A 49654-nucleotide genomic window follows, 5' to 3' on the forward strand; every position below is an offset into this window, starting at 1 on the left:
CAACTCCCCCAACTCCCCCTGTTCCCTGTTCCCTGTTCCCTGTTCCCTGTTCCCTAAATTATATGAGTCTCGAAGTTGGTATTATCATGGGTAGTGATTCCGATTTGCCTACAATGAAGGATGCGATCGCTATTTGTGAAGAATTTGGTATTGTAGTTGAAGTTGCCATTGTCTCTGCCCATCGTACCCCAGAACGGATGGTTGAGTATGCTAAAACTGCACATCAACGCGGTATCAAGGTAATTATCGCTGGTGCTGGTGGTGCGGCACATCTCCCTGGTATGGTAGCATCTTTAACTCCTTTACCTGTGATTGGTGTTCCCGTCGCTACTCGGAATTTACAAGGTGTTGATTCTTTATATTCTATAGTGCAAATGCCAGCAGGAATACCCGTCGCTACCGTCGCTATTGGGAATTCTAAAAACGCTGGACTTTTAGCTGTACAAATTCTTGCTACTCACCAACCAGAATTACTCGAAAAAGTGCAAGTTTATCGGCAAAGTCTTTGTAATATGGTCATGGAAAAGCAAGCTAAACTAGACCAGCTTGGATATGAAAAATATTTACAACCATAGATATTTACACCAGGCGGTTAGAAACCGCGTCTACACAGGCAAAACCCACCTGCGTGGGTTAAGATTTATTAGTCCATGAAGACGGACTTGGTTTATGTAGCCGCGTATCCCTAACGGGAGGCGAAGCCATATTGTATTCGCCAGGGCTTAGTGCAAAATATAAATATTCACATACCTCCATATTAAGTCGTGAACCATCCTATCAACACCTCAGCCCAAACCCAAAATCGCAAAGCAGATCATATCCGCATCTGTTTAGAAGATAATGTCCAATCTCCAGTAACTACCACTGGTTTAGAAAAATATCGCTTTACTCATGCTTGTTTACCGGAAATTGATGGTAAAGATATTGATGTGAGTACGACATTTTTGGGAAAACATCTCCATGCACCTTTGTTAATTTCTTCCATGACGGGAGGTACAGAACAAGCGGGAATTATTAACCGTCGTTTGGCTGAAGTTGCCCAAGAATACAAATTAGCAATGGGTGTAGGATCTGTAAGAGTAGCAGTGGAAAAACCTCAAGTTGCGGATACTTTTGCCATTCGTAAATATGCGCCGGATATTCTCCTCTTTGCCAATTTAGGCGCGGTACAGCTTAATTATGAATATGGTATTGATGAATGTTTACGAATTGTTGATCTGGTCGAAGCTGATGCTTTGATTTTACATATTAACCCTTTGCAGGAATTCATTCAACCCAGGGGTGATACTAATTTTTATGGATTGCTTGACAAAATATCTGACTTGTGTAACGATTTGCCAGTTCCCGTAATTGCCAAAGAAGTAGGTAATGGAATTTCCGCAACTATGGCAGAAAAACTGATAGCTGTGGGAGTGCAAGCTATTGATGTGGCTGGTGCTGGTGGTACGTCTTGGGCGATGGTTGAAAGTGAACGGGCAGAAACCTCCTTACAGCGGCGTTTGGGGCAAACATTTGGGGACTGGGGGATACCCACAGCCGATTGTATTGCCAGTATTCGGGAGCATGATCCCGATATTCCCTTAATTGCTTCTGGGGGCTTACGCAATGGTTTAGATGTGGCTAAAGCGATCGCTCTAGGGGCTGATATTGCTGGTTTAGCAATGCCCTTTCTCAAAGCAGCGGCAGTATCGGAAGCGGCTGTAGTAGAATTAACAGAGGTTTTAATTGCCGAAATCACCACCGTATTATTTTGCACTGCCAATAGCAACCTGTATAAATTAAAGCAATCTCAGAGTTTACAACGAACAACTGACCACTGACAACTGACCACTGACAACGAACAACTGACAACTGACTTATAAATAACTAATGACTAATTTTCTTAAACAAACCCTAGCAAGTTTAATTGGTAGTTTACTAGGACTGACAATTTTTTCTGGAGTCAGCACACTGGGATTCTTATTAATATTAATTGCGGTTGCTAGTTCTCAAAGTTCAGCCCCAACAGTCAAAGATAAGTCAGTTTTAGTTTTGGACTTGTCTATGAAAATCACCGATAGTGAACCTAATTCCAGCCAACTTTTGCAAAAAACTTTTAGCGGGGTTGAAGAAAATAACATCACACTTCGCAAAGTTGTAGAAACCTTAGATAAAGCCGGACGTGATCAAAAAATTGTAGGTATTTATATAGATGGAACTAATGCTAATAGTGCAGTTGGTTATGCTTCCTTGAAAGAAATCCGTCAAGCATTAGAAAAATTCCGCAAAACCGGCAAAAAAATTATTGCCTATAGTACAGATTGGAGTGAAAAAGAATATTATCTAAGTTCCGTAGCCAATCAAGTTATAGTTAATCCTATGGGAGCAATGGAAATGAACGGTTTAAGTTCACAACCAATGTTCTTAGCGGGAGCATTTGAAAAATACGGCGTTGGTGTGCAGATTGTGCGGGTAGGTAAATTTAAGGGTGCAGTAGAACCGTTAATCCTCAATAAACTCAGCCCAGAGAACCGGGAACAAACTCAGAAATTGTTAGATGATGTGTGGGGAGAGTGGCGGAAGTCTGTAGGTGCAAGCAGAAACATTCTACCGCAGAAATTGCAAGCGATCGCTAATAGTCAATCAATTTTAGAAGCCACAGAAGCTAAATCTAATAGTCTAGTGGATACGATTGCTTATGAAGATCAAGTATTCACCGACTTAAAAAAATTAACTGGTAACAGTGAAAAAGATCAAACATTCACAAAAATCAGCTTGGCTGATTATGCCGAAGTTCCCGGAAAATCCTCAAATTCAGATCATAAAATTGCCATTGTTTATGCAGAAGGAGAAATAGTTAACGGTAGCGGTGACGAAGGACAAATTGGCGGTGATAACTTTGCAAAAATATTCTCAAAAATTCGCCAAAATGATCAAATCAAAGCAGTAGTTTTAAGAATTAATAGCCCTGGTGGTAGTGCTACCGCAGCCGAAATCATGCAGCGAGAAATCAAATTAACTCGTCAAATCAAACCCGTCATCGTTTCTATGGGAGATGTAGCTGCTTCTGGTGGTTATTGGATTGCAAGTGATTCCAACCGCATTTTTGCCCAAGCTAATACCATTACAGGTTCTATAGGTGTCTTTGGCGTATTATTTAATGGTCAAAAACTAGGCAATAATAATGGCATAACTTGGGATAGCGTAAAAACGGCTCAGTATGCAGATCAACAAACCATTTCCCGTCCTAAATCACCTCAAGAATTAGCAGTTTATCAACGCAGTGTTGACCGCATTTATAATCTATTCTTGCAGAAAGTTTCCCAAGGACGGAAAATTCCCACTGCAAAAGTAGCAGAAATCGCCCAAGGACGAGTTTGGTCAGGAACAGCAGCCAAACAAATCGGTCTAGTTGATGAAATTGGTGGTTTAAATGTAGCCATTGAATATGCAGCTAAACAAGCGAAATTAGGAACTGATTGGGAAATACAAGAATATCCGCGAAGTACAACCTTTGCAGAAAAGTTATTTGGTAAAAAATTAGATCAAACAAAAGCCAAATTAGGCATAGAAAAAACCCAAACTAAAAACTCAAACCCCTTAATAAATGAACTAGAAAAATTCCAACAGGAAATCAAAACCTTGCAAACAATGAATGATCCTCAAGGGATTTATACTCGTTTACCAATTAACTTTAAAATTGAATAAGTAGGTTGGCGTTAAAAATTGTCGTTGGGGCAAGGGAACAGGGAACAGGGAACAGGAAGAGGGTTTGGGCGATTTTACTTTTCGTTACATATTTCGGTTTTTTTCCGTTCACCTACTTAGGTAATTGGTAATTGGTAGTTAACGAGGATTAAACTATTGATGCTAAAATTACAAAATATAGCGATTATTGGTCGAATAAAATATAGTCGAGGGCGCAGAAGAAAGCGCCTCTACTGTCTTTAAAATTTAAAACTGTACCTCACTGATTTTAACCCAGAAAAATTACACTAATAAACTGACATGAACACTGTTACCCTAAATCTAGATCCAGTTGTTCGCCTTACAGATGATCAGTTTTACCAACTCTGTATGGCTAATAAAGATGTAAACTTAGAACTCAATGCACAGGGAGAATTAATTATCGTGCCACCAGTAGGAGGAGAAAGCGGCCGTAGTGAATCTGATTTAAATTTCAAAGTAAGTCTTTGGAACTACAAAACCCAATTAGGAATAGTATTTAGTTCCTCTACTATTTTTCAACTTCCTAATGGTGCAAAACGTTCTCCTGATGTTGCTTGGGTAAAATTAGATCGGTGGGAAGCACTAACTGTTGAAGAAAGAGAAAAATTTCCCCCACTCGCACCTGATTTTGTCATTGAACTGAGATCAAAAACAGACAGACTTAAAACCCTGCAAGAAAAATGCACCGAATATATAAATAATGGCGTGCGTTTGTGTTGGTTAATTAATCCCTACGATAAACAAGTAGAAATTTACCGACTGGAACAACCTGTAGAAATTGTTCAATTTCCTGTATTACTGTCTGGAGAAGATGTGTTATTAGGGTTTGAATTACAATTTTGAGATCCACAAACAATTTATCTTGAGGTGGGCATTGCCCACCCTCAATAATGCTATTGAAAACGATAATTGCGATCGCCACGTTCACCATTCGCATCTCTTATGGATAAACCCGTAGGAATAGCATTACCTTGAGGATCTACTTTTACCCTCACTAAAATTGGTTGTTGTCTACCATTCCTGGCTTCCTGAATTTGCGAAATATCCTCATTAATCTGTTGTCTTTGTTCTTCAGGAATGAAATAGTCTTCTAACCCATAATTAATCAAACCGTCTTGATAATTACCTTTTAAAGCTACCTGATTATTAGATAAATAAACAGGACGATTACTACTTACCCGGATAGGTTTCCAAGACTGAAGTTCATTTCTATCAAAAGATTGTCGTTCTTGCAAAATTAAATATAAGATACTCCCTGGGGCAATTTGTCTACCCCTGCGAGAATTTCTTCGCAACCAGTCATTCCAACCCGGCAATCTTCTCAAAGTTTCAGGACGGGAAATATTATAATCTAAGTTCAATGAAGAACCCCTGACAACATCATTAGAATCTACAGGTACAGTTTGCAAAATTACTGTCTTACCCGTCATATCTGTATACATTGCCTGAGAAGGTACAGCCAGAATTAAACCTACTTGAACCAATAAAGGAGCAATTAATCGCCAAATCGGTAAAGGTTTATTAGCTTTCTGTTCTGTAGCCTTAAGATAATCCCGAAAAGTCAATTTTTCGGAAAATTCCATTTCTGGAGTGAAGGTTTTTTTTGATTCAGGGAAGTCATTTTTCATGGGATTGATTTAGTTAGTAATTGGTAATTGGTAATAGATAATAGATAATAGGAAAAAATACTTTTCCCATTCCTGCTAATTTTTCGATAGGAATTTATCCGCAGAGATTTATATAGAAAGAACTCAGATTTAATTTTTTGTGAGTAAGTAGAAAGGCGTAAAAAAGTCGAACTCAGGTGTCTGAATTTTGATTGAGAATTATCCTATTAAGTAGGTGAACACAATAAAACCAAACTGTGTAAAGAAACGTAAAATCGCCCAAACCCTCTTCACTCTTGCCTTTTGCCTCTTGCCTTTTGCCTTGCCATAACGACAATTTTCAACGCCAACCTACTTACTTTCTACTTCGATAATCACCTCCACTATTGCCTCTGTTATCTCTCTCCCTTTCTCTATCCCTCTCCCTCTCTCTATTTCTCTCCCTTTCTCTATCTCTCTCTCTACTATCGTTAGTGCCTCCACTACCACTCCGATAATCACTGCTACTATTGCTTCTGTTATCGCCTCTACTATCGTTAGTGCCTCCACTACTACTCCGATAATCACTGCTACTATTGCTTTTGTTATCGCCTCTACTGTCGTTAGTGCCTCCACTACTAGTTTTATTCCCACTATTCCCACTATTCCCGCTATTCCCACTATTCCCACTATTCCCACTACCACCGCTATTCCCGCTACCACCACTATTCCCACTATTCCCACTATTCCCACTATTCCCACTATTCCCACTATTCCCACTATTCCCGCTACCACCGCTATTCCCGCTACCACCAATATTCCCACTATTCCCGCTACCACCGCTATTCCCGCTACCACCGCTATTCCCACTACCACCACTATTTCCGCTACCACCGCTATTCCCACTACCACCGCCATTCCCACTACCACCACTATTCCCGCTACCACCGCCATTACTAGTTTTAGAAGTAGTAAAGCGACGTTCAAACCAAAGTCCGGCAGCAATGAGAGAATAACCGCAAATACCAAATACTAAAGCCCGGAAAAGAACCTCAGTATTATATTCTAAAACCCGGCTGATAATTTGCAGGGTAAATAATAACATACCACACCAAAATGCGGCTCTTTTTCGTAATTTCAACCCTTCTTGAACTAATCCCCAGGCTAATATTGCCAATAAAACATTGAAGATGAAAATGCCTAGTTCGGTAATTCTGCTGATAGCTTGATGCCAAAAAGGAGTAATCAGAATAAACCCTAAAAAAGTAGTAATAATGCCAAGTCTGAAAAATACTTCTCGTCGAAGTGGACTATTGCTTTGACGAATTAGAAACAACCATTGTAAAACTGCCAAACCGCTGAGAATCCCTAAATCAATAATTGGCAAAGATGGTAATACATTCGATGAATTACTAGTTGAATTGAAGGGATTTAAAAATGATAAACTGCCAATAGAGTCAACCGATTCCCATTGCCAACGGAAAGATAAAAGATAAAAAACCACACCAAAGCAAATCAAGCCAAAATTACGTGCCAGGGGTTGAAACAATCTATAATTAACTGTGGGAAAAAGTAAATCGTCATAACTCCAAAGTAAGGCAGGTGGTAAAGCCAACGCAAAGGAAGCTATCCAAGAAGCTGCATCAGAAAATGTTAAGAGTGGTAAAGGTCTGAGGTTATATTGCAAAGATATAATAAATGCCACAACTCCTATGCCAAAAATCCACCGGGATCTGCAAATATAAGCTAAGGGAACAAACAGTAACCATGATAGTAAGGGCATATGGCGCACAGCTAACCGCGCCCAAGTCACTTCCCCAGATTCAGATCCTAAATTACCAATTCCTATCCAGTAACCGATTTGAATGAGGACAATAGCCATAATTCCCAAAGAATTGAGGGAAAGACTATAAGCCATAACTAACACCCCAACCCCCCAAGCTAAAAATAACTCAGAAGCTGAACCGCTAATATTGAATATTTGCGCCATTAACATGAGGGTTGCCCCTAAAATAAAAGCACTGAGAATTAACAATGCTTCTCCGAGTACCCGTTTACCCTCTTGAGATTTTTTACCTTGATTTGTGGTAAGTGTAGGTTCTCGCCAAGTCAAAAACCCAGTAATGGCTGTGGAGAGAAATAAACTCATTAACAAGATAAACTTAACGTCCCGTGACCAACCTTGCCAATTTGCGCCCACAAGGGTCATTAAACCTAAGCCTAATAATAAACCGCCGATGACAATGGCAATGACACCAAAACTATCACGGGTAGATTCTTCTATTTTATTAAATTGATGCCGCTTGGCTATTTGGTCGTACTGGGAAGAACTAATAATTCCTTCGTCTCGCCAACGTTGTGATTCTTGGCGCAGTTTTTGCTGAAAATTGTTAAATATCATGACCTCTCCGGTACATAAGTGTAACACCAAATCTAAAATCGTAATTTGGCATGAGTTTGACAAACATTAACAAAACAAGGTTAGCCTCTAGCTAAAAGCCAGAAGCCATAACAGACGAACTTTGCAAACGCCATGTAAATATCGGTCAATGTCTTTTTAGTATGCAGCCAAATATATTGATTGCATTGTTCTCATGTAACAGTTTCTCTTCTGATTTAATTTGGTAGAAATTAATATGGAAAAACCTTCCAATTTATTGCTTAAAGTTACCCGACAGTTATTTACAAATGTAGAGGAACAAACAAAGTTTATAGATGCTTTAGTTCATCCCCAACCTTTTGCACCTTGCATTCTTTGGTGTCAAGATAAACCAGAGATTTCGCCTTTTTCAGTGCAAACGCCAACACATTGGCAACCGCATTTTGTAGACCGTTTATCTTTGGGTGAAAAACCAGGTAAGCATTCTCTTCATGAACAAGGATCTTTTTATTGTTTAGATTTTTCTTCGGTATTTTCTGCTTCGGTTTTGTTGGCTATTCCTGAATCAATATCTATGGTTTTTGATATGTGTGCTGCCCCTGGTGGTAAGAGTGTGTTTGCTTGGAGGGCTTTAAAACCTGATTTGCTAATTACTAATGAGGTGATTGGTAAGCGGTTGGGAATGCTAATTTCTAATTTAAAACGTTGTCAAATTAAACCTAGTGGGGTAGTAAATAGAGATTCGAGTATTTTTGCAGAATTGTTGCCGGCTTCGAGTAATTTGGTGATGGTTGATGCACCTTGTACTGGTCAATCTTTACTAGCTAAGAATGAGAAAGCACCGGGATGTTTTCACTCGACTTCAATTAATAAAAGTGCCAATCGTCAAAAACGGATTATTGCTAATTCTGCCCAAGTTGTCGCCCCTCAAGGTTATTTGGCATATATGACTTGCACTTATTCTCCTGAAGAAAATGAGCAGGTTTGTGAATGGTTTTTGGAACGGTTTCCGCATTTTCAAGCTGTGAAAGTTGATCATTTATCTACTTTTCAATCTCGTTTAACTAGTATTCCTTGTTATCGGATGTTTCCTCAATATCGGTTGGGTGCAGGTGCTTTTACGGCGTTGTTTAAAAATGCGATGGAAGGTGATGCGAAGAGGGTTGATTTAGAGTCTATGTCTGCTATGTGGAGATATCGAAGTATGTAGTGTTCTTTGATGCTGTCCGAATAAAGCCCACCTGCGTGTGATTTACATTTTTTCTCACGCAGAATCACGAATAAGTATTAAGATTTACAAATTAAAATAAGTCGTCATCAGGTAAATCAAGGCTTTTACGTCATTTTTGCGTAATTATTGCACAATTTAGTATAACTTTTTTAATAGAATAGTATTTTTTACCGTAGTCAAGTTAACATAAATCATTTTATATTTATGTAGTAAAAGTGACAGTTTAGGCAAAATATCCGCCAAAAAAGCAGTAGTTTGTCCTAGATTCTCAGTGATACTAATATTTCACTCTTGAAGTACACCCAAGATGAGCATTACCCACTAGAATCTGGATACAGTCTGCATTGCCTATCCTACGTAATCAAGATTTTCATAAATTATTTAGGAGCGCATTATGTTTGATAGTTCTGAAAAGTCTTTTGATTCCTCTTTATCAGGATTGGGCAATTCCTCAACTTACCTGGATAAAGATCCTTTAAATCCTAATCCAGGGTTTGGTTTACAGCAACTTCCATCGTTAAATGCACCTCTTGATTATGCTGGAAATACCCGATCTAAAGCCCGTAATGTTGGTACTTTAACAAGTCTTCAGAGTTTTAATGATTGGGTAGGAAGTGCTGATACTAATGATTACTATAGTTTGTGCTGTTGGTGCATTAACAGCAACTCAAAGTTTTAGTGATTGGATAGGAACTGCTGATACTAATGATTACTATAGTTTCAATGTAGGCACACAAAGTAACTTTAGTCTAAATTTAACAGGCTTAAGTGCCGATGCAGATGTTGAATTACTCAATAGTTCTGGTACTGTAATTTCCGGTTCTTATACTGATGGAATTGTTTCTGAATCCATTAATACTCAGTTGAGTGCAGGTGCTTATTATGTGCGGGTGTTTCAATATAGTGGCAACACTAACTACAGTTTGTCCTTAAATGCTATTGCTCTTCCTGTTGATAATGCTGGAAATAGCCTAGATACAGCCCGTGCTGTTGGTGCATTAACAGCAACTCAAAGTTTTAGTGATTGGATAGGAACTGCTGATACTAATGATTACTATAGTTTCAATGTAGGCACACAAAGTAACTTTAGTCTAAATTTAACAGGCTTAAGTGCTGATCCAGATGTTGAATTACTCGATAGTTCTGGTACTGTAATTTCCGGTTCTTATACTGATGGAATTGTTTCTGAATCCATTAATACTCAGTTGAGTGCAGGTGCTTATTATGTGCGGGTGTTTCAATATAGTGGCGACACTAACTACAGTTTGTCCTTAAATGCCACTGCTGTTGCACCAACTCCAACTCCCACGCCAACTCCAACTCCAACTCCAACTCCCACAGATTGGTACAGTCAAAATCTACTAGATGCTCAAATTATCACTTTAACTAGTTCCTTAGCTGCTGATGGTAATTTGAGTCGCAATGATATGATTTCCATTTTCCGCGATGCTAAAGATGGTAGTGTAATTGATGCCAATGAGTTAACTGACTTACGGACTCTTGTTAGTAACTCTACCCTCTTCACTATGGCTGATTCCGTGAAAGTCCTGTCTAATAAGATTGCCAATAGTGATGCAGCTAACACTCGTTCCGGTTTTGGTAACTTGTTTGCCGATAGTAGTGATACCCAAATGGAAAATCTGATTGGTAAGTGGTTCTTAGGTACTGATCGCCCCGATACAGGTTATATCTATAGTTATGCTAGTGGTTCTCTGTTCCAAAATGGTGCTAGTGCTGATGATATTTACCAAGGAGCGGTGGGAGATTGCTATTATGTAGCAACTTTGGCTTCTATTGCCCAGGAAAAACCTGAGTACATCCAAAATATGTTTACGGACAATGGTGATAATACCTTCACTGTGCGTTTTTATAACAATGGTGTAGCTGATTATGTCACAGTAGATCGTTACTTACCAACTTATTCATCAGGTAATGCCGCTTATGCTGGTTGGGGTGGAGGTTCTTCTACTTCCACTAGCAATGAACTTTGGGTAGCTTTAGCAGAAAAAGCTTATGCTCAGTTAGCTGAATCTGGTTGGAGTCGTACTTACAGTGGTACTCAAAATAACTCCTATGCAGCTATAGAAGGTGGTTGGATGGATACAGTAATTCGCCAGGTAACAGGATTAAGTGCTACTTCCCAATCTGTCGGCAATATGACTCAAACTCAACTGATTAATTTGGTTAATTCTAATCAGGTGTTAACAGCGGGTTTTGTCTATGGCGCTGGTTATGGTGTTGTTGATGGTCATGCTTACACCATTACTGCCTATAATGCCACTAATGGAACTTTCCACTTACGTAACCCTTGGGGTTCTACCCATGCTAATGTCACTTGGGATCAATTATTATCTTTGAGAGCGATTATTCAATGGTCTAATATATAGACATAGTTCAAAGCAGTATAAATAATTAATGTTTATACTGCTGGTTACTGATTTAATAATGATTTGAATAATTGGAGGTGATGTGGTTGAAACCGTTATTATTGCTTTTTAGTTTATTCGGTTTTGATGGTATGGTAAATTCTTGTAATTATTTACCTACAGATTTTCACTATCAACCATCTTCACACTTACAGTCAAAAGCTGTTAATAAGAAAGTTATGATTAAGGTTTCTTTATTATCTCAAGAGAATAAATTACCACCTTTAGGTATTCCTCCCCAACCTAACCGCGATATTGGTTTTGCGACTGTATTTATCAGCTTAGAAAATCATCAGATGAAAAATCAAACGGTGATCATTAAAAATATTGAAGTTCGTAATGTTTCTGATCATAAATTACAATCTTTTAGTTTTCAGCCAAAACAAATTGAATTAAAACCTTTAGAAAATTCGGTAATTGATATTCATCTAACTAATAAAATCGGCTATGCTGGAAAAGATCAAGTAAAAGCAATAATTACCTATCAAATCGGAGAAGAAGTTAATAAAATTGAATCTCAAGCTGTTGAGGTTGATAGACATTAGCTAGTGTGTTAATTCTAAATCCCTTATCCCATAAGACTTCATGCACAAAATGTGTCGCCATATTTTTATAAGTCGGGGATCTAATTTTTAAAGTGTATTAATATCAATACCTTTGGCTTGCAATTTTGCTAATAAGGTTTGATAATTTTGACGTTCTTGTTCTGTACGTTGATATTCCTGCTCTGCACGTTGATATTCCTGCTCTGCACGTTGATTTAATTCCAGAGATGTGAGAAACTTCCGCCCTTCAGGATAATAAATTTCTAAATTATCTGCTGTTAATTCAAACCGTATTCCTAAACGGGGACTTACCCAATTATTGATTTCTTCAATCTCTTCTAGCCATGCTTGTTCAAGAATAAAACCTGTTAATTCGATTTTGTCTGGATTATAAACATAGTATTCTTCCACGCCATGACGTTGATAAAAAAGGAGTTTCTTTGCCATTTCTTGACTACGATTTCCTGGAGATAGAATTTCAAATACTACTTGAGGTGCAATATTATTTTCTTCCCATTGTTTGTAAGAACCTCTTTTACCTTTTGGTCTCCCGAAAATTACCATAACATCAGGTGCTTGACGAGTTTTTACACTTCCCTCAACTGGATACCAAAGTAAATCACCTGCGATGAAAACATCATTTTCTGATGCAAATAATATTTCTAAATTTTCTTTAATTTTAACTATCCATTCATAATGTTCTGTATTATCAGCCATGGGATTTCCATCACTATCAGGGTAGATAATTTCTGGTTTGGTTTCTGGTGTGAGTTGTTGTACCATTTCTGTAGCTCCATTTTACCCAAGGTAAATAAATTTTTTAACTTGACAGTGGCACTTATGAATCTATTGGTAAATGTGAACTATCCAAAATGTGCCAGGAATTGCTATGCTAAAACTATAATAACTATTAAGGAAACAATGCGATCGCCTACTCTAACCCCGACAATGACTGCTTTTCCCTTGGCTGCTGTGGTTGGTCAAGAAGCCATTAAGATAGCCTTACTGTTGACAGCAGTTGATCCCGTTTTGGGGGGTGTGGTAATTGCAGGTCGTCGTGGTACGGCTAAATCTGTGATGGCGCGTGCTATTCACGCTTTGTTACCACCTATTGAAGTTGTGAAAGGTTCTGTTAGCAACTGTGACCCCAATCACCCCGAAGAATGGGATGATAAGCTTTTAGCGGAACAAAGACAAGAGATAGAAACGGAAATTATCCCTGCACCTTTTTTGCAAATTCCTCTGGGGATTACGGAAGACAGACTTTTAGGTTCTGTGGATGTGGAACAGTCGGTTAAACAAGGTGATACGGTTTTTCAACCGGGGTTACTGGCTACAGCTAATCGAGGTGTGCTGTATGTGGACGAAATCAACCTATTAGATGACCAAATTAGTAACCAACTTTTATCAGTATTATCCGACGGACGGAATCAAATTGAACGGGAAGGAATTAGTTTTCAACATCCCTGCAAACCGTTGTTTATTGCCACCTATAATCCAGAAGAAGGGGCATTAAGAGAACATTTACTTGATAGAATAGCGATCGCCTTATCAGCAAACGGAGTTCTGGGTATAGATCAAAGAGTACAGGCAGTTGAACAAGCGATCGCCTATTCCAAATCTCCCTCAGAATTTCTCCAACAATACAGCGAAGACATAGACTCCCTCAAAACCCAAATCATCCTGGCACGGGAATGGTTAAAAGAAGTTACCATTACCCAAGAGCAAATTGCCTATCTCGTCAATGAAGCCATTCGCGGAGGTGTAGAAGGACATCGTGCAGAACTATTTGCAGTCCGCGTAGCCAAAGCCGCAGCAGCCTTAGAAGGACGTAACACCGTCACTGCTGAAGATCTACGTCGGGCTGTGGAATTGGTGATAGTTCCCAGAACCACTATAATACAAACACCACCCCCAGACCAACCACCACCACCTCCCCCACCACCACAAGAAAGTCAAGACGAGTCGGAACAAGAAGAAGAACAAGAGGAAGAACAGGAAGAGGAAAAAGAAGAAGACCAAGAACAGCAAGAACCCCCAGATATTCCCGAAGAGTTTATCTTTGACCCAGAAGGGGTAATTCTCGACCCAGAAGTGCTTTATTTTACCCAAATGGCACAACGGCAAGGTAAATCAGGAAGTCGTAGTATTATCTTTTCAGACGATAGGGGACGGTACATTAAACCGATGATTCCCAAAGGTAAAGCTCGGAGAATAGCCGTAGATGCCACATTGCGAGCCGCAGCCCCGTATCAAAAAGCACGCCGCGCTAGACAACCTGGTAAAAAGGTGATTGTTGAACAGGGAGATATCCGTTCTAAACGGTTGGTGAGAAAAGCCGGTGCTTTAGTGGTGTTTGTTGTGGATGCTTCTGGTTCAATGGCTTTAAATAGAATGCAATCTGCCAAAGGTGCAGTTATGCAGCTTTTAACAGAAGCCTATCAAAACCGGGATCAAATCTCTTTGATACCCTTCCGAGGAGAGCAAGCGGAAGTATTATTACCTCCTACCCGTTCCATTGCTTTAGCCAAAAATCGCTTAGAAAGATTGCCCTGCGGTGGTGGTTCACCCCTCGCACATGGGTTAACTCAAGCCGTGCGGGTGGGGATAAATGCCCAAATGGGTGGGGATATCGGTCAAGTTGTTATCGTGGCAATTACTGATGGTCGTGGTAATATTCCTCTGGCTCGTTCTTTAGGTGAAACCATAGAACCGGGAGAAAAACCGGATATCAAAGCCGAATTATTAGATATTGCAGCCAGAATTCGGGCTTCAGGGATGCAATTGTTGGTGATTGATACGGAGAGCAAATTTGTATCAACGGGCTTTGCTAAAGAATTGGCGAAAACAGCCGGAGGTAAATATTATCACCTACCCAAAGCCACAGATAAAGCGATCGCCGCGATGACTAGGGGAGCGATCGCAGATATAAAATCTAGATAGTCTGAATCAGGGTTTACAGGATGTGAAAATAAATCCTGTTGACCCTCTTGTTTTGTAAATCCTGGTTCTAATTTAGGCTGATTTTGCCACAGACCAAGAACGAACTTGACCTAAAGTTACAGGAATGCGATCGCTCACGTCAATAGTAAAAAGATAAACCTTTCTTGCCCTCAGTCCATTTTCGGGATCAAAAAACTTTAATTTCACATCCCAACAATCACTATTAATCCGACAGAAAGGACTTTTTTCCACTTCAATACTATCAAGCTGCATCCCTGTAGAAATAGCTTGAGAAAAACTAGAAGCGGCTTGGAAAGCATTAGTTACAGAAAAATTCAGCGCCCGATCTTTTGCCAATTGTCCTAAATTTTGCAAATCATAGTATACTCGATTTAAGAAACTAGTTAAGGCTTTTCGCATGGCTATTTCTTGGGCTGGTGCAGTTTCTCCCGTAATTACGGTCTGCATTGCCATATCTACTAAACTATTGACTTTCCAGCCATACATTCCCCTAGTATTAGTTAGAGTAATTACAGGCACAACTTGACCAGAAAATAATTCCACAGTTCTATCTGTTAATCTTGCAGGAATACTTACCCGTTCCACAAAATCATCACTATCTTCTGGTTGAATTTGTCCCTGTAACATCAAAATCAGGGTTTCATAGATATCTGCGGCAAAACCGCTTACAGGTTCTAAAGCATAAATAGGAGTTAATTCTTGGTTGAGAGTCCAAATTAAAGGTTTAGCTTCCGTAGGATTTACTGACAAGTAATCAACCATTTGCCGGCTATCATAGGGATTAGCAGGGATAATTGCCCCGTCCATATTCACTGCTGGCATTAATTGTTTAAAAGAGTCCCTTCTGGCTTCATTACCAAAATCATAACCAATAGTTCCTAAAGCATAAACCAATTTAGAAGCCGCACTAGGGGTAACACCTTGAGTTATTTCACTTCTTTGAATTTCTCGTTCCCAGTCTCCGGCTGGGAATGCCGTCTCCAAGGCTCTGCCTGACGGTATAGTGAGAGGCAGAGCCTCTAATGTCGCATTCCCAGGTAGAACCTGGGAACGAGAGATTCCTACTCCCCTCTCCTCGTAGGAGAGGGGTTGGGGGTGAGGTTCTTGTACTCCCTGGTAGGAGAGGGGTTGGGGGTGAGGTTCTTGCACTCCCTTATAGGAGAGGGGTTGGAGGTGAGGTTCTAACTTTTCTCCCGTCAATAATTGAAACGCACCGGGAATATTCAACTTACCTAATAAACACCGTTCCGGTTCTTCTACCTCTTCCGGGTTACAGGGAATAGCACTATTTAAAATTGCTTGACGCACTGCTTCAGCGTTGGGTTGTTCTCCTCGTTGCAATTGCAGACTCATTAATAAGGCAGAAATACCTGTGACAATAGGTGCAGCGCAACTTGTCCCTTTTTGTCTAATAGGTTCTTCTGTTCCCGGTTGCGCGCCTAAAATATTTTCACCATTCGCCATTACACCCTTATTTTGATATTCTCCCCCATAATTACTAAATTTAAAAGGTTGACCATCATCTCGCATTGCACCCACTGTAATCACACCAGGAAGAAGAGAGGGAATACACCAACATTCACCTTTATCATTACCACCTGGGGCAACAATTAACATATTGTTATCTTGGCATTGTTTCACAGCACGGGCAAATAAATCTGGTGCTACTCCGGTTTGGGTGGGGTGACAAGCAGCAATATGAATCAGATTTGCTCCCCATTTCAAAGCCGTATTAATAGCATGAGTAAGGTTGACGGGGGAAATAAAATCATCACTAGCAAAGGAAATAGGAATATTTAATGCTGTACATAAAGGGGCAATACCAGGGGCGGGTGTGCCGTGTTGTCCTAAGATAGTGCTAGAAATGTGAGTAGCATGACTGGATAATTCAATGCGTTGTCTAATAGCTGGAGGGAAAGGTGCAAAAAATGCCTCTCGTTCTTTTTTCGCTTCTTCTTTATCGTGGTCGGGGTCGTCTTTTTTGTCTTTTTGTTGTTGGTTAAATTCTAAATATAAATTGAGATAATAATAGTATTCATCGTTAAGTTCGATATCTTCTGACCAGTAGGGTTTAAATTGACTAAATTTTGCCCCTTGAAAACAACTGCGTTCTAAGTCGGCTGCACCATCAAGGATAGCAATTTTAATGCGGGGGTCGCCTTTTGTGCGTGTCCAAATTTGGGAGATTCCGGGGATGTCGGTAAGGTTAGGCATGGTTTTGATTGTGTTGTTGTAATTGATGTTATAATTGTGGGTGAAAAGTCTAATTTTTTATAAAGTTAATGCCAGCTAAAGATGTTTTTCATGATGCTGTTAGGATAGGGTTAGAAAAAGAAGGTTGGGTAATTACAGATGATCCTTTAAGGATAGAAGTTGGTGATGTGGAAATGTATATTGATCTCGGTGCGGAACAAGTTTTAGCTGCTGAAAGAGAAGGAGAAAAAATAGCGGTGGAAATTAAGAGTTTTATTGGTACATCTAATATTTCTCAATTTCATCAAGCCATTGGACAATTTTTTAATTATCATTTGGCATTAGAAGAACAACAACCAGAACGAGTTTTATATTTAGCTATTCCTTCAGGAATTTATTACTCTTTCTTTCAATTGCAGTTTATTAAAACAGTTGTTCAGCGTTCCCAACTTAAAATCATGATTTATGATCCGATTCAGGAGGTAATTGTAGCATGGAAAAACTAGAACAATATCGCAATTATGTCAAACAAGTGATCACAGAATATGCTCAATTAGGTTCAGCTAAAGATGAAATTGAACAACAATTGATTTTTGATAGTTTTGGTGATCATTATCAATTGATGTATGTGGGTTGGAAAAATAGAAAACGGCAGCATGGTTGTGTTTTGCATTTGGATATTAAAGATCAGAAAATTTGGATACAACATGATGGAACTGAAATTGGTATAGCAGATGAGTTAGTTAAATTAGGAGTGCCAAAATCAGATATTGTTTTAGCATTTCATGAACCTTTAGTGCGACAATATACAGATTTTGCTGTTGGTTGATTTTCACATAGATTTTACATCATTTTTGGAAATATTTACATTATGTCATATAGTGATTTTACTCTCAAAAAAGTTAAGCAAACCTTTGGCATAAATACCGTTGAAAATAAAAAGTTTCTGCCAGAAATCCAACCAATTGCTGCTAGTGCAACCCTGACTGATTTTTTAGCAGAAAGTTTGCCATTAGCTATAGCGACGGGAAGTGAAAAAGCTCGTTCTGAATTAATCATTAGTCCGGTTTTACTAGAAGTACGTAAGATTTTAGAAAGAAAAATTAGTCTATTCTCTGGTGCGGATTTTACTGTAGATTCGGCTTTAGGATTGAATGGAGTTTGTGATTTTGTTCTCAGTCTTTCAGCAGAACAGTTAGAAGTTGAAGCACCAGCAGTTATGATTGTGGAAGCTAAAAAATCAGACTTAAATCCGGGTATTGGCCAGTGTATTGCGGAAATGATTGCTGCTCAAAAATTTAATGAAATTAATAATCAATCTATTCCTACAATTTATGGTAGCGTGACTAATGGTACTGTTTGGCGATTTCTACAATTAACCGAACAAACTGTAACAATTGATTTTACAGATTATCCACTTCCTCCTGTTGATGTTATTTTAGGAATTTTAGTTTGGATGGTAACTGCTGCTAACTAGATAATTGTCACCAATAGGGGTTTAGCAATGCTCATAGGTGTCAACTTAGGCTAAAAATGTCTTATCTGTTGGCTGACAAACCCGCCCAGAAATGAATTTACGGGCTAATAGCGAAACTAAACTAAAGTTTACTGAAAATTTTCTGGGTTATTTAGTCATCTTTAGATGACTTTTGCTATGAGACTGGGAATTCATTCCCAGTCGGGCTATGGGTTTTACGTTAAGTTGACACCAAAAATCCTGGATATCCTGATTCTGACTAACTAGATAATCTACTAATAAAATTCTCATGTTCTGGACTTGCTAAACCCTGCTGCAAAACAGCTAATACTGTACCTAAATCTCCTCCTAATAATGCTATTTTATCTAACCATAAACCGGGGAATATTTGGGAACAAATTATATTATCTGCATTGGGTTGAAGTTGAATATACTCCCCTTGTTGTAATCTAAACCAATCAAATTGATAGTCATAAACTCGCCAGATTAAATATTCTTGGACTTGATTACGACGATAAACTTTGAGTTTTTCATGTAAATCATAGGAAGCACTAGAAGCAGCAATTTCTACTATTAATTCTGGCGCACCTTCTACATAATCATCTTTATTTATTCTTGATTGTCCTCCTGTTTCAATTCTTAATAAAGCATCCGGTTGTGGTTCGTTATCTGTATCTATTAGCACTGTGGCATTATCGGCGAAACCTATGCCCGGTGTAGCTGCTTTATAAACTCCCAGCCAAGTCATAATATAAGCATGGGGTTCTCCATGACTTTTGATTCTTAATGGTGATGCCACGTAAACTACTCCTTCAATTAATTCGGCTTTTTTCAGATTCGGCATGGCATGATAACGCCGTTCAAATTCATGACGGGTTAATTTGTCGCCGTTTTCTAGGGGAGGAATAGTTAAGATGGGAGAAATTGCAGTAGTAGATATCATAAAATTTGCTCAAATTTTGCAGAAAATGAAATTGTCACCAATCAGGATGTCCAGGATTTCAGGATTTACAGGATGTTACATGAGTAATTTTGGTTGGGATGATAACTTTTGCTCATAATTGATTGCGATTAATTTGGTGGATGCCAACCTGCTTTAACCCAATTTTTACGCACAGTAACAGCTAAACTATTATTCAATCTCAACGCCCCGATTGTAGCACGACCACAGGCTGTCAGACCGATAATTTCTGTCCCCTCTGGACTCCAAGTAAAATGTTTTTGCCATTGTTGTTGACGAGGATTAAATAGAGAAACTATTTCACCAGATTTAGGATCTAAATTCTCAGTTTGTGTCCATTTGTATTGATTACATAATTCACACGCTAAACAGAGATTATCTTCTGTATCATCTCCTCCTTTAGCTACAGGTTGGATATGATCAATTTGCAATCTACCCATAATATAATCTTGATGACTAAGGCAATACTCACAGCGATTTTCTGCCCGTTCTCTTACTTTTTGGCGTATAGTTTCAGATAGAGAACTCATGGCGATAAAGGAGTTTTTATTCCCCGTTTGACAGCTTCGGCTAAACCTTCAGATTTTCTTAATTGTCCCATTTGATAAAGGGACATTAAAATTAATAATTCATAACGTTCTCCTGCTGTTAAACCGGTATTTTTTCCTTTAGCTTGTAGTTCTCCCAAGCGTTGATTTTGCACTACATCCATTTTTAAATTAGCTAATTCTAGAACTTCCTCATCGGAAATATCAGGAATGCTTGAATTAATGCTCATTTCTGAGAGATTATCTAAGGTAGGTAATACTATTTCTAGGGTGTCAAGTAAAACATCTGATATCTCTCGCGCTGTTGCTTCTCCAAGACGCTGGATAGAAGCAGCTAAACTTTCGGGTAAGTTAATAGTTATGGGAATAGTCATAGAAAATACGATGGTTGATTACAATTCTAGTTTAGATGATGTTTGGGATGAATTTCTTTGTTATTTTTTTGTCTGAATCAGGATATCCAGGATTTCAGGATTTACAGGATGTTACCCAACATTTCGGTGATTTCGTGATTTAATTTTGTTGGGTAGTTTAGATGATGAAATTGTCTGAATCAGGATGTCCAGGATTTAAGGATTTACAGGATGTTACCCAACATTTCGGTGATTTCGTGATTTAATTTTGTTGGGTTGCGCTGTCGCTTAACCCAACCTACATCTAACCTATAGATATCATTATTGTCAGATTATGTCTTTTTTAAGCTATATTTTGTAATATTTGGGGTTGGGGTATAGGCTTACCTATTTGATTATAGCCATACAGCAAATCTTCTAACACTTCCTTGGCATTTTCTAGAGCTTCTTCATAGCTTTCTCCGTGGGTTTTAGCATATTTTCCCCACTCAGGTAAAAAAGCAATATACGCTTGATCTTCTTGAGACCATTGAATTAGAATACTATATTTCATAGTTCATCATAATGAAATTGTCACCAATCAGGATATCCAGGATTTAAGGATTTACAGGATGTTATTTAAATTGTGTCGGTTGGGTTGAGGGATGTTACCCAACATTTTGGTGATTTTGTGATTTAATTTTGTTGGGTTGCCAATTGCTGAGAGATTAGTTGAAGGATTTATAATAGTAAAGTCTAACATTTTCGATTCTTGTTTTTTCTAACTCTTTTTGGACAGTACCTACCCACATATTAGGTAAAATATCCTGATTTTGATAAAAACTGTGAACTCGTTGAGCTGCATCGTTGAGTTTGAAATAATTAGCTAAATCTTGCTTATTTTTAAGATTATAATAGAGAACTGGATTATGATTAGCTTTTGAGAGGCCAAAACCAAATAATCTAGTAACTTCTAGAGGGTCTAAAACGAACTTCGGAAAATGTCGCCAGACCAAATTTTGGGTTTCTGATTTGGCAAAATCTTCTTCTTGAACTTCGGGATAAAGCTCAATTTCACTGCGACCGTTGAAATAGAAATCAAAACCAACAACAGAGAGAAACCGACGTACGGAAATCAAATCCTCAGCGTTGCTGGCTAGGGATAAAGCTTGATCTAACTTTTTGGGATAATCTTTGATTCTAATGTGCATTTTTAAGCTAGATTCAGCAAGATTGCTTCTTAAATCAATCCCCGCAGAAAGAACAGTAACTTTACGAAAATCAAAGTCAGATCCTAAAAATTGCTGCAATAGAGAGTAGTCAATTTGCACACCAACAAGGTTTTCTACTCGATTAAAAAAAGTGAGGGATTGATGGAGATATTTTTGCCATTGTTGTGCCTTATCTTTGAAAAAGAACATAAATCTTGAGGCAATTAACTTGTCTAATTCTATCTTACAAGAAGCTTCAATGCTACAGTCTCCTTCTACATTCATCACAAAGTCTTCAAACAAGGGGAGTGGATAAATAGGCTCAACATCAAAGGCTTGTTGATGATTGCGAATAAACTGTAGTTTTTGTTCTTTAAATCTGTCTTTCTGGGTTACATTAGCTATCATAAATGGCTAGTTTTTATATTGTTGTTAAAAGATATGCCTAGAAAACCTCGAAATTTACAGTCTGGATATTCTTACCACATTACCATCCGTTGCAATAACCGTGAATTTAAGCTATCACGGCGTGAATGTCGGGAAGTGTTTCTTTATGCGATAAAAAAGGCTTTGGATAAATACAATTTCCAGCTTTATGCTTTGTGCATTATGTCAAATCATGTTCATTATTTGATTGCACCTAAACAGTCAGAAGAGTTACCCAAAATTATGCACTTCCTGAATTGGTACACGGCGATGTGTTTCAATCGAATGTTAAGAAGAACAGGACATGGTTCGACTTCGCTCACCACAAGCTTTTGGGAGAAACGATATTACTGTGATGGGTTTCCTGCTTCAGACAAAGAAAGAGCATTAAATACTTTACGCTACATTCACGCTAATCCTAAAGCTGCCAAAATGCGCCAGAGTTTTTTCTATGACTTCAGCAATTATGGCAGTTATGAACGCTTAACCGATGATGGTTTAACTCAATGGCATCCAGCATTTCTGCGGCTAGGAAACAGCTTAGAAGAATGTGCCAGAAAGTATAAAGGCTTCTGCCAAAAGTATAAACCCAAGGAGAAGACCCCAACCCAATGCCACTGGGGTAGCAAGCTGCTGGCTGGGGTTCATCTCTCGGATAAGGGTTCAACCAGTGACCCTAAAAAATCTCCGTCCGTTCCACCTCCCCCGTGCCAGGTATCCGAAACCCCCGAAGTGACAGAGGTTGTCCGTCAATTCATCGCTGCGAACCGTGCGCCAAGGGATGTAGAAATAGACTTTTGACCTTTTTTGAGGTGAGTGGTAGAATGGGGTGACTTACTCTGCGTCGTCGCCCGCAAAAGGATATTTACCTGTGGGATCCTGATCATATCCAATGAATGCATGTTGGGCTTCCACTTGACCGCTTTGATCCTTGGCAGTGGAGATAGTTTCGCGTTCTACGGGAGCAACTTGTTGGGGGCGGATGTTTTTCTTAGTCATGGTGTGTTTTCCTTTTTGTTTGTTCGTTTAACTTCTTCCTTATGAAGAAGACTGGTTTGGTGAAGGCGTTAAATTGGTGTTGAAGGGTAATTTAACGAGTTGTCATTCACCAGAAGCTTTATATAAAACCTCTCCACTAGGAGAGAGGCTTTAAACTCTTTAAATTCTCAAGTTTATTCCTGTTCCCTCTCCTCTTAGGAGAGGGTTAGGGAGAGGTATCTTATCCTTCGTGCCAGTGATAAACCCCCGAACTGACAGAGGTTGTCCGTCAATTCATCGAGGCAAACCGTGCGCCAAGGGATGTAGAAATAGACTTTTGATATTTTTTGAGGTGAGTGGTAGAATGGGGTGACTTACTCCGCGTCGTCGCCCGCAAAAGGGATACCGCCCTGGTTGAACCGTGGGTCCATGGAGGTAGAGGTAACCTGACCGCTTTGATCCTTGGCAGTGGAGATAGTTTCGCGTTCTACGGGAGCAACTTGTTGGGGGCGGATGTTTTTCTTAGTCATGGTGTGTTTTCCTTTTTGTTTGTTCGTTTAACTTCTTCCTTATGAAGAAGACTGGTTTGGTGAAGGCGTTAAATTGATGTTGAAGGGTAATTTAACGAGTTGTGATTCACCAGAAGCTTTATATAAAACCTCTCTCCAAACCTTTCTCCTACAAGGAGAGAGGCTTTAAACTCTTTAAATTCTCAAGTTTTTTTCCTGTTCCCTCTCCTCTTAGGAGAGGGTTAGGGAGAGGTAGAGTTTTAGTATTAACTAATGTGAATTTTTCAGAATAATCAATGCAACTGCCTACCATGAGATGATAAAAAGTGCAGTTACTAATCAGTAGGCTAAGTGAAGCTACCCTGATTCTGATAGTACAGCCAATTATGATTCAACGCAACACCTTATTAATAAAAATTACTTATAGTAAATCAGGTTGTTAACACTCCTGTTTGCTTGATATTTCCGTGAAGCGGAAATCACTATCTCCTCCCGTCAAGTATTTGTAAATACTGATTTTCATCCACAGCAAAGGAGAAAATAACCACTTACCAAAACCGTTTTTTTTTGACATAAGAAAAAATTATATCCGTTAAAATATGTAAATTTAGTTGACATTTCAGCCGAATAATATGAGAATTACTTTTGTGTTCTAGAAGCACAATCGTAATAAAAATGTCATAAAATAGATATTTATGGCGCAAAATAGATGTTTAAGCAGATAATTAACAAATTAAATGCCAAAATCCTCAATTGAAACGGAAATCCAGAAATTATGGAACTTGACACAGGGTGATTCACAAATATGTGTAGCTATACTCGACGGATTGGTTGATCAATCTCATAATTGCTTTAATGCAGCAAATTTAACAAGATTGCCAACACTTATTCAGGGAGAAGCGACAGCTAATGGATCTATGTCTGGACATGGAACTCATGTAGCAAGCATCATATTTGGTCAACATAATTCCTCAGAATTACGGGGAATTGCTCCCCAATGTCGAGGGTTAATCGTCCCTATTTTTGGTGACAATAATAAGAAACTTTCTCAATTAGACCTATCTCGCGCCATAGAACAAGCCGTCAATGCTGGAGCGCATATTATCAATGTCAGTGCTGGACAACTCACTGATAATGGTGAAGCAGAAGGCTGGTTAGATAGGGCTGTGCAACTATGTAAAGATCACAATGTTTTAATTGTGGCTGCTGCTGGTAATGATGGTTGCGAATGTTTGCACGTTCCCGCATCTTTACCCACCGTATTAGCAGTAGGGGCAATGAATGACCAAGGTAAACCCATAGACTTTAGTAACTGGGGGGAAAGCTATCAAAACCAAGGCATTCTTGCACCGGGAGAAAACATCTTAGGGGCAAAACCGGGGGGAGGGACACAAAAACTCAGTGGTACTAGCTTTGCTACTCCCATTGTCTCCGGTGTCGCTGCTTTACTCCTAAGTCTGCAAGTTCAACGTGGTGAAACACCCGACCCCGCTAAGGTGAGAGCGGTTTTATTAGAAACTGCTATACCTTGCACAGATAAGGATACAGACGATATTAGTCGCTGTTTATTAGGTAAATTAAATATTTCTGGTGCATTGGCATATTTTACAGGAGGAACAATGTCCGAAGAATTAGATACAGTAGAAACCGTTGACAGTATTGAAGCTGCTGGTTGCGGTTGTGCAGAGATTACAAATAGTGCTGAACCGGAACCCAACCCGGAAGAATTTATACCCCCTGAATTTTTCCCAGTAGTTCCTGCTGTGACAACTTCCGCACCTTTAAAAAATTCATCCAATTCTCAATTTACTACCATGTCAAATCGTACATCTAATTACATTACTGCTAGTCAAGCACCCAGCGATCTCGCCGAAGTTAACTTAGTGTATGCTTTAGGTACACTGGGTTACGATTTTGGTTCAGAAGCCAGAAGAGACTCCTTTAAACAATTAATGCCGGGAGTACAAATAGACGGAACAGCGATTCCCGCTAACCCTTATGATGCGCGGCAGATGGTAGATTATTTAGGAGATAATCTTTCTGAGGCTAAGTCCTTAATTTGGACATTGAATTTAGAATTAACTCCTATCTATGCAATTGAACCAGGTGGGGCTTTTGCGAGAGATGTTTATGGGATTTTACAAGAATTATTATCGGGACAAATTCAAGCAGAAGACAGCGAGAATTATGTAGAGAGAGTCAGTATTCCCGGTATTTTATCGGGACGCAGTGTAAAACTATTTTCTGGTCAAGTTGTTCCTGTAATTGAAGTTCCCAACATTCGGGGAATGTATGGTTGGAAGGTGAATACCTTAGTTCAAGCTGCTATTCAGACAGTGCAAGCACAAGCTTCAGAAGCACAAGAAGAGTCTATTCGTCGGACTTTGGGTAGTTTCCTCAGCCGTATTTATTATGATTTACGGAATTTAGGGACAACTTCCCAAGATAGGGCGTTGAATTTTGCCTCTACGAATGCTTTTCAAGCGGCTTCTACCTTTGCGGAAGCTGTGGCTACAGGTATGGAGTTGGATAGTATTACTGTAGAGAAAAGTCCTTTCTGTCGTTTAGATAGCGATTGTTGGGATGTAAAATTGAAGTTCTTTGATCCTGAAAATAGTCGTCGGGCGAAGAAGCTATTCCGGTTTACAATTGATGTGAGTGATATTATTCCTGTTACTTTGGGCGAAGTCCGTTCTTGGTCTACTCCTTATTAATAGTGGTAGGTTGGGTTAAGCAACAGCGCAACCCAACAAAGTCTTTTATCTCGTTATCTCGTTCCCAGTCTCTGACTGGGAATGCGGTTACAGAGGCTCTGACTCTGCTTTAGGGACTTCCAATTAAAAAAATACCCAAAAATTTCTTGTGGTGCGGGCATCTTGCCCGCTAATCATCAAGGACGGGCAGGATGCCCATCCCACAAAATTAGGTAATTTATTTTTTGGTGTTCCCTTAATAGAAGGCAGAGCCTTCTAGAATTCATTCCCATACGGAGTATGGGAACGAGAAATCATGTTGAGTTTTTTAATGTTGGGTAACATACGTCAACCCAACCTACAATCTAAAATTGATTATGAGATTACCCAAACTTTCCCCTCCGGTAAAAAGACCAGATATTATTTATCCTCATCGGTCTGTTGATGTCATTCATGGTAGAGTTGAGGACTTAGTTAGCATTCGTATGGATTTATTACATGGTGCTAATTATAATGACCCCGCTGCATTTCAAAATCGTAGTTATCAGCAAATTAAATCTTCTTGTAGTTGCATGATTTAGGAGTTATCAATATTATGAGTAAACAAAAGAAAACCCCCGCAAATTCGAGTCAACCAGAACCTAAACCACCAGCAGAAATTGAACGTAAATTATTATCTACTGGTTTGGAAGATTATGGTTTTTGGTCACAGGAAATGGCTAGACAAAAAGCCCAACAAACTGAACCTGATAAACCTTTCCGTCGTGGTCGCATTTGGTGTTAGTTGGTGCGGTTTTCAGATCCCCGACTTCTTTGAGAAGTCGGGGATCTAATTTTTTAATTTTTTAAAGAAGTATATCTTTACGTAATAAATATCAGATTTTTATATGCGAAGGATGTTCAATGGACATCTCCAGAAATTAAATATGCGTATCCTAGAACCCTTGTAGAGACATTCCATGGGTAGGGATTCTCGGCTCTACATTCTTTTCTGGAGATGTCTAATAGTGATTATAAATCCTGAACCATAGTAAATACTTATAGTATGGTGTGCAGTAATCTTATGTACTAAGTAATTGAACAAAATTAATTACACAAAAATCTGGGCTGAAATCCTTAACTGGCGAAGAATTGGTAAATCATCAATGTATAATTAATTTTATCGCGGTACTTATTGCAGAGTGAATAATTCACATAACCACAAAGAAAATGTACTCTTTAATACAGAATGTTTTTTTAATCAAATATAAAGTCAGCTAATTCTATTCAGCAAACATCAAGAGATCGGGAATTACTGAGTCAGCAATAAGAATAACAACCATGAATAAACGTATTCGTCCTTTATATCGTCTTTTAGCCCTAGCTATAGGTGCAATGGTTTTGGCAATTTTTGCCCCCACAGTTGTCCAAGCTGCAGATCCTGTGACACTGGAATCCTTAAATGCCACAACCCAGCAATTACAAATTTCCATTGATACTACCTGGGTACTACTCACAGGCTTTTTAGTATTTTTCATGCAGACTGGATTTTCCATGTTAGAGGCAGGTTTGCTGCGCCGAAGAGGTGTAGTTAATGCCCTATTAGAAAACTTTATTGATGCGGCTGTCACCATTCTCATCTGGTGGGGTGTGGGCTTTGGCATCGCTTTTGGTACAAGTGCTGGTGGGTTTATTGGTACAGACACTTTTTTCTTAAGTCAATTACCAGTTAACGGTACTTTTACTAATGGTGGTGTACCAGGAATAGCTTCAGGACTCAATGCTTATACTTTGTTCTTCTTTCAGTTTGCTTTTGCGGCTACTGCCAGTACAATTACTACTGGGGCAATGGCTGGGAGAACAGACTTTATCGGTGATTTAATCTACAGCGCTGTCATGGCTGCATTCAGCTATCCCGTGATTGTGCATTGGGTATGGAACTCCAGTGGCTGGTTATCGAAAATTGGTTTTCATGATTTTGCTGGTAGTACAGTGGTTCATACCGTTGGTGGTTGGACAGCTTTAGTTGGTGCTTTTTTACTTGGTCCACGCCCTGGACGAACTCCTTGGGGGCAGATTCCTCCAGCCCATAACTTAGGTTTGGCAGCTTTGGGAACTATGATTCTCTGGTTTGGCTGGTATGGCTTTAACCCCGGTTCAACCCTCGGTACTGGTAATCCTGGCTTAATTGGTTTAATCACCCTGAATACGTCCCTGGGGGCTGGTGCTGGGGCCTTAGCGGCGCTGTTTTATCAATATAGTCGTTCACGTAAATGGGATTTAGTCTATTGTCTGAATGGTTCTTTGGCAGGTTTGGTAGGTATTACCGCTGGTTGTGCTTTTATAGCACCTTGGGCGGCGGTTGTGATTGGCTTAACTGGGGGAATTTTAGTAGTTTCAGGAATTGATATTATTGAATCATGTAAAATTGATGATCCTGCGGGAGCATTTGCTGTTCATGGTATTAATGGCATGATGGGTACACTTGCAGTTGGTTTTTTAGGTCAACCAGAACTGACTTTGAATAAAAAAGCTGGATTTTTATTAGGTGGTGGTTTTGATTTGCTGGGTGTGCAGATTTTGGGCGTAGTCGCAGTATCAGTTTTCACTATTGGTTTTGCCTTTTTAATGTTTACTGGACTCAATGCTATTGGTAAGCTGCGTGTTAATCCTGAAGCTGATAAGGTGGGGATTGATAACTATGAACATGGTGCAACTGTCTGGCCTGATATTTATGCTGTTGAGGAGTTTGTAGAGCAGGAAAAAAGTTACTCCAAAAATCCTCAAGTAAGTCCGTAGGGTTTGCGGAATCAGTTGTTGGTGGGTTAGGTGCAAGCTAACCTACCCTCCGGCTAACACAAAAACACCAACCGGAAAAAGTGATTTTATGGTGTTGACAAAAAATTTTCAGTGTGTTATCATACAATTGATGAGGAAGAACTATTTTAAATTAATAACCAGATCCCCGACTTCTTTAAGAAGTCGGGGATCTAAATTAAATTCTATTAATTCTTAGCTGCTGGTTGAGTGCCTGTAATGGTAATATCTATGGTAGTGACTTTGGCGGCTAAATTGGTTAAGGGTTGTTTCATATCAGATTGGTTTCCGACTACTAAGGTGACTAAGTTTTCTGGTTTTAAGTATTTCTGCGCTACTCGTTTCACGTCTGCGGTTGTGGTGGTAGTGATGGCTTTTTGATAACGAAATAGGAAATCGGCGGGATAACCATAATATTCGTATCGCATTAATCTGGATAATGTTTGGCTAGGATCTTGAAAGTTGAAGACAAAGGAGTTTAAGGTGGAGTCTTTGGCTTTATTTAATTCTTGGACTGTGATATTTGCGGTTTGTAGCCGTTTAATTTCTGTTTCCAGGGATTTGATAAACTGAACTGTGGTTTCTGTGCGGGTTTGTCCTCCAGCGACGAATGTTCCTGGATAGTCAAACCGGGGACTCCACATACCATAGACAGAATAAGCTAAACCTTGACGCGATCGCAATTCATTAAATAAACGTCCGCCAAAACTATTTAAAACGCCATTCATGACATCTAAGGCTGGATAATCGGGATTGTCGAATTTTCCGCCTAAATGACCAAGTAAGACGCTACTTTGGGTGAGTTGAGGTTGATTAACGAAATATACACCACCTAAGTTAGCTTGGGTGACTTGTGGTAATGGGGTTTTGGCAATTTGCGGATTTGGTTTCCAGTCACCTAATTTGGCTTGTATGAGCGATCGCATTTTTTGAGCATTAAAATCACCCACAATCCCTAAAATGATCTTATTGGGGTGAAAATACTGTTGATAAAATTTCAGCAAATCATCACGGGAAATTTTATCGAGAGTTGCATATTCAACTGTCCGGGCATAAGGACTTTCTTGCCCATAAATTAATTTTCTCAACTCTCGACTGGCAATACTATTAGGATTATCATTGCGTCGAGCAATACTACCGCGAATTTGAGTTTTATCCACATCCAACTTTTCCTGTGCAAAAGCCGGTTCTCGAAGTACCTCAGTAAATAGCCCAAACACCATGTCTACATCTTCAGTCAAGGCTTCAAAACTAGCACTGCCAGCAGCTTCACCCATATCTGTTTCCACAGAGGCAGCCCGTTGTTCTAGAATTTCATTTAATTCATCTGCGGAATGTTTTTGAGTGCCACCACTTCGCAATGTAGAACCCACCAAAGAAGCTAAACCTGCCTTTTCCGCTTGTTCCCAACGGCTACCTGTTCTGATTAGTGCTGTACCACTTACCAAGGGTAGTTCATGATCTTCCATCAAATAAACTACTAAACCATTTTTTAGGACATACCTTTCATACTTGGGTAATTTAATTGCTGATACTGGCGGAAATTGTAATTCATTGTAATGCTTTGCTGTGGTTGCTGCCCAAGAAAAATTCAAATTTACGAGCAAACAAGCAACAATGATCACCAATGTAAAAACAAATCTTTGTCCCTTAGAAAAGTGGAATTTTTTGCTTTTCAAATCAAACCTCAACATATCTATCTTCAAATTTGGATCAGGATTTATGGCTAACGCCGCGCTTCGCTATCAAGATTAAAGGATTGACAGGATTAATCTTTAATCCTGTTTGAATTTTGGATTTCTAGCACAGCATGGCGCAAGTAAACCCACTATTCTTAATCGCCAAAAATCTTGCTCAATATTACTTTTGACTTATGCCTTGTGGTACTATCCTGGTTGTTTGGATAACAACTTGCCAACTATGCGATTTTCTGGTATAAATGTGGCTTGGGCTACTCTTTGAATATCTTCAGGAGTAACAGCGGCAATTTTCTCTAATTGCTGAAATAAATTGCGCCAAGAACCGGTTTTAACTTCATATTCTAACAACTGTGCTGCCATGCCGGAATTAGAATCAAGGCTGCGTAACAAACCGGCTCTGGCTTGGGTTTTTAGTCGTGCCAATTCCACCGCAGATACAGGTTCAGTTTTCAATTTATCAATTTCTTGGCGTAAGGCGATCGCTACTTCATCTACTGTTTTCCCTGGAGACGTGAGAGCATAAAAGAAGATCAGATTAGGATATTTATCTCCTGGAAAGCCACTAGAACCTTGAGCATTTAGAGCTAAACTTTGTTTTTCTACTAAAGACTTATAAAGTCTTGATGTTCTCCCGTCACTCAATAAACTGCCAATTATTTCATAAACTGCATTATCAGGATGAGTAACAGCCGGACGATGATAACCTTCTAAATACCAAGGTTGAGTAGCTAATTCTAAAGTAACTTCCCTGGTGGCGGTTTGCTGGGGTTCTACGGGTAGTTTTTGTTGGGGTTTAGGTTTAGCTTGATAACGTCCAAAATAAGTTTGTGCCAGTTTTTTGACTTCAGCGGGATTGACATCGCCGACAATCGCAATTGTTAAATTACTGGGAGCATAATAAGCATCAAAAAACTTCTTAACATTCTCTGGTGTTAAGTTGCGAATATCTTGATCATAACCAATTACTGGTCGGCGATAAGGATGAACTTTGAAAGCCGCATCTATGAATTTTTCTACCATCTGACCGATAGGAGAATTTTCGACTCGTAAGCGTCTTTCTTCCAAAATTACTTCTTTTTCTTTATAGAATTCTCGAAATACAGGATCTAAAAACCGATCTGATTCCAAGGACATCCATAGTTCTAATTTATTCGATGGAAAGCTATAAAAATAGCGAGTAGCTTCGGAAGAAGTATTAGCATTTAAACCCACACCTCCAGCTTGTTCAACTATTTGCCCCATTTCGTTTTGTTTAACTAATTTCAGGGCTTGAGATTCTACTGATTTAAATTCAGTTTCTAACCCGACTATTTCAGCTTTTTTTTCGCTGGTTTTTGCGGTTTTGATTTGGTTATCTAAATTTTCTAACTTGGCTAAAAGTGGTGCTTCGGCTTGATAGTCTGTAGTGCCGATGCGCTTTGTGCCTTTAAATGCTAGATGTTCGAGAAAGTGGGCTACCCCTGTTTGTCCATCTGGTTCATCAATGCCACCGACATCAGCATAGGTGAGAAAGGAAACTACTGGGGCTTGATGTCTTTCTAAAACGATGAATTTTAGCCCATTATCCAGGCGAAATTCAGTGAGACGATTAATTACTTGTTCTAGGTAAGGTTGAATGGAACTTTGGGATTTTTGCAGGGCTAAAGCTGTTTCCGGTATCCATCCCCCACTAAATACTATTAACGCCAAAATGGTGGCTAATAGACGACGGAATGGGAATTTTTTAACGTTACCCATGAAGAAATTTAAAATTGTCTGGTGCATAAGCAAAAGTTAAAGTAAATTTACATTACTTGAGAAATAGACTACTTAACAAAAAGAGAGTTATCTTCTATTAAGCTTTTTGTATTTTTAGCATTTGGTGTTGCACAATAGGGCTACGAATCTTGTTTTAAAGATATCAAAATAACTACTATGCGGATTTTTAGTTCTCCTCCATCATCAGAAACGCAGACGCGCGGACGTATTTTGCAAGCAGCACAGCGGTTATTTGCAGCCAAAGGGTTCGAGGGAACTACAACCCGTGATTTAGCACAAACCGCAGGGGTAGCTGAAGGAACTCTCTTTCGTCATTTTGCCAATAAAAAAGCAATTTTGGTGGAAGTGGCCACTAGCGGTTGGGTGGATATTCTCACAGATTTACTGACAGAACTTAGCGAAATGGGTAGCTATAAGGCGATCGCTCAAGTTATGCGGCGACGGATGTGGAATTTACAAAAAAACGCCGATATTATGCGCGTTTGCTTCATGGAAGTGCAATTTCATCCAGATTTGCGCGATCGCATTCAAACAGAAGTTATTGATAAAATGACAGATGTTGCTGAAGCATTTTTTCAAACTGCAATAGATAAAGGCATCTATCGTCAGATGGATGCCAAACTTGGAGCTAAAGTTTTTTTAGGTTTATTTGCGATCGCCGGTTTCTCTGATCATACCCTCATAGACCCCAACGCCTCCCCCCAAGAAATGCAAAAAATGGCGGAGGGGTTAGCGGATATCTTTCTTAACGGTGTCCTAGCAAAGGAATAGGTGACAGGTAACAGGTGACAGGTAACAGGTGACAGGTAACAGGTGACAGGTGACAGGTGACAGGTGACAGTTAAGAAGAAAAAAGGGAATGGACAAAAATTTTACTATTCACTACCCACTACCCACTACCCACTACCCACTACCCACTACTCACTCACCACTGACAACTGACTAATTACCCATTGCTTGCGCTTGATGACTCCACTGTTGTACTAATTCAACTGCTGGACACAAATCCCGGTTATGCAATGTCGCTACTTGCAAGCGCATAACTTGTCTATGCAATCTGTGAGTAGGAGTTTGGGCTAGTTGAGCTATGGAAATAACCCCAGAGTGAAGTAATACACCGCAATATTGAGTTCCTACACTGGGAACACGGGCTAAACCTGCTAAAACTACCCATTTATTCACAGAATGGATATTTACCTGTAATTTACCTGCTAATACTATTCTCTCTTCTGGAGTTTTTCCTCTTTTGATTAGTTCTTCTGTGGTATTAATGCCACAATTTTTGAGTTGAGCTTGATCTTCTGCACTCAATCCTGGTAAGTCTTTAACGGGCCAATCGGATTTTTGAAGTAAATTTCTATTAGTTGCACGGTTAGTGGTCATTTTTGGAGTTTTTAGTATGGGTTAATTTTATGTAAAAATTCAGGATTTACTGGGATTTTATTTTCTGAATTTTAACACTCTTATCAAATCGCCATCCCTCTTTAGGAATGTATTACTAACATTATCACCTATAAAAAATGGACCCTCCAATGTATTTACTGCTCAACTTCCTACATTAAAGGAGGTTTACAGTCAATAATGCCCGATAAGTGTCATCTTAAATATAAAAATTTAATTACAAATATTAACTTAATTCTTGTCTAAAGATCCCCGACTTCTCTAAGAAGTCGGGGATCTGATATATTCTTAACCTAAAGTTAATTGTCCTTGCATTACTATTACAGCTTGTCCAGATAGAAAGACGCGGTTGGCTCCTGGATAGTACATTTTCACCACTCCACCGCGATTGGAAGCTTGATAAGCCAAAAATTCATCTTTTCCCAATTTATCCCGCCAAAAAGGTGCTAAACAACAATGTGCTGCACCTGTTACCGGATCTTCATCAATTCCTAACATGGGGGCAAAAAAGCGGGAGACAAAATCATATTCTGAACCAGAATCAGCAATGCTAGTAACGATAATATCCGCCTTTGTTAAGGTTTTCATCTGCTGGAAATTCGGCTGCATTTCTCTGACTAATTGCTCAGATTCTACTTCTACTAAATAGCCGAGAGAATTTTGGACAACAGATTTACAAGTTACTCCTAAAACTTGACTTAATTCTGGAGGTGATTCCGCAGATTGAGAGAGATTCACCGGAAAATCTAACTGAATCCAATCATTTTCTAGTTTAGCTATTAGTATACCACTTTTTGTATAAAAACGCGCCTCCTGATTTGGTAATAAATGCCCTTGTGACCATAATACATGAGCGCTGGCTAAGGTAGCGTGTCCACACAGGGGAACTTCTACCGTGGGAGTAAACCAGCGCAAATTAAACCCATCATCTTGTTTAACTAAAAAAGCGGTTTCTGATAAGTTCATTTCCTGGGCGATATTTTGCATCCATGCTTCAGATTGTGGACTATCTAAAACACATACAGCCGCAGGATTTCCTTTAAATGGAGTATTAGTGAAAGCGTCTACTTGAGTAATAATTTGATTCATTTTCAGTCAGAAGGTAGAAATCTCTAAATCTATAATTCTGTGTGGGATTTTAGCCATTGTTCTAAGTCATTAATATCTCCAAAATCTAATAATGCTTCTCCGAGGTCTTCTAGCTGTGCTATTGTCAAGCTGTTAATACTTTCGATATGGCGAGTAATCAATTTTCCAAACCGCTTAGATAACTGCCGCAGCAGTAAGATTTTTTCACCTTCTTGTCTACCTTCCTGTCTACCTTCTTGTCTACCTTCTTGTCTACCTTCTTGTTCACCTTCCTGCTTTGCTTCTTGATATACCCTTGTTTGCTTAATATCACTTACTAAAAACATGGCTTCTATCTCCTGACGGCTTAATTGGGAAAACTTTGACACTAAGACAGTTTCCAATAACTCTATAATACCTTGTCTTTCTCTCTCATTGCTAACTTCTGTTTTTGTTCTTGCCATCAAGTTTTGAACTAATTGTGGTGATTGGTTTTCTTTACTGACAATTAATTCAATTAACCCTACACCTATTGAACCTGATGGTATTTCATCTAAATAAATTCGTTTGATGCGACCACTATTGACTAATTCTTGTTGGTAATTAGTTAATCTTTCCACATCTAAGAGGTTGTTTGAAAACTTTTTCGTGTGGGATCTGACACCCGCAGATCCCCCTAAATCCCCCTTAAAAAGGGGGACTTTGAGGAATTTAGCCCCCCTTTGTAAGGGGGGTTGGGGGGATCTCGATTAATTCTGATACTTTTCAAACATCCTCTAAACTACGTTTAGCAAATAAAGCTACTGCCTGCCAGTCTTGTTCTGGTTTATATTGATTGAGATAAATATTTATCTCTGTGATTAATTCCCAGTAAAATTCTGGTTTATTTTGAAATTGTACTTCGACGAAATAGATGGGTTTTTCCTCACTATCTGGCATGAATATCCCATCAAATCGAAAAGCTTTTTCTTTGACTTCTACAGAAGTAAATTGATAACCTTCCGCATTTTCTGTGGGTTGTCCCAGTAGTTCAAATAATAGAGTATGGAAGGTGAGAAAGATTTGGTAGAATATTGTATCTGTGTGCATTATTTATGATTCTGTGTGGGATTTTAGCCATTGTTCTAAGTCGTTAATATCTCCAAAATCTAATAATGCTTCTCCCAGGTCTTCTAGCTGTGCTATTGTCAAGCTATTGATGCTTTTGATATACGCATCTCCTAATTTTCCAAATCTTTTAGACAACTGACGCAGGAGTAAGTTTTTCTCACCTTCCTCCTTTGCCTCTTGATATACCCTTGTTTGCTTAATATCACTTACTAAAAACATCGCTTCTATCTCCTGACGAGTTAATTGGGAAAACTTTGACATCAAAACACTTTCCAGTAATTCTATAATACCTTGTCTTTCACTATCATTGCTAACTTCTGTCTTTGTTCTTGTCATCAGGTTTTTAACCAATTCCTGTGATTGGTTTTCTTTACTGACAATTAATTCAATTAATCCCATCCCTATTGACCCTGATGCTATTTCATCTAAATAAATTCGTTTGATTCTTCCACTATTGACTAATTCCTGTTGATAATTAGTTAATTTTTCTACATCTAAACTCCGTTTAGCAAATAAGGCTACCGCTTGCCAATCTTGTTCTGGTTTATATTGATTGAGATAAATATTTATCTCTGTAATTAATTCCCAATAAAACTCTGGTTTGTTTTGAAATTGAACTTCTACAAAATAGATGGGTTTTTCTTCACTATCTGGCATGAATATTCCATCAAATCGAAAGGCTTTTTCTTTGACTTCTACAGAAGTAAATTGATAACCTTCCGCATTTTCTGTTGGCTGTCCCAGGAGTTCAAATAATAGAGTATGGAACGTGAGGAAGATTTGATAGAATATTGTATCTGTGTGCATTATTTATGATTTAATTCCAAGTTGGTAGCTTCTGCTAAATGCTTAATTAGTGTAGACTGAGGTAAGGGTCCATGTAAGTGATTCCAAGGTAAAATTTGCTCAGTTGACCAATTGCTGTGAACATAAAAATCTAAGTCGGGAATTTGTCCTTTCAGTTGTTTAAAAGCCCGTTTATAACTTCCCAAAGAGTCGCCAAAATCACGGGTTAATTCTAATAATGGAGAAAGTCGGCGATCGCCTCTCGACAACAAAGCCTGTATAATTGACCAATTATAGCTTTCTGGTCGAAACTCCATCCCTTGAGGTTTTATTTGCTTTTGTAACAATTGCAACCGCTTTTCTGCTTGCTTATTTACCCCAAACCATTGAAATGGTGTGTGTGATTTGGGGACAAAGGTACTACACCCCAGTGTTAACCGCAAACCAGGAGCAGCTTTTCTTACGCCTTCCATCATTTTTACAGTTGCGTCCACATCTTCTGCTTCTTCCCCAGGAATTCCCACCATTCCATAGAGTTTTAAACTAGATAAACCACCAGCTTTTGCATTGATAGCTGCTTGGATAATTTCATCATTATGTAATTTTTTATTGACAATTTTCCGAACTTTTTCCGAACCACTTTCCACCGCAATTGTCAATGATCTTGTATCTCGTTTTGCCAAAGTTTCGGCTAATTTAACTGTAACTGTATTGGTTCTTACAGAAGCCACACTCAACCGCACATCATCATATTTTGGTTGACCAATATAATCTAATAATTCTGTAAATTCTGGATGTTGAGTAACAGAAGCCCCCAACAAACCCAACCGACTTGTAACTTTTAAACCCCGTTCAATCCCAGGAATTAAAGAATTTTCCAAACTCGCAGTTCTAAAAGGCAACGTTAAATAACTAGCTAAACAAAAGCGGCACATTTCGGGACAACTCCGCACCACTTCCACCATATAAATATTTTCCCAAGCCGCTTTTTCTGTCACCACAGTAGAAGCAGAAAGAGTATTGCCTCGATAAGTTTGCTTTTGGATAATTGGGGGAATTTCCTCTGAAATCGGATTAATTGATTTTATTTCCCCATCTGGGGTAACATATTCTATTACATATAAACTAGGAATATAAATTCCCGGAACTTGGGCTAAAGTTTTTAACTGAGTTTCTCTATCAGCATTTCTGACTTTTTTATAAGTATCTATAAAATCGCCAAGCAGATTTTCACCATCTCCCAATAAAATCACATCGAAAAATTCGGCATAAGGTTCAGGATTCGCCGTCAAAACTGGTCCACCACCAAAAATTAAAGGATGATTTTGATTGCGAGAATTAGCCCGAATGGGAATTTCTAAAGATTCCAAAAGATTAAAAATATTCACATAATCTAATTCCCAAGACATAGAAAAACCTAATAATTCTGGATGTCTAGGAAGTTGTTCCCGAATATCAGTAAATAAGCGACTTACCTGCAAATCATCACGCATGGCCAAAGTCGCCCATACCACCTGATAACCCAGGCTAGTTATCCCCACAGTGTACTCATTGGGAAAGGCGAAAATTACGGGAATGGCATCGTGCTTGGGGGTTGCAGGGGTAAATAGAAGGCGTTCGCAGTCAAATACAGATGATGTCACAGCTTTTTTAGTAAGGTTATCTATATTTAATTTTAAGCCATAGAATAATCAAGTTAAAACATAATGTCACCCCATTAGCGAGAATAACGGGCAAAGCACCGAGAATAATCCCATAGACTAACCACAGAAACAAACCACTCATGAAGACTATCAGCATCACATAAGAAACATCTTTTGCTGATTTCGTGCGCCATATTTGGAACATTTGTGGTAAAAAAGCAATAGTAGTTAATGCCCCTGCAACTAAGCCTAAAATGGTGATAAAATCCATGTTCAATAATATATCCTGATTTTAAAGATTATACTCCATTAATTGCAGATATTTAGCTCAATAGTAGAAATTAAAAATTGAAAAAGTTTGTTAGATCATGTTATTTGAATCTTAGATCCGGAAAAAATATTATTTGTGAGTTATTGTTTTGATGATAATGTGGGCATTCTATGGGAACACCAAAAAATAAATTACCCAATTTTGTGGGATGGGCATCCTACCCGTCCTTGATGATTAGCGGGCAAGATGCCCGCACCACAAGAAATTTTTGGGTATTTTTTTAATTGGAAGTCCCTATAAGAATAAGTAGGTGAACACAATAAAACCAAACTGTGTAAAGAAACGTAAAATCGCCCAAACCCTCTTCACTCTTGCCTATTGCCTCTTGCCTTTTGCCTTGCCATAACGACAATTTTCAACGCCAACCTACTTAGTTATCAATTGCCATCTCTAATTGGCGAGGAATGGAAGATGAAACAATACACCCTTTTTTATCCCACATTCCGCACTTCATTGTGTATTAAGTAGGTGAACACAATAAAACCAAACTGTGTAAAGAAACGTAAAATCGCTGAAAACTTCTTTACTCTTGCCTCTTGCCTCTTGCCTTGCCATAACAACAATTTTCAACGCCAACCTACTTATCCATTAAAAAAGCTAAAAACCGAATAAAATGAATCCTTTGCTGACAAGCCTTTCAAGACTTAACGGGAAAAGTCAGAATTCTACATGATGCGATCGCCTAAACAGATCATATAAATATGTGTATGTGTAGACCCCGTAGTTGCCCTCATAATTAGAGGGTTAATGATTAATATCAATTCTACATGATGCGATCGCCCAAAAAATCCCATAATATATGTAGGGACGATCCCCCCGTGGTTCCCCTAATCTTTACTACAATTATATTTTACATAAGGATAAATCTTTGTGGATGATACTCTGACAATAACTAATGCAAATATTCCCCATGCACCAGAATTAGCAATTATTCGATTAGAGGATATTTTCAAAATTTATGGAATTGGGGAAATAGAAGTTAAGGCACTGAATAATGTAAATTTGGTGATCACACAAGGCGAATATTGTTCGATTATGGGACCCTCTGGTTCGGGCAAATCTACAGCTATGAATATTATCGGTTGTTTAGATCGTCCTAGTAGTGGAAATTATTATTTAGATAATTTGAATGTCGCGCAAATGAATGATACTGAATTGGCGCATATTCGCAATAGAAAACTCGGTTTTGTCTTTCAACAATTCCATTTATTAAATCAATTAACAGCCCTAGAAAATGTCATGCTGCCAATGGTATATGCTGGTGTTAAACCTGGGGAAAGAAAAGATCGGGCGACATCCGCATTAATCAAAGTTGGCTTAGAAAAACGTCTCAACAACAAACCTACCCAATTATCAGGGGGACAACAACAAAGAGTAGCGATCGCTCGTGCCATTGTCAACAATCCTGTTGTTCTCCTCGCAGACGAACCCACTGGCGCACTTGATTCTCATACTACCCAAGAAGTATTAGACTTGTTCAGTGAACTTAATAGCAGTGGTATTACCGTTGTTATTGTCACCCATGAATCAGAAGTTGCGCGACAAACTAAACGGATTGTTTGGTTTCGTGATGGTGAAGTTGTTCATTCTCATCTGACTCCCCATGAATTACATGAAGTTGTCACATCTTAAATACAGCAGGAGGGAAAAGATAAGAGTTTGATGGCTTAATTTTCTTACTTCACTAAATCAAAATTTGCACTGGGAGTAAATCTAAAAAGATGTCTAACACCCTATATGATAGCGATTTGCAATTATGGATTGAGCAAACAATTCAGCAGTTACAAAATCATGAATTTGAGTCGCTAGATATTCAGCATTTGATTGAGGAGTTAGTTGATTTGGGTAAATCGGAGAAGAATACGCTCAGAAGTAATCTCAAAATTTTATTGGCTCATTTACTCAAGTTAAAGATTCAACATGATGCACCTGATTCGATGAAGGGAAGTTGGTACAGTTCAGTTGTGGAACATCGTCAGCGGGTTCTGGATAATTTAGCCGATACTCCCTCTCTTAAAAGTTTCTTGGTTGAAGCTATAGAAAAAGCTTATCCCGACGCTCGTAAGTTAGCAATTAAAGAAGCTAAATTTGCCAAATTTGGGGTGCGGATACCGGAAGAAAGTGAATATCCTATCACCTTTCCTTTTTCGATTGAGCAAATTTTAAATGAGGACTTCTACGGATTGTAAATGACAGGAGAAGTTTCATTTCACAAAAGTAAGGTGGGAATTACCCACCATAAATTATTAAACTTGAATTACACCTTAAACTTAGCGGTGATTCGCTTCATGGCTTCTTCCACATTTTCCCGACTATTAAAGGCAGAAATGCGGAAATAACCCTCACCCGCAGCCCCAAAACCAGAACCAGGAGTTCCCACTACATTCACTGTTTCTAATAACTTATCGAAAAATTCCCAACTAGATAAACCATGAGGAGTTTGCACCCATACGTAAGGAGCATTTACACCACCATAAACATTTAAACCAGCATTTGTCAGTTCTTCACGAATGATTTTAGCATTGTCTAAATAGAAGTTTACCAAAGCTTTGATTTGTGTTTGTCCTGCTTCTGAATAAACCGCTTCTGCACCGCGTTGAATAATATAAGAAACGCCGTTAAATTTGGTAGACTGACGACGATTCCAGAGTTTCCAAAGTTCGACATTAGTACCGTCAGCAGCTTTAGCTGTGAGGTTTTTGGGAACAACAGTTAAAGCGCAACGAGTTCCGGTAAACCCAGCATTTTTGGAGAAAGAACGAAATTCAATAGCACAATCTCTCGCACCTTCGATTTCAAAAATAGAATGAGGTAAGGTAGGATCTGTAATAAATGCTTCGTAAGCAGCATCAAAGAAGATAATTGAACCGTTAGCTTTGGCATAATTTACCCAGGCTTGCAAGTGTTCTTTAGTTGCAGTTGCACCTGTAGGATTATTAGGAAAGCAAAGATAAATTAAATCAACTTTTTGGCTAGGAATTTCCGCTGTGAAATTATTTTCAGCGGTGACAGGTAAATAAACTAAACCACCATATTCGCCTTTTTCATTCGCGTCTCCCGTGTTACCTGCCATGACGTTGGTATCTACGTAAACGGGGTATACTGGGTCTGTAACGGCGATAATGTTATTTTTGCCAAAAATATCGAGAATGTTGCCAGAATCGCACTTAGAACCGTCGGAAATGAAGATTTCATCGGCTTCTATGGCTGCTCCCCGTGCCTGGAAGTCGTGGGTGGCGATTTTCTCCCTTAACCAAGCATAACCTTGTTCTGGTCCATATCCTTTAAAAGATGAGCGATCGCCCATATCTTCTACAGCTTTAATCATGGCTGTGCGACAAGCTTCTGGTAAGGGTTCAGTGACATCACCAATCCCCAAGCGAATGATTTTAGCATCAGGGTTAGCTTGGGCAAAAGCATTTACCCGTCGCGCAATTTCTGGAAACAGATAACCAGCTTTGAGTTTCAGGTAGTTGTCGTTAATTGTAGCCATAGTAAATTTTGAGAAAAAAGACAATCATACACTATCTTACTTTGAGTAATGTCTGATAGAGCAATTTTCCATAAAATCGAGTTATAATTATTTTAGAAAATTCCCGTATTTGAGAAACTATGAGTCTCATTAATGAAGCTACTAAACAACGAATTATCAAAGAGGTTTTAGAGGCTAGAAAAAATCGTCCTCAGTTTCTAGTTGCTATGCAAGAACGCCAAAAGCAAGGTTTAAAAATTGCTCGACAATGTGCCAAAATATTGAAAGAAAGATTTGGTGCAGAAAAAGTTGTCTTATTCGGTTCTTTATTGGATCATCAACAAATGAGTTGGCGTTCTGATATTGATTTAGCTGTTTGGGGTTTACCGGAAAAAGATTATTTTAAAGCAGTGGGTGTTCTTTTGGATATTGCTGAAGATTTTTCTCTTGATTTAATGGAAGCACAACACGCTAAACCTTATATTTTACCTGCAATTTCTCAAGGAATAGAGCTATGATTGCATTGAGGAGAAAAATTGCTGAAGAACTAATCAAGCTTGAAGAATTGGTGAATAGAGTTAATGGATTATTATTAATTCAGCAAAATGATGATCCTAAATCAGGGTTTTTATTGTCTGAATCAGGATTTCCAGGATTAGATGATTTTCAGGATTTTTATTTGAAGGTTAATCAATAATACTAATATGATCTGATCATAAATAATAATTAAAAAACTTCATCCTGTACATCCTTAAATCTTGAAAATCCTGATTCTGACAAATAATAAATTAATAACTTTTTACCAATCCCCAATTACCTAATTTACGACTTGATTACTATGACTGCGAGGATCATCTTGATTACTATCTGTGGCGACTCGTGCAGAAAATTGCGAGGTTTTGCCATTACCTTGAATGTGGGGAAGGGTAGAACCGGCAATTAAGGCTTCTAAATTACTAGCCATAATGGTGCGGGGAATATCACCAATGGTTTCGGCGATGGTTTCCCCTTGTTTACCCAAAAATATAAAGTGGGGAATGCCATCTACCCGATATTTGAGCATTTCTGGCAACCATTTGGTATTATCAACATTCAACATGACAAAATTCAGGCTGTTATTGTACTTTTCTCTGAGTTTGGCCATGTCGGGAGTCATTTTCTGACAAACTGTACACCAATCGGCATAAAACTCGACGAGAGAAGGTTTTCCATTGCTGACAGCTACTTCTAAGGGAATAGCAGTTTTACCCAATTCCGCCAGGGAAACTGAGGTAGAATCAGTTTTAAGTCCCAGGAAGAGGGCAACTCCCAAAGCGATCGCTACAATGGCAATTAAGAAGTTTTTGATGCGGTTACTAGAATTTACAGGGGCTTGGGTACTCATAATCAATTTATTAAGACTTATTAACTTAGTTCATCATCTAGTTTACTGTTTTCTAACATAATGAAAAAAAGAGTTACCCTGACTTTTCCCAAACGGGCGATTCAAATGCCTGTTACCTACCGACTAGCAAAGGATTTTAATGTCGCTGCGAATATTATCCGCGCCCAAGTTGCGCCGAATCAAATTGGTAAACTGGTGGTAGAATTATTGGGAGACATTGATCAGTTAGATGCAGCAATTGAATGGATGCGATCGCAACATATTCATGTTTCCCTGGGTTTAGGTGAAATAGTTATTGATGAGGATGTATGTGTTCACTGCGGTTTATGTACGGGAGTTTGTCCCACTGAAGCCCTAGCTATTAATCCAGAGACATATAAACTCACCTTTGTGCGATCGCGCTGCATAGTCTGTGAACAATGTATTCCTACCTGTCCCGTACAAGCTATTTCCACTAATCTTTAAACAACAATTAAGTATTAATTCAAGTTGTGAATTATCTACTTGAGGCTGGTAATTGGTAATAAAATTCCTGGTTTCATCCTGTTCATCCTTTAATCCTGGACATCCTGTTCGCGTAGCGTGGCGTTAGCCATTTCTGACAATGTTCATCCTTTAATCCTGGATATTGGTAATAAAATTCCTGGTTTCATCCTGTTCATCCTTTAATCCTGGACATCCTGATTCAGACAATGTTCATCCCTTAATTCTGGACATCCTAATTCTGACAATGAAAATCTCCTCAGCAACATCAATCAAAACTCTCGGTGAAACTGCACACCAAGCCATTGAAAACCACTTGACAAAAACCATAAAATGGGAAAAAGCAGTTAAAAGAGACGAAGATCCAGAACCACTTCACCAAATGCGAGTGGGAATGCGACGGTTAAGAACTGCTGTGAGTAGATTTGAAAGATATTTATTTTTACCAAAATCAGTTAGTGATAAAAATATTGGTAAATTTGCCCGCATTTTAGGTAGTCTCCGAGATTTAGATGTCCTTGCAGAAATTCTCGAAAAGAATTACAAACCGCATTTACTTGAAAAAGAACAAAAATCTCTAGAAACAGCTTTTACAGAATTGCATAAACAACGAGAAATTGCCGTTTCTCATGTGCAGAATATATTTAAAGATGAAGTTTATAAATCTTTTAAAAATGAAGCTGAAAATTGGTTAAAAAATCCTAGTTATCGAAGTTTTTCATCTGTACCAATTTATCACATCTTACCAGATTTACTCTCACCAGAAGTGAGTGAATTTTGCTTACATCCAGGATGGCTAATTGGCACTAAAATTGTTAAATCAGAAATAGTAGTCCAAACAAAATGGACACCCAACCAATTAGAAGAACATCTGAAAACAGAAGGTAAAACTCTCCATGATTTGCGAAAACAAGCCAAGCGTCTCCGCTACCAAATGGAGTTATTTACTGAATTATATGGTGATTCTTTTTCTGCACATCTTCATGATATTAAAAATATCCAAGAAATCTTGGGAATGATCCAAGATAATATGGTTTTACATGAATGGTTAGAGAATATCTTCAAATCAGAAATGGATACTCAATTACGTGGGTTAACGACGCTACTAGCCGCAAATCGTTATCAATTGTGGCAAGAATGGCAACCACTACAACAACGTTATTTGCAAGCAGATACTAGATATAATTTGCATTTGGTGGTATTACAACCGACGTTGGTAAATCTTAAACAAGCTCTTGCCGATTCCTAATAGTATTAATATTTAGGGAGAGAATTGAGGGTGAGTACAATTGAGATAGTGTGTTATCCTTGGGCAAAAGTTTTGGGATAAATATAATCTAATTTAATAACCGCTTGCTGTTATGATATTATCAATCACCAGTGGTTGATATTCTGGACTAGAAAAAGGGCGAAAGTCATCTTTACACAAAGTAGTTATGTGACACAATAGGCGAAACTGAAGTGGTGTAGGTGGTAGATTTACACGCTCTACTTCCAGCCTGACTGAACTAGGGTCTTTCCAAATCAGATCAAAAACTTCACTTCGTAAGTAACGCGGACAATAACCTACAATATGATGATCTTCTGTGTTTAAAGTTAATGCTTTAGGATCATGAGGGTTTTGAAATTCATGAGCTAACCATAACTTTTCTGTTGACACAAAATGATTAATTCTTTCAATGGCACATTTAGGTAGGTGTCGTAGTCCGTGAGCAAAAAAGTGTAATTGATATTCTCCTTTTTCATCTGCTTCTGGACAGGGGAAAACAGCAAGACTATCTGTTTCTCGTTGTCCACCACTTCGGGCTAAAATTGCGAGGGGATCATCTTCTAGTTCTGAAATATTTAACCATTGCAGAAAATTAGCATAATCAGGACGGGAACGAGACATCAAACGATTAGAGAAAATTGGAAATAAATGGATTGATGTATATACTTTTTCTAAATCAGGAAATGAATATAAAGGTTCAAAACCACAGGTATTTTGTGCCTCTTTAACACTTTGGGTATACACAAATTTGTACTTTGTGCCATCATAAGTCAATCTACCAATTGTAAACCAAGAGCGACTATGGGTATCTTGCCAAGCTAAAAATAGTGTTTGAGGTGTTTTCACTCTAATAATTCCTTTAAATTAAGTAATCTATTTTGGTTCAATTCCAGAATCTTTTGTGCAAATTCGACTGCTATATTTGATATCCGCTTTTGTGGAATTCGGTTTAAAATTAAGAGAGTATCTGCTTTAGATATACGTTCAAGATGTTCTAGCCAAATCATAGCAGATTGGGGATAACGAAGCGCAGACCGATAAAATACATCAAGAGTTTTCAGTGGCTTTTTATCTTCTGCACTACTATAAAAAGCAGATTTGCACTTGTTGATATATGAATCCACCGAGCATTTTTGTCTCTTTTCGTCATATAGTTCCCGTCCTAAAGAAGATGCATGATCATAAGTTGGTGCTAAGTGTATAGTTTCTGTTATATTGGGTGTCAATTTACTTCTTACTAAACCCCAATTGTGATGGTGACGATCTCCATTACCAATCCAAGCATCTAACATGAGGTAGCCAACAAACACTTCTACAGCTTTCTGAATACCACTTGGTGCTGTCCAACCAATAGGGAGATTAATATGATCTGCTTCTAGCACTTTTAGCACAATATCTATTGTATGTTGTGAAACGCCATATTTTTCAAATGTGGGATAGTTCGGCACAATTGGAGTGAGAATTTCATTGCCATGAATTAGTGTCTCACCTTTTGACAAGAATGAAGGTGAAACTACACCAAGATTTCCTTCCCAAGTTTCTGCTAGATCATAAATAGCATGGGGTAATCCTAAAAGCTCACACAATTCAGATGCAACTTTTTCTGCCCAGTCCTGTCCGATATATTGTGATTTTATCTGTTTATATAAACAATAGTCAAGTTCTTTATGCTTAAACCAAAATTTTGTATTAGTTCCTATTACCTCATCATGAGAAAATTCATAATACTCTTGGACGACAAAAATAATAGGAAATTTTGGCTTAAATTCCATGAGATTATTAACAGTAGATATTATTTGGATTCAGTCTAGCCTGTTTATTAGTTTATTATGTCACATAGTAAGTAGGTAAACAAAATAAAAATGAGGGGTATTGCGTTTTGTAAAATGGCTGAAACTCAATCAGAATCTCGCATTGAGACAACTTTACATACCGTTATATACCTTTAAATTTTTCTGTTCACCTACTTATTTTATTATTCCAAGAATAGCCGCATCCCCAATGTATCATTTTTCCATCTCTCGACGAGAAATAGATTCCCATTAAAGACTGATACTCTCAAACTGAGATTCACATTTTCAGAGAATTTATGCACTAATATCTAGACACAAGCCAAATTAATTTTCCACCAATCCCCAATTCTTATGAGTGATAATATTAATCCTGCGAATTTTCCTGAATCAGATATAGCAAATAACAGCCAGTCACTAACCTTACAACGCGGTGGTGAAGAGTTAATGCTAGAAAAAACGCTTTATCGTTTTACTATCCGTCCAAATGTTAACTTTCCCCATGAAAAATTAACACAGATTCCTGGTAGCGTATGGCGGCGGAGTATTCCTCAAGCGAAACTAGAATTATATACGGTTTTTCCTAATCAGCTAGATGCGGTTATGTCTCAACTCCGTGCTGATGAAAATGTAGATTTTGTAAGTCATGTTTATACATTGGAAAATAATCCTGGAACTTTTGTTTATCTCAGTGACCAAATTACAATTCAATTTGCTACTTGGGTAGATAATACTAAAATTAATACTATTACCAGTACATTGAATTTAGTTCAAGATCAACCAGTAGTTGGCATCCCAAATACCTTTGTTTTTCTTGTTAGTAAACAATCCACACAAAATCCCGTTAAAATTACCAATTATTTACAAACATTGCCAGAAGTTTTAGCGGCTGAACCCAATATTCTCATTCAGCAAGAACCCCATTATAAACCCAAGGATTCTCTTTATTCCCAGCAATGGTATCTCAATCATAATAGTAGTAATCAATTGGTAGCTGGTTCGCATATTTCCGTAGAACAAGCTTGGGATACTACTCGTGGTGTGCGTTCTATAGTGGTGGCTGTAGTAGATGATTCCTTTGATTTAAAACATCCAGATTTTCAAGGTACAGGTAAAATTATTGCTCCTAGAGATCTAAAAGAAAATGATTTTTTACCCTTACCTGGAGAAAAAGAAACCAGTCATGGAACTGCTTGTGCAGGATTAGCTGTAGCTGAAGAAAATGGTTCGGGAATTGTGGGAGTTGCTCCTGGTTGTGCAATGATGCCCATTCGCACTACTGGTTTTTTAGATGATCAATCAATTGAGGATATTTTTGATTGGGCAGTAGAAAAAGGCGCGAGTGTAATTTCTTGTAGTTGGGGAGCTTCTGCTGTTTATTTCCCCCTTTCTATTCGGCAAAAAGCGGCTATTAACCGGGCTGCTACCAATGGACGCAAGGGGAAAGGATGTGTGATTGTTTTCGCAGCCGGAAATGCTAATCGTCCCATTAATGGGACTGTAAATGAACAGAATTGGCCGAAAAATATTGTCCAAGGTAAGACAAATTGGTTGAGCGGTTTTGCTGTTCATCCTGATGTGATGACTGTATCTGCATCTACTAGTTTGAATAAAAAGGCTGCTTATAGTAATTGGGGAGGTAATGTTTCTGTTTGCGCTCCTAGTAATAATGCTCCCCCAGGAATGTGGTTTCAAGAAACTGGTTTTGTGTATACACAACCGGCAATTGTTTCTTCTCTATTTGGATTGGGAGTATTTACAACAGATCAAATAGGTGCGGCTGGTTATGATGCTGGAAATTTTACTAAAAACTTTGGCGGTACTTCTAGTTCTACTCCCATTGTGGCAGGAGTAGCGGCTTTGGTATTATCAGCTAATCCTGATTTAACGGCTCAACAAGTTAAACGGATTCTGCAAGATACGGCTGATAAAATTGTGGATAATAACCCTGATCTTCAGTTGGGTGTGAGTGGGGGTACTTATGATAGTAATGGTCATAGTCAATGGTTTGGTTATGGCAAAGTCAATGCAGCTAAGGCTGTGAGACTAGCGCAGCAGATGGGTGTGGTTGCCAAAATTACGAATAAACAAATCCAGGTCAAAAATTCTCAGGTTGTGAATATTCCTGATAATAATAGACAGGGAATTAAAAGTACGATCGCTATTAATGAAGCTGTCAATGTCACAGATATCCAAGTTACCGTGAATATCACCCATGATTTTTTAGGAGATTTAGAAGTTTATTTAATTGCTCCTAATAATCAGCGGATATTATTACAAAGTCGCACATTAGGTCGTCGTAACCAATTACAAAATACTTACACAGTGCGATCGCATCCTGCCCTTAAACAATTACTTTCTTTACCCGCGAAAGGCAACTGGCAATTACAAGTTATTGACTACGCTACCCTAGATGTCGGCAAACTTAATAACTGGGAATTGGTAATTGGTTTCGGGAAGTGAGGGAGTAGGGGGAGTAGGGGGAGTAGGGGAG

Annotated in this window: 48 protein-coding genes and 1 pseudogene; 25 read left to right on the forward strand and 24 right to left on the reverse strand. The window is 38.6% G+C overall.

Going from position 1 to position 49654, the window contains the following annotated elements:
• The first annotated feature begins 62 nt into the window (after positions 1-62).
• The 4 genes from purE (at position 63) to AN486_RS10960 (ending at position 4551) form a co-directional block, all read left to right on the forward strand.
• Positions 63-575, forward strand: a complete 513-nt coding sequence (gene purE / locus AN486_RS10945) for a 5-(carboxyamino)imidazole ribonucleotide mutase (RefSeq protein WP_039200586.1) — start codon at positions 63-65, stop codon at positions 573-575.
• Positions 576-764: 189 nt separating this feature from the next.
• The gene (gene fni, locus AN486_RS10950) at positions 765-1820 is read left to right on the forward strand and encodes a type 2 isopentenyl-diphosphate Delta-isomerase (protein ID WP_290600624.1); all 1056 of its coding nucleotides are present in this window, start codon (positions 765-767) and stop codon (positions 1818-1820) included.
• 49 nt (positions 1821-1869) lie between these two features.
• Entirely contained in the window at positions 1870-3687 is a 1818-nt protein-coding gene (sppA, locus tag AN486_RS10955; RefSeq protein WP_053539224.1) for a signal peptide peptidase SppA, read from the forward strand.
• A gap of 300 nt (positions 3688-3987) precedes the next feature.
• Positions 3988-4551, forward strand: coding sequence for a Uma2 family endonuclease (locus tag AN486_RS10960; protein WP_039200584.1), 564 nt, complete (start codon positions 3988-3990; stop codon positions 4549-4551).
• Between the two features lie 50 nt (positions 4552-4601).
• On the opposite strand, the gene AN486_RS10965 is transcribed toward AN486_RS10960, so the two are convergent.
• Together AN486_RS10965 and AN486_RS10970 are read right to left on the reverse strand one after the other, a co-directional pair.
• Complete coding sequence (locus AN486_RS10965; RefSeq protein ID WP_039200583.1) at positions 4602-5336, reverse strand: GDYXXLXY domain-containing protein; 735 nt, start codon at positions 5334-5336, stop codon at positions 4602-4604.
• Positions 5337-6267: 931 nt separating this feature from the next.
• Positions 6268-7695: pseudogene (locus AN486_RS10970) on the reverse strand (DUF2157 domain-containing protein); the annotation flags it as partial.
• Positions 7696-7930: 235 nt separating this feature from the next.
• On the opposite strand from AN486_RS10970, the gene AN486_RS10975 reads away from it, so the two are divergent.
• From AN486_RS10975 to AN486_RS10990, 4 genes are all read left to right on the forward strand, one after another.
• Entirely contained in the window at positions 7931-8884 is a 954-nt protein-coding gene (locus tag AN486_RS10975) for an RsmB/NOP family class I SAM-dependent RNA methyltransferase (RefSeq protein WP_290600629.1), read from the forward strand.
• A gap of 415 nt (positions 8885-9299) precedes the next feature.
• Positions 9300-9584: a hypothetical protein gene (locus tag AN486_RS10980; protein WP_290600631.1), complete on the forward strand. Its 285-nt coding sequence runs from the start codon at positions 9300-9302 to the stop codon at positions 9582-9584.
• Positions 9532-11292, forward strand: coding sequence for a C2 family cysteine protease (locus tag AN486_RS10985; RefSeq protein ID WP_290600633.1), 1761 nt, complete (start codon positions 9532-9534; stop codon positions 11290-11292). The genes AN486_RS10980 and AN486_RS10985 overlap by 53 nt, the downstream gene beginning before the upstream one ends.
• A gap of 80 nt (positions 11293-11372) precedes the next feature.
• Positions 11373-11876, forward strand: a complete 504-nt coding sequence (locus AN486_RS10990) for a hypothetical protein (protein WP_233455580.1) — start codon at positions 11373-11375, stop codon at positions 11874-11876.
• Between the two features lie 87 nt (positions 11877-11963).
• On the opposite strand, the gene AN486_RS10995 is transcribed toward AN486_RS10990, so the two are convergent.
• Positions 11964-12659: a Uma2 family endonuclease gene (locus AN486_RS10995; protein WP_053539220.1), complete on the reverse strand. Its 696-nt coding sequence runs from the start codon at positions 12657-12659 to the stop codon at positions 11964-11966.
• Between the two features lie 138 nt (positions 12660-12797).
• On the opposite strand from AN486_RS10995, the gene bchD reads away from it, so the two are divergent.
• The gene (gene bchD, locus AN486_RS11000; protein ID WP_290600683.1) at positions 12798-14819 is read left to right on the forward strand and encodes a magnesium chelatase ATPase subunit D; all 2022 of its coding nucleotides are present in this window, start codon (positions 12798-12800) and stop codon (positions 14817-14819) included.
• A 72-nt stretch (positions 14820-14891) separates the two neighbouring features.
• Here bchD and AN486_RS11005 read toward each other — a convergent pair whose 3' ends face one another.
• Positions 14892-17054 carry a PatA/PatG family cyanobactin maturation protease gene (locus AN486_RS11005; RefSeq protein WP_290600636.1) on the reverse strand — a complete coding sequence of 721 codons (2163 nt, stop codon included), beginning with the start codon at positions 17052-17054 and terminating at the stop codon, positions 14892-14894.
• Between the two features lie 68 nt (positions 17055-17122).
• Between AN486_RS11005 and AN486_RS11010 the strand changes: the two genes are divergently transcribed.
• Genes AN486_RS11010 through AN486_RS11020 form a run of 3 tightly spaced genes read left to right on the forward strand, consistent with a single transcriptional unit; the run spans position 17123 to position 18510 of the window.
• Positions 17123-17539 carry a XisH family protein gene (locus AN486_RS11010; protein WP_290600638.1) on the forward strand — a complete coding sequence of 139 codons (417 nt, stop codon included), beginning with the start codon at positions 17123-17125 and terminating at the stop codon, positions 17537-17539.
• The gene (locus tag AN486_RS11015) at positions 17527-17862 is read left to right on the forward strand and encodes a XisI protein (RefSeq protein WP_148760946.1); all 336 of its coding nucleotides are present in this window, start codon (positions 17527-17529) and stop codon (positions 17860-17862) included. The genes AN486_RS11010 and AN486_RS11015 overlap by 13 nt, the downstream gene beginning before the upstream one ends.
• Before the next feature lie 42 nt (positions 17863-17904).
• Positions 17905-18510, forward strand: coding sequence for a hypothetical protein (locus tag AN486_RS11020; RefSeq protein WP_168637029.1), 606 nt, complete (start codon positions 17905-17907; stop codon positions 18508-18510).
• 259 nt (positions 18511-18769) lie between these two features.
• Here AN486_RS11020 and AN486_RS11025 read toward each other — a convergent pair whose 3' ends face one another.
• From AN486_RS11025 to AN486_RS11045, 5 genes are all read right to left on the reverse strand, one after another.
• Positions 18770-19453, reverse strand: a complete 684-nt coding sequence (locus AN486_RS11025) for a Uma2 family endonuclease (RefSeq protein WP_290600641.1) — start codon at positions 19451-19453, stop codon at positions 18770-18772.
• A 128-nt stretch (positions 19454-19581) separates the two neighbouring features.
• On the reverse strand, positions 19582-20001 hold the full coding sequence (locus AN486_RS11030) for an HNH endonuclease (RefSeq protein ID WP_168359009.1): 420 nt from the start codon (positions 19999-20001) through the stop codon (positions 19582-19584).
• Positions 19998-20393, reverse strand: a complete 396-nt coding sequence (locus AN486_RS11035; RefSeq protein ID WP_039200150.1) for a hypothetical protein — start codon at positions 20391-20393, stop codon at positions 19998-20000. The genes AN486_RS11030 and AN486_RS11035 overlap by 4 nt, the downstream gene beginning before the upstream one ends.
• A 322-nt stretch (positions 20394-20715) precedes the next feature.
• The gene (locus AN486_RS11040) at positions 20716-20925 is read right to left on the reverse strand and encodes a type II toxin-antitoxin system HicB family antitoxin (RefSeq protein WP_168465420.1); all 210 of its coding nucleotides are present in this window, start codon (positions 20923-20925) and stop codon (positions 20716-20718) included.
• A gap of 154 nt (positions 20926-21079) precedes the next feature.
• Entirely contained in the window at positions 21080-21970 is an 891-nt protein-coding gene (locus AN486_RS11045) for a DUF5838 family protein (RefSeq protein WP_290600646.1), read from the reverse strand.
• 33 nt (positions 21971-22003) lie between these two features.
• Between AN486_RS11045 and AN486_RS11050 the strand changes: the two genes are divergently transcribed.
• A complete protein-coding gene (locus tag AN486_RS11050; protein WP_290600648.1) occupies positions 22004-22789 on the forward strand; it encodes a transposase in 786 nt (261 codons plus the stop codon).
• A gap of 33 nt (positions 22790-22822) precedes the next feature.
• On the opposite strand, the gene AN486_RS11055 is transcribed toward AN486_RS11050, so the two are convergent.
• Together AN486_RS11055 and AN486_RS11060 are read right to left on the reverse strand one after the other, a co-directional pair.
• Positions 22823-22987: an anacyclamide/piricyclamide family prenylated cyclic peptide gene (locus tag AN486_RS11055; protein ID WP_168637025.1), complete on the reverse strand. Its 165-nt coding sequence runs from the start codon at positions 22985-22987 to the stop codon at positions 22823-22825.
• Positions 22988-23340: 353 nt separating this feature from the next.
• Positions 23341-23496: an anacyclamide/piricyclamide family prenylated cyclic peptide gene (locus AN486_RS11060; protein WP_290600651.1), complete on the reverse strand. Its 156-nt coding sequence runs from the start codon at positions 23494-23496 to the stop codon at positions 23341-23343.
• A 716-nt stretch (positions 23497-24212) separates the two neighbouring features.
• Here AN486_RS11060 and AN486_RS11065 point away from each other — a divergent pair.
• The 4 genes from AN486_RS11065 to AN486_RS11080 all read left to right on the forward strand — a co-directional run bounded on the left by AN486_RS11065 (position 24213) and on the right by AN486_RS11080 (position 28946).
• Positions 24213-26189: a PatA/PatG family cyanobactin maturation protease gene (locus tag AN486_RS11065; protein ID WP_290600652.1), complete on the forward strand. Its 1977-nt coding sequence runs from the start codon at positions 24213-24215 to the stop codon at positions 26187-26189.
• Positions 26190-26545: 356 nt separating this feature from the next.
• Positions 26546-26749, forward strand: a complete 204-nt coding sequence (locus AN486_RS11070) for a cyanobactin biosynthesis system PatB/AcyB/McaB family protein (protein WP_039204671.1) — start codon at positions 26546-26548, stop codon at positions 26747-26749.
• Positions 26750-26763: 14 nt separating this feature from the next.
• On the forward strand, positions 26764-26952 hold the full coding sequence (locus tag AN486_RS11075) for a cyanobactin biosynthesis PatC/TenC/TruC family protein (RefSeq protein WP_290600654.1): 189 nt from the start codon (positions 26764-26766) through the stop codon (positions 26950-26952).
• A gap of 536 nt (positions 26953-27488) precedes the next feature.
• On the forward strand, positions 27489-28946 hold the full coding sequence (locus tag AN486_RS11080; protein WP_290600656.1) for an ammonium transporter: 1458 nt from the start codon (positions 27489-27491) through the stop codon (positions 28944-28946).
• A gap of 206 nt (positions 28947-29152) precedes the next feature.
• Here AN486_RS11080 and AN486_RS11085 read toward each other — a convergent pair whose 3' ends face one another.
• A complete protein-coding gene (locus AN486_RS11085; RefSeq protein ID WP_290600658.1) occupies positions 29153-30658 on the reverse strand; it encodes a pitrilysin family protein in 1506 nt (501 codons plus the stop codon).
• Between the two features lie 192 nt (positions 30659-30850).
• Positions 30851-32428 carry a pitrilysin family protein gene (locus AN486_RS11090; protein ID WP_199924436.1) on the reverse strand — a complete coding sequence of 526 codons (1578 nt, stop codon included), beginning with the start codon at positions 32426-32428 and terminating at the stop codon, positions 30851-30853.
• 150 nt (positions 32429-32578) lie between these two features.
• On the opposite strand from AN486_RS11090, the gene AN486_RS11095 reads away from it, so the two are divergent.
• Positions 32579-33193: a TetR/AcrR family transcriptional regulator gene (locus tag AN486_RS11095; RefSeq protein ID WP_053539207.1), complete on the forward strand. Its 615-nt coding sequence runs from the start codon at positions 32579-32581 to the stop codon at positions 33191-33193.
• A gap of 171 nt (positions 33194-33364) precedes the next feature.
• Here the strand turns inward: AN486_RS11095 and AN486_RS11100 are convergent, their stop codons facing one another.
• The 7 genes from AN486_RS11100 to AN486_RS11130 form a co-directional block, all read right to left on the reverse strand.
• Positions 33365-33805 (reverse strand): DUF4332 domain-containing protein, encoded by a 441-nt coding sequence (locus AN486_RS11100; protein ID WP_039204813.1) that lies wholly within the window; start codon positions 33803-33805, stop codon positions 33365-33367.
• Between the two features lie 306 nt (positions 33806-34111).
• Positions 34112-34912 (reverse strand): PhzF family phenazine biosynthesis protein, encoded by an 801-nt coding sequence (locus AN486_RS11105; protein ID WP_053539206.1) that lies wholly within the window; start codon positions 34910-34912, stop codon positions 34112-34114.
• A 29-nt stretch (positions 34913-34941) separates the two neighbouring features.
• Positions 34942-35511: a DUF2887 domain-containing protein gene (locus AN486_RS11110; RefSeq protein WP_261340156.1), complete on the reverse strand. Its 570-nt coding sequence runs from the start codon at positions 35509-35511 to the stop codon at positions 34942-34944.
• A 145-nt stretch (positions 35512-35656) separates the two neighbouring features.
• Positions 35657-35980: an Rpn family recombination-promoting nuclease/putative transposase gene (locus AN486_RS11115; protein ID WP_234413380.1), complete on the reverse strand. Its 324-nt coding sequence runs from the start codon at positions 35978-35980 to the stop codon at positions 35657-35659.
• Positions 35981-35983: 3 nt separating this feature from the next.
• Positions 35984-36808, reverse strand: coding sequence for a DUF2887 domain-containing protein (locus AN486_RS11120; protein ID WP_290600666.1), 825 nt, complete (start codon positions 36806-36808; stop codon positions 35984-35986).
• Complete coding sequence (locus AN486_RS11125; RefSeq protein ID WP_290600668.1) at positions 36808-38430, reverse strand: radical SAM protein; 1623 nt, start codon at positions 38428-38430, stop codon at positions 36808-36810. Before AN486_RS11125 ends, AN486_RS11120 begins: the two co-directional genes overlap by 1 nt.
• A 16-nt stretch (positions 38431-38446) precedes the next feature.
• Positions 38447-38701, reverse strand: a complete 255-nt coding sequence (locus AN486_RS11130; protein WP_027404936.1) for a SemiSWEET transporter — start codon at positions 38699-38701, stop codon at positions 38447-38449.
• A 930-nt stretch (positions 38702-39631) separates the two neighbouring features.
• Between AN486_RS11130 and AN486_RS11135 the strand changes: the two genes are divergently transcribed.
• Together AN486_RS11135 and AN486_RS11140 are read left to right on the forward strand one after the other, a co-directional pair.
• A complete protein-coding gene (locus AN486_RS11135) occupies positions 39632-40393 on the forward strand; it encodes an ABC transporter ATP-binding protein (protein ID WP_039204811.1) in 762 nt (253 codons plus the stop codon).
• 89 nt (positions 40394-40482) lie between these two features.
• Positions 40483-40950: a DUF29 domain-containing protein gene (locus tag AN486_RS11140; protein WP_027404938.1), complete on the forward strand. Its 468-nt coding sequence runs from the start codon at positions 40483-40485 to the stop codon at positions 40948-40950.
• A gap of 68 nt (positions 40951-41018) precedes the next feature.
• Here the strand turns inward: AN486_RS11140 and AN486_RS11145 are convergent, their stop codons facing one another.
• Complete coding sequence (locus tag AN486_RS11145; protein ID WP_053539203.1) at positions 41019-42254, reverse strand: LL-diaminopimelate aminotransferase; 1236 nt, start codon at positions 42252-42254, stop codon at positions 41019-41021.
• Positions 42255-42373: 119 nt separating this feature from the next.
• Here AN486_RS11145 and AN486_RS11150 point away from each other — a divergent pair, with 119 nt between their 5' ends.
• Together AN486_RS11150 and AN486_RS11155 are read left to right on the forward strand one after the other, a co-directional pair.
• Positions 42374-42751, forward strand: a complete 378-nt coding sequence (locus AN486_RS11150; RefSeq protein WP_168637017.1) for a nucleotidyltransferase domain-containing protein — start codon at positions 42374-42376, stop codon at positions 42749-42751.
• Positions 42748-42930, forward strand: coding sequence for a hypothetical protein (locus tag AN486_RS11155; RefSeq protein ID WP_190382081.1), 183 nt, complete (start codon positions 42748-42750; stop codon positions 42928-42930). The genes AN486_RS11150 and AN486_RS11155 overlap by 4 nt, the downstream gene beginning before the upstream one ends.
• A gap of 120 nt (positions 42931-43050) precedes the next feature.
• Here the strand turns inward: AN486_RS11155 and AN486_RS11160 are convergent, their stop codons facing one another.
• Positions 43051-43617, reverse strand: a complete 567-nt coding sequence (locus AN486_RS11160; protein WP_190382080.1) for a thioredoxin family protein — start codon at positions 43615-43617, stop codon at positions 43051-43053.
• Positions 43618-43677: 60 nt separating this feature from the next.
• Between AN486_RS11160 and AN486_RS11165 the strand changes: the two genes are divergently transcribed.
• Positions 43678-44082, forward strand: a complete 405-nt coding sequence (locus AN486_RS11165) for an NIL domain-containing protein (protein ID WP_027404943.1) — start codon at positions 43678-43680, stop codon at positions 44080-44082.
• Positions 44083-44347: 265 nt separating this feature from the next.
• Positions 44348-45349 carry a CHAD domain-containing protein gene (locus tag AN486_RS11170; protein ID WP_290600676.1) on the forward strand — a complete coding sequence of 334 codons (1002 nt, stop codon included), beginning with the start codon at positions 44348-44350 and terminating at the stop codon, positions 45347-45349.
• Between the two features lie 93 nt (positions 45350-45442).
• Here the strand turns inward: AN486_RS11170 and AN486_RS11175 are convergent, their stop codons facing one another.
• Complete coding sequence (locus tag AN486_RS11175; protein ID WP_053539199.1) at positions 45443-46216, reverse strand: HIRAN domain-containing protein; 774 nt, start codon at positions 46214-46216, stop codon at positions 45443-45445.
• Positions 46213-47142 (reverse strand): HipA-like protein, encoded by a 930-nt coding sequence (locus AN486_RS11180; protein WP_199924435.1) that lies wholly within the window; start codon positions 47140-47142, stop codon positions 46213-46215. Before AN486_RS11180 ends, AN486_RS11175 begins: the two co-directional genes overlap by 4 nt.
• A 372-nt stretch (positions 47143-47514) precedes the next feature.
• Here AN486_RS11180 and AN486_RS11185 point away from each other — a divergent pair, with 372 nt between their 5' ends.
• Positions 47515-49623: a S8 family serine peptidase gene (locus tag AN486_RS11185; RefSeq protein WP_290600680.1), complete on the forward strand. Its 2109-nt coding sequence runs from the start codon at positions 47515-47517 to the stop codon at positions 49621-49623.
• Positions 49624-49654: the final 31 nt, after the last annotated feature.

The organism is Anabaena sp. AL93 (assembly GCF_001672085.1).
GTDB lineage: Bacteria > Cyanobacteriota > Cyanobacteriia > Cyanobacteriales > Nostocaceae > Dolichospermum > Dolichospermum heterosporum.

Excerpts from the sequence above, each read along its gene's own strand:
- purE (WP_039200586.1), top strand. The coding sequence starts at position 63 with ATGAGTCTCGAAGTTGGTATTATCATGGGTAGTGATTCCGATTTGCCT.
- sppA (WP_053539224.1), top strand. The coding sequence starts at position 1,870 with ATGACTAATTTTCTTAAACAAACCCTAGCAAGTTTAATTGGTAGTTTA.
- AN486_RS10960 (WP_039200584.1), top strand. The coding sequence starts at position 3,988 with ATGAACACTGTTACCCTAAATCTAGATCCAGTTGTTCGCCTTACAGAT.
- AN486_RS10965 (WP_039200583.1), bottom strand. The coding sequence starts at position 5,336 with ATGAAAAATGACTTCCCTGAATCAAAAAAAACCTTCACTCCAGAAATG.
- AN486_RS10975 (WP_290600629.1), top strand. The coding sequence starts at position 7,931 with ATGGAAAAACCTTCCAATTTATTGCTTAAAGTTACCCGACAGTTATTT.
- AN486_RS10980 (WP_290600631.1), top strand. The coding sequence starts at position 9,300 with ATGTTTGATAGTTCTGAAAAGTCTTTTGATTCCTCTTTATCAGGATTG.
- AN486_RS10985 (WP_290600633.1), top strand. The coding sequence starts at position 9,532 with ATGATTACTATAGTTTGTGCTGTTGGTGCATTAACAGCAACTCAAAGT.
- AN486_RS10990 (WP_233455580.1), top strand. The coding sequence starts at position 11,373 with ATGTGGTTGAAACCGTTATTATTGCTTTTTAGTTTATTCGGTTTTGAT.
- AN486_RS10995 (WP_053539220.1), bottom strand. The coding sequence starts at position 12,659 with ATGGTACAACAACTCACACCAGAAACCAAACCAGAAATTATCTACCCT.
- bchD (WP_290600683.1), top strand. The coding sequence starts at position 12,798 with ATGCGATCGCCTACTCTAACCCCGACAATGACTGCTTTTCCCTTGGCT.
- AN486_RS11005 (WP_290600636.1), bottom strand. The coding sequence starts at position 17,054 with ATGCCTAACCTTACCGACATCCCCGGAATCTCCCAAATTTGGACACGC.
- AN486_RS11010 (WP_290600638.1), top strand. The coding sequence starts at position 17,123 with ATGCCAGCTAAAGATGTTTTTCATGATGCTGTTAGGATAGGGTTAGAA.
- AN486_RS11015 (WP_148760946.1), top strand. The coding sequence starts at position 17,527 with ATGGAAAAACTAGAACAATATCGCAATTATGTCAAACAAGTGATCACA.
- AN486_RS11020 (WP_168637029.1), top strand. The coding sequence starts at position 17,905 with ATGTCATATAGTGATTTTACTCTCAAAAAAGTTAAGCAAACCTTTGGC.
- AN486_RS11025 (WP_290600641.1), bottom strand. The coding sequence starts at position 19,453 with ATGATATCTACTACTGCAATTTCTCCCATCTTAACTATTCCTCCCCTA.
- AN486_RS11030 (WP_168359009.1), bottom strand. The coding sequence starts at position 20,001 with ATGAGTTCTCTATCTGAAACTATACGCCAAAAAGTAAGAGAACGGGCA.
- AN486_RS11035 (WP_039200150.1), bottom strand. The coding sequence starts at position 20,393 with ATGACTATTCCCATAACTATTAACTTACCCGAAAGTTTAGCTGCTTCT.
- AN486_RS11040 (WP_168465420.1), bottom strand. The coding sequence starts at position 20,925 with ATGAAATATAGTATTCTAATTCAATGGTCTCAAGAAGATCAAGCGTAT.
- AN486_RS11045 (WP_290600646.1), bottom strand. The coding sequence starts at position 21,970 with ATGATAGCTAATGTAACCCAGAAAGACAGATTTAAAGAACAAAAACTA.
- AN486_RS11050 (WP_290600648.1), top strand. The coding sequence starts at position 22,004 with ATGCCTAGAAAACCTCGAAATTTACAGTCTGGATATTCTTACCACATT.
- AN486_RS11055 (WP_168637025.1), bottom strand. The coding sequence starts at position 22,987 with ATGACTAAGAAAAACATCCGCCCCCAACAAGTTGCTCCCGTAGAACGC.
- AN486_RS11060 (WP_290600651.1), bottom strand. The coding sequence starts at position 23,496 with ATGACTAAGAAAAACATCCGCCCCCAACAAGTTGCTCCCGTAGAACGC.
- AN486_RS11065 (WP_290600652.1), top strand. The coding sequence starts at position 24,213 with ATGCCAAAATCCTCAATTGAAACGGAAATCCAGAAATTATGGAACTTG.
- AN486_RS11070 (WP_039204671.1), top strand. The coding sequence starts at position 26,546 with ATGAGATTACCCAAACTTTCCCCTCCGGTAAAAAGACCAGATATTATT.
- AN486_RS11075 (WP_290600654.1), top strand. The coding sequence starts at position 26,764 with ATGAGTAAACAAAAGAAAACCCCCGCAAATTCGAGTCAACCAGAACCT.
- AN486_RS11080 (WP_290600656.1), top strand. The coding sequence starts at position 27,489 with ATGAATAAACGTATTCGTCCTTTATATCGTCTTTTAGCCCTAGCTATA.
- AN486_RS11085 (WP_290600658.1), bottom strand. The coding sequence starts at position 30,658 with ATGTTGAGGTTTGATTTGAAAAGCAAAAAATTCCACTTTTCTAAGGGA.
- AN486_RS11090 (WP_199924436.1), bottom strand. The coding sequence starts at position 32,428 with ATGCACCAGACAATTTTAAATTTCTTCATGGGTAACGTTAAAAAATTC.
- AN486_RS11095 (WP_053539207.1), top strand. The coding sequence starts at position 32,579 with ATGCGGATTTTTAGTTCTCCTCCATCATCAGAAACGCAGACGCGCGGA.
- AN486_RS11100 (WP_039204813.1), bottom strand. The coding sequence starts at position 33,805 with ATGACCACTAACCGTGCAACTAATAGAAATTTACTTCAAAAATCCGAT.
- AN486_RS11105 (WP_053539206.1), bottom strand. The coding sequence starts at position 34,912 with ATGAATCAAATTATTACTCAAGTAGACGCTTTCACTAATACTCCATTT.
- AN486_RS11115 (WP_234413380.1), bottom strand. The coding sequence starts at position 35,980 with ATGCACACAGATACAATATTCTACCAAATCTTTCTCACCTTCCATACT.
- AN486_RS11120 (WP_290600666.1), bottom strand. The coding sequence starts at position 36,808 with ATGCACACAGATACAATATTCTATCAAATCTTCCTCACGTTCCATACT.
- AN486_RS11130 (WP_027404936.1), bottom strand. The coding sequence starts at position 38,701 with ATGGATTTTATCACCATTTTAGGCTTAGTTGCAGGGGCATTAACTACT.
- AN486_RS11140 (WP_027404938.1), top strand. The coding sequence starts at position 40,483 with ATGTCTAACACCCTATATGATAGCGATTTGCAATTATGGATTGAGCAA.
- AN486_RS11145 (WP_053539203.1), bottom strand. The coding sequence starts at position 42,254 with ATGGCTACAATTAACGACAACTACCTGAAACTCAAAGCTGGTTATCTG.
- AN486_RS11150 (WP_168637017.1), top strand. The coding sequence starts at position 42,374 with ATGAGTCTCATTAATGAAGCTACTAAACAACGAATTATCAAAGAGGTT.
- AN486_RS11155 (WP_190382081.1), top strand. The coding sequence starts at position 42,748 with ATGATTGCATTGAGGAGAAAAATTGCTGAAGAACTAATCAAGCTTGAA.
- AN486_RS11160 (WP_190382080.1), bottom strand. The coding sequence starts at position 43,617 with ATGAGTACCCAAGCCCCTGTAAATTCTAGTAACCGCATCAAAAACTTC.
- AN486_RS11165 (WP_027404943.1), top strand. The coding sequence starts at position 43,678 with ATGAAAAAAAGAGTTACCCTGACTTTTCCCAAACGGGCGATTCAAATG.
- AN486_RS11170 (WP_290600676.1), top strand. The coding sequence starts at position 44,348 with ATGAAAATCTCCTCAGCAACATCAATCAAAACTCTCGGTGAAACTGCA.
- AN486_RS11180 (WP_199924435.1), bottom strand. The coding sequence starts at position 47,142 with ATGGAATTTAAGCCAAAATTTCCTATTATTTTTGTCGTCCAAGAGTAT.
- AN486_RS11185 (WP_290600680.1), top strand. The coding sequence starts at position 47,515 with ATGAGTGATAATATTAATCCTGCGAATTTTCCTGAATCAGATATAGCA.